A 49,403-nucleotide genomic window follows, 5' to 3' on the forward strand; every position below is an offset into this window, starting at 1 on the left:
TTTCTTTCTACCGATTTTACTTTGTGAGAAACGTAGAATTTCATTCCTTGTTTTTTCAACACTTTTGTCAATTCTTTAGATAAACCTGCATCCATTCCTGGAATAATTCTGTCCATATATTCTACTACTGAAACTTGTGCTCCAAGACGAAGATATACTTGACCTAATTCGATTCCGATAACGCCACCACCAATAATTACTAGATGTTTAGGAACTTCTGGTAATTTTAATGCTTCGGTAGATGTGATAATTCTTTCTTTATCTAATTTGATAAAAGGCAAACTTGATGGTTTAGAACCAGTTGCAATAATGATGTTTTTAGCTTCAATAACTTCTGAAGTCCCGTCTGCTTTTGTAACTTTTACATGAGTTGCATCTTCAAATGAACCTAATCCTTCGAAAACGGTTACTTTGTTTTTATCCATTAAAAATTTCACACCACCAGAAGTTTGATCAACAACGGCTTGTTTACGAGCAATCATTTTTTCTAGATTTACTTTTACTTCTCCAGAAACTTCGATTCCGTGGTCTGCAAAATGCTGTAATTCTTCGTAATGATGCGATGATGCTAGTAATGCTTTTGATGGAATACAACCCACATTTAGACAAGTTCCGCCAAGAGTTGCATATTTTTCGATAATTGCAGTTTTGAAACCTAATTGTGCGCAACGAATTGCCGATACATATCCGCCTGGACCTGAACCTATAATGACTACGTCAAATGAACTCATAGTATGTGTTTTTTTATTTTTAGTACTGCAAAATTACGAATTTTATTGCAATGACAATGGTAAAAATTAAGAGCAATTATTGTTTTTTTATTGGATCTCTAGAAGTGTGAAAAATGGAATGAATTAGAATTTCATTATTATAAATTTCATAAATAATCACAAACGGAAATTTTACCAATGGTAGCTCTCTAAAATAGGGTTGTTTTTTTATTTGAAATAATTCAGGATTTGTTTCTAAAATTTTGAAATAACCTTTTAGATAAATTAAAAAATTCTTTCCTAAACCTTTTCTTCTATTCTCGAAAAAAGCTATAGCATTATCAATTTCAATTTCTGCTAATTTTAAAATTTGAATTTTAAAAGCCATATTTATGGTTCAAACGAAGTTCGACTTCTTCCCAAGAATTCGTTTTTTTGTTTGTAGAAAAATAGTCTTCTCGTGCTTCAGAAACTATATTATAATGCTCATCAGAAACTAAAGAAATATTTTCTTCATTGTTTATTGCATCAAACACACCTTCAAGAACTTCGAGTTTGGTGTCATCTTGGATAAATTTACTAAAATCCTTGATGAGTTTCTTTCTAATTTGAGCTGTTTCCATTATTTAAGTGTATGGCTTTATAACAAAATTACGAATTTTATTGCAATGACAATGGTAAAAATTTATACCAATTATTTAAAAAAAATTAAATTTCGATAACTGTTGTGTTTTTTACTTCAGAAATCATAAATGTACTGTGTGTACTACCTATATGTTCTAATGTTGTTAATTTTTCTACTAGAAATTCACGATATTCTTCCATATCTTTCAGAACGATTTTTAGAATATAATCGTAATCTCCACTCACGTGATGACATTCCAGTACTTCGTTAAGTTTAATAACTTGGCTTTCGAATTTTGTTAAGAATTCTTTTGTATGTTGAATTAGTTTGATGTGACAGAAAACTACAAATCCTTTTTCAATCTTTTTTCTGTTTAATAAAACGACATATTTTTCGATAATACCTTCACGCTCCAGTTTTTTCACACGTTCGTAAACGGCTGTTACAGAAAGATTTAATTTTGATGAAAGTTCTTTTGTAGTTTTTTTACTATCGGTTTGTAATAGCTTTAATAGATTTTTGTCGATTTCGTCTAAATTCATGATTTTAAATTTTCTAAAAATGATTAATTATTGTCAGTTTTAATGTTTAAAAAATTACAAATATATAAAAATATAGTTTTATTTTCTATTTTAATTTATTTGTATTGTAATTAAATCTAATATTTTGTTTTTTTGATGATTATTAGTTAATAATTGAAATATCCTAGCCCTGATAGTAACGATATCCTTTTTGTCTTGCCTTTTCGGCAGACAAAAAGATAAAGTGGATAGCAGGAATAGCTCCTAAAAAATAGATAAAATTATGAAAAATTTTAATCCCGCAGACAAAATACAAGATTTACAATATTTTGGAGAATTTGGAGGTGTAAATCCATCTATTTCAGACAGTTCGACTTATACGTTTTTGTCGGCAAAAACCATGTTCGACACTTTTGAAGGCAATGCCGAAGGTTGTTACTTATATTCTCGTCATTCTTCGCCTAGTAATTTATATTTAGACAAAGCACTTGCTGCGATGGAAGGCACGGAAACTGCTAACGTAGCAGCTTCTGGAATGGGCGCCATTACACCAACGCTTTTGCAATTGTGTGGCAATGGTGATCATATTGTTTCGAGTAGAACTATTTATGGGGGTACTTATGCTTTTCTGAAAAATTTAGCACCACGATTTGGTATCAAAACTACGTTTGTAGATATTACTAAATTGGATATTGTTGAAGCTGCCATTACGACAAATACGAAAGTTTTGTATTGCGAAACGGTGAGTAATCCTTTGCTTGAAGTGGCTGATATTGCTGGTTTGGCAAAAATTGCGATTAAACATGATTTGAAATTAGTGGTTGATAATACTTTTTCGCCATTGTCGGTTTCTCCTGCTAAATTGGGTGCCGATATTGTGATTCATAGTTTGACTAAATACATCAACGGAAGTAGTGATACTGTAGGCGGTGTGGTTTGTGCTTCGCAAGAATTTATTAATGATTTAAAAAATGTAAATTCTGGCGCTAGTATGCTTTTAGGTCCAACTATGGATAGTTTGCGTTCTGCAAGTGTGATGAAAAACCTTAGAACTTTGCATATAAGAATGAAACAACACAGTCATAATGCGATGTTTTTGGCTCAGAAATTTGAAGAGAACGGAATAAAAACGGTTTATCCAGGTTTGAAATCTCACCCAAGTCATGAGATTTATTCAGGTATGATTAACCACGAGTATGGTTTTGGTGGTATGATGACTATCGATGTGGGTTCTCTTGATAAAGCTAACGAACTAATGGAACTCATGCAAGAAAGAAATTTAGGTTACCTAGCAGTAAGTTTAGGTTTTTATAAAACTTTGTTTAGTGCACCAGGAACTTCTACCTCTTCTGAAATTCCTTTGGAAGAACAAGAAGAAATGGGATTAACAGACGGATTAATTCGTTTTTCTATTGGATTAGATAATGATATTGCTCGTACTTATGAAATGATGCATGCTTGCATGAAAGAATTGGGAATTTGGTAATTCAAATTCATATAACTAAAAATCCCGTCTTGTGATAAACTTGACGGGATTTTTTATTTCATTGAAGGCTATTTGATGAATTCTGAGAGTTTTAATGTCTTACCACACATTTCTGGAGTGATTTTAAAAATAACATCTCCTTTTTTACCTTCGTTTGCCCATCGAACTTCTTTTCCTATATTGCAACCAATACTGGTTTTAGAGCCTTTATTTAACGAAACAAAACCTGTTCCAGTATGAATAGATACTTTGTCTTTTGTGTCATTTATTAATGAAAAGCTAGATTCAAAATATATTGTTTTTTCTATTCTGTTTGTTGGTAGTATGTTATCAGCGTTATCAAATGACGATAAGATTACGATACCAAGAAGTAAGATTATTTTTTTCATGATTTCTATTTTTTATAAATGTATTAATTTTTTATTATTTTTTTAATTCCAATTTTGCCTTCTGTGGTTTTTACTTGTAACAAATACATTCCTGTCGATAGTTCTGAAATATCAATTGTTTTTGCGGTAACTGATTTGATTTTTCTTCCATCTAATGAAAAAATCTCCATAGTGTCAATGCTTTTGGTACTGCTCACATTAATAATACTATCACTTGGATTTGGATAAATATTAAAATTAGAAAATTCGTTGAAAGATTGAGAGCTAAGTACAGATCCAAATTCATAAGCACCCATATCTACTGTAGTATTATAAATTCTTTGATTTCCTAATAAATCTACTGTTCCAATAACATTTGTATTATTTCCTGTATTAATAGCTGGAGAACCAGAATTTAATTGAAAATCAGATAAACTTATAAATGATGGATTTGCAGTTATAATATTCTGTTTTGTGATAATAGTTGAAAAGTTATCAATGTCTAATGAATTATTTACCGTTGTTGTAGCTGTTGAAAATGTATCGGCTATTCTATTAACTGCTTTTGCAGTTGCTCCACCTATTTCTTGATTGTTCCAGAAAATACAATTGTTAATTTGGGAATTTATGATAGCAGTTCCTCTTTTTTCAAGACCAATTGTTGCTCTATTTAACGTAAGTGCATTGGTTCCAGCGTCAATATTATTTACATAAGTATTATTTGTAAAATTAGTATTTATGGTAGAACCATTAGCGTAGGCTCTAAACCAACCTGCACTTCCTGCGTATCCAAGACTTGCGCCGTTATCAATAGCTTTATTCGTGTCAAATAATGAATTTGAAATGTTAACATTTAGAGTATTTATAGTTGATGTATTTGTGTACAAATAGAAAGTTGTTGCATAAGTTGCTAGATTATTTTTAAATTCGGTATTTTCTATAGCTAAGCTTTTAGTTCCTCCAACAGTATATGGACTTAATAAACATGCAGCAGCGTCTAAACTAACATTATTCTTAAAGATGCAATTTTTAATAGTAAAATTAGTCACATTAGCATCTTTTGTTATGGCTGCACCTGATTTGTCTGCGCCCGAACTCCCACTAGCATGAGCATCTGAAAGTGTTAAACCATCTAAAACAATATTATTAGCATTTGCCTTAATAATATGATAGGAGTTGTCGTTTCGTAAAGTATTCGTGAATGTGATATTTGCATCATCATTTCCTGATAAATCACCTGATAAAATAGTTGGATTTGTTCTCCAATTTCTTTCTGACAACTGTGTTTCATTTCCAATAAACCCTCCAAATATATTTATACTAACAGGAATAACAAAAGAAGCATTCCTGTCTGACGCATGAGGCTTATATACTCCTTGTGCAATCCAAATTTCTTGATTATTTGCTGCATTTAATGCTGTTTGTAAGCTCGTGTATGCGTCTAACCAGCTCGAACCGTTATTTGCTCCAGTTGCCGCTGAATTTACATAGAATCGACTTAAAGTACCAGAATATTCATAAAATAGAGAATTAATTTCGGTAGTGCTTAGTGCTCTATTATAAAAACGAATATTATCTATTGCTTCAGTAAAATTTGGTGTTCCTCCACCAATTGTAATTGTAAGATTTGGCGATGGATTTAAATAAATTAAAGCTAAACTTGAAGCTCCACCGGTGTGGGCTGAATTCTGAAATATTTTATCTACGAACAGTGATACTTGTGGACCAAATGTCCATCCGCCAGAGAAAAATTGTAATTTATCTACTGTACAAACAATATGATGCCATTGATTGTCAGCGATAACACTACTTTCAACAGAAATTTCGGGAGTTATTACAGCTCCGTTTATTAAAGATTTATTTTTTAATCTAATTTTTCCGTTTACTAAAATCACATTCCATCCATAAGGGCCAAACCCTGCAGGCCCATATTGAGAAATCATGTTTCTCTCGGAACTATCATTAGTATTTGTTTTAATCCAAAAACTTACAGACATATTTCCGGCCATATCTACATTTGTGATTGTGCCTCTTTTACCTGCGTCAAATTTATCGGAATTAACCAATATAGCATCGTTTATATTGCCAATGGGGTCCATCGTATTTATTCTTGAACTTCCTGTTGGAACTAAATCGGAATTACCAGGCGAAACATCATTTGTTAAGCTTCCATTTGTAAATAAATAACGTTTGATAGCATCATTTGGAATTTGTGCTACTAACGTTGCTGAGAATAAAAAGGCTAAAAAGAATAGTTTTGTTTTCATGTTTTTTTCATTTATTGTTATAGAACAAATTTGAGGTATTTAGATATTCTGAATGAATCAAAATAGAGTCATTTGGTTCATTCATCGTTTATTCATGTCATATAACTTCCATTTGATTCAGAATCGCTTTTATTTGACTTAAATAGTATATTTTTGATTCATTTAATTCAATTTTTGAAATGCATCAAAATGGTAAAAAGCAGGTATGAATCATTAGTGTCATTAGGAATTCGTAATTCGATACAATCCAATTCAGAAATTAAAAGAATTAAACTGTTCAATACGTTTTGTTATTGTTGGTATACAACTGCGGTTATTTTACTATTGAATTATTTAACAAAAACACCTATCCTTTATTTGAATGTAGTGGTTCATTTTGTACAATTAGTTATCATCATTTTGTCTCAATATTTGCATTCAAAAGGAAAATATGAAATAGGACGATTTATGTTTGCTTTTATGTTAATTGTCAATAGTTTTGTCTTTGGGAACTTCCTGAAAAAAGGACAATTGTTAGAATTTTATTTAATTTTAGCACCAGCAGTGAGTTTAGTACTTACAGACAACAAAAAAATAAACTATAGTATTTTTACGGTCGCTTTTCTTTGTTTTGCTTTCCCCAACTATTTTTTCAGACATTATCCAGGCATTAATTTTTTTGGTCCGGCTTTAACATGCTTGTTTTTCTTGTATTATATTTTGGTTAATTATTTTAAAAAAGAAAACAATCAAATTGAAAATCTGTTAGAAGTAGAACGCGATAAAGTGGTTGCTGATAAAGTCATTCTTGAAGAACAAAAAAATAAACTGGATAAGTTGAATGAATTCAAATCACATTTCTTTGTCAATTTTTCACACGAAATCAGAACACCATTAACCTTAATTCAAGGAAATGCCTCTAGAATCAACTTGAAAGGTTCTACTGAAGAAAATCAAGAGAAAATTAATATCATTAATAATCAGGTAACACAAATTCAGAATATTATTAATAATATTATTGATTTGAGTAAAATTGATTCTAATGAATTTACCATTGATAGTAAAAAAGTTGCTTTGCGTCCTTTTTTAGAAAAACATTATCTCGACTTTAAAGAAGTATTTCAGAAAAAAGAAATTCAGTTTGATTTAAAAATGACTATTCCTGATGTTTTAGTTTTTATGGATGAAGAGTTAATGTCGAAGTCTATTAATAATTTATTGTCTAATGCTTTAAAATTTACGTCTAAAAAAGGAGCGGTTGAAATTCTTGTTTCTTTAGAACAGGATTTGATTATCACCATAAATGATACAGGAATTGGAATCCCAGAATATGACTTAGACAAAGTATTTGATCGTTTCTTTCAATCGAAGAATGACATCACAAAAAGTCAAGGCAGTGGTATAGGACTCTCTTTTACACAAAGTATTGTCGAAGCGCATCAATTTAAAATTTCGTTGACTAGCGTTGCCAACAAAGCAACTTCATTTAAGATAACCATTCCTAAAAAAGCAATCGAATACGGTTCTGCTACTACAGCAATCAATAATTCCCTAATTGATATCGTTCCCTCCAAAAGAATTTATGAGCGTAAATGTACATCTTTCAACAGGTCAATCCTGATTGTTGATGATAACGAGCAAATGCGTGATTATTTAAAAGACGTTTTAGAAGGTTACCAAATTACCGAAGCAGAAAACGGTCAAGAAGCGATAGAAATTTTGCAAAAACAAACATTTGATATTGTTATAACAGATTATATGATGCCTGTTTTAGATGGAGAAGGACTTGTATTGAAAATAAAAGAACAAGAACTAAAAACCCCCATTATAGTACTTACAGCAAGAAGTGATCAAGAAGGAAAACTCAATATGCTTCGATTGGGTATTGACGGGTATTTGAATAAACCTTTTATAGAAGAAGAATTGCATTTAATGATTAAGAAGTCTTTAAATTCTCTAGATTCGTTACATGCTTTCGAGACTACTTTAGCGACAGAAGAAAAAGAAAGCTTGTCGGTTTTTGCCAATAAATTTAACCTTGAACTCAACGATCTTATTTGTAAGCACATGCATTCACCAACTTTTGGTGTGGAAGATATTGCATTACATTTGAATATTTCTAAAAGCACATTAAATAGAAAAACGAAGGCTATTTTAGGTCAAACAACTCAAGAATTAATTATGGAAGCTCGTTTTCAAAAAGCCAAAATTTTACTGTTTGAGAATCCTTATGCTACCAAAAAAGAAATTGCAGAAAGTATTGGAATTAGTAATGCTACTTATTTTTTTACTAAATTAAATGAACGCTTTGGAAATTTAATTTAAGATAAGAGTGTCAATAAAAAAATCCCGTCTAAGTTTAGTCAAGACGGATTTTTTATTTCAAATAATTTAACAAATTTTAAATAGAATCTTTTAGCTTTGTTAAATTTAATTTACTGTTTTTATATCCATAAATAAAGTAAAATACCAATCCTATAACTAACCAACAACCAAACCACATCCAGTTAGAAACTGCCATTCCTGTTAGCAAATAGCAACAAGAAACCAATCCTAATAATGGAATTAATGATAAGTTTTTAGTAAATGATAATACCATCATAACAGCACAAACTATTAGAAAAACTAACATTGGTAAGTTAGTTGCCATTTTTCCATCAGAAAAATCGAGAATATTGGTAAAGAAATCTGGCACATATTTTATGGTTAACACAGTTCCGATAATGACCAGTAAGGGAAAAATAAACTTAGAATTTACATAAGGAATTCTAAACTTCCCTTTGGTTGCGCGTTCTTCTAATTCCGCTTCGCTTTGTGGAGAAAGCATCAAAACCCCACCACAAACTAAGACAAAAGCAAATAAAGTTCCGATTGATGTAAAATCTAATACAAAATTTTCATCGGTAAAGAATATTGGAATTCCAACAACCAAACCAGTTACAATTGTAGCAAAACTAGGTGTTTTGTATTTCGGATGAATTTCAGAAAATTTCTTTGGCATCAATCCATCACGAGACATTGTCATCCAAATTCTAGGTTGTCCCATTTGAAAAACCAACAATACACTTGTCATGGCAACAACTGCTGCAATAGATACAATAAACAGCATCCATTTTACACCTTTTAATGCAAAAATTTCTGCTAACGGATCACTTACACCAAGTAATTCATAGGAAACCATTCCTGTAATAACTAATGCTAAAACTATGAAAACAACGGTGCAAATTACTAATGAATAAATCATTCCTTTAGGTAAGTCACGTTGTGGATTTTTACTTTCTTCTGCCAATGTAGAAACAGCATCAAAACCAATATAAGCAAAGAAAACAGCCGAAACTCCTCCCATTACACCGCTAAAACCATTAGGCATAAAAGGCGTCCAGTTATCAATATCAACATAAAAAGCGCCAACTACAATTACTAATGCAATAATAGCTAACTTTATATAAACCATTATGTTACTAAAATTTTTAGATTCTTTTGTTCCGCGATATACTAAATATGTAATTAGTAAATTGATGACAACTGCAGGTAAATCGAAAATTATTTTTAATCCGCCTATAACTGGTGCATTTTGCCAAGCCATTAAACCTTCATCACCTTTGCTAGCAAGAAAAGCATCTTGTGCTGATTTGTAATTGATTGTGAGCCATTCGGGTAAATGAACTCCAAATGTTTCCAGCAAATTAGTAAAATAACCACTCCACGAAAAAGCAATATATATGTTACCTATAGAATATTCCATAATTAATGCCCAACCAATAATCCAAGCAAAAATTTCTCCAAAAGATACATAAGCATAAGTATAGGCAGAACCCGAAACAGGTACACGTGAAGCGAATTCGGCATAACACATAGCGGTAAATCCACAGGCAATAGCACACATTATATATAATAAAACTACTGCTGGACCACCTGAAAAACAAGCGTTTCCAATAGCACTAAACGTTCCTCCACCAATAATAGCTGCAATTCCAAAAAAAGTTAAATCCTTAACGGTTAGTACTTTATTAAGACCCGAGCCTTCGTGATCTCCGCCTTCTAAAACTATTGCTTTTGTTGATTTTTTTCTGAATAAATTGGAAAATGACATAATTATTCTCTTAAGATTATCGAATTGTACTAAAAAACAAATATAACATAATATTGATATAATTTAAGTAATAAAATAAGTATAACAAAAAACTATTATTTTATAAATTAATATAATTAAAAATGATGTTAATACCTAGATTATTCTTTAACTTTATATTAAATATAAAATCAATAAAACTATCATATTATGGAAAACAACACAAACTCTTCTGGAGAAGGCAAATGCCCATTTTCAGGAGGAACCTCAAAACCAAGTGCTGGAAATGGCACAAAAAACAATGATTGGTGGCCTAATCAATTAAAATTAAATATTCTTCGTCAACATTCTGAATTATCTAATCCGATGGGAAAAGATTTCAATTATGCAGAAGCTTTTAAAAGTATTGATTACACTGCCTTAAAGAAAGATATTGTGGATCTAATGACTAATTCTCAGGATTGGTGGCCAGCAGATTACGGACATTACGGACCATTTTTCATCCGTATGGCTTGGCATAGTGCTGGAACTTATAGAATTGCCGATGGACGTGGTGGTGCGGGTTCAGGAACACAACGTTTTGCACCACTAAACAGTTGGCCAGATAACGGAAATTTAGATAAAGCTCGTTTATTACTTTGGCCAATTAAACAAAAGTATGGCAATAAGATTTCTTGGGCGGATTTAATGATTTTGGCAGGAAATTGCGCTTTAGAATCGATGGGATTTAAGACATTTGGTTTTGGTGGTGGTCGTGCTGATGTTTGGGAACCAGAAGAGGATATTTATTGGGGTTCTGAAGGAAAATGGTTAGATGACAAAAGATATTCTGGAGATAGAGATTTAGAAAATCCACTAGCGGCGGTTCAAATGGGACTTATTTATGTAAACCCAGAAGGACCAAACGGAAATCCAGATCCTTTAGCTTCGGGAAGAGATATTAGAGAAACTTTTGCTCGTATGGCAATGAATGATGAGGAAACTGTAGCATTAACTGCAGGAGGACATACATTCGGGAAAGCTCATGGTGCTGCAAATCCAGAAGAATATGTAGGCGCTGAACCTGCAGGTGCTTCAATTGAAGAACAGGGTTTAGGTTGGAAAAATTCATTTGGTACAGGAGTTGGTAATGACACCATTACAAGCGGAATTGAAGGGGCTTGGACACCAAATCCTACAAAATGGGATAACGATTATTTTAATGTATTATTAGGTTACGATTGGGAATTAACTAAAAGTCCAGCGGGTGCTCATCAATGGACTCCTACCGCTGCTTCTAATGCAAAAATGGCTCCTACTGCTGGAGATGCTTCTAAATCTCAAAGATTAATGATGACAACTGCAGATATGGCTATGAAATTAGACCCGATTTATGCGAAAATCTCTAAACGTTTTCATGAAAATCCTGATGAATTTGCTGATGCTTTTGCTCGTGCTTGGTACAAATTAACCCATAGAGATATGGGACCAATTGAATTATATTTAGGTCCGGAAGTACCTAAAGAAGAGTTAATTTGGCAAGACCCAATTCCGACAGTAACTCATAAATTGATTGACAATAACGACATTGAGATATTAAAATCTAAAATTGCAGAATCTGGACTTACTGTTTCAGAAATGGTAACAACGGCTTGGGCTTCGGCTTCTACTTTCCGAAATTCAGATAAACGTGGAGGCGCTAACGGAGCAAGAATTAACTTGGCACCACAAAAATATTGGGAAGTAAATAATCCAACTCAATTATCTAAGGTTTTAAACACATTAGAAGTAATTCAAAAAGCATTTAATGACACTCAATCAGATGGTAAAAAAGTTTCTTTGGCTGATTTAATTGTTTTAGCAGGTTGCGCAGGAATTGAAAAAGCGGCTAAAAATGCCAATCACGAAATTAAAGCTCCATTTACGCCAGGAAGAAATGACGCTTCTCAAGAACAAACGGATGTTGATTCATTTGCGGTTTTAGAACCAGAAGCAGATGGTTTTAGAAATTATTCTAAAGCTAAATATACAGTTTCTTCCGAAGAAATGTTGGTAGATAAAGCGCAACTAATGACTTTAACGACTACAGAAATGACTGTTTTAGTTGGTGGTTTACGTGTTTTAAATGCGAATTACAATCATTCTAAACACGGAGTTTTTACAAATAAACCAGAAACATTGACTAATGATTTCTTTGTAAATTTATTAGACATTAGTACAACTTGGAAAGCTTCAAATAATGACTCGTCTGTTTTTGAAGGAAGAAATCGTGCTACTGGAGAATTAAAATGGACTGGAACTCGGGTTGATTTAATTTTCGGTTCTAATTCAGAATTAAGAGCATTAGCAGAAGTATATGCTTGTTCCGATTCGAAAGGAAAATTCATCAATGATTTTGTAAAAGCTTGGAACAAAGTAATGAATTTAGATCGTTTTGATTTGATATAACTATCCAATTCTAATTGCAATAAATACAAACGTAGTCTGAAATATGGCTGCCTTTTTTATGGAATAGTTTTAATTTATATTGAAATAAGATAATATAATTAAAAGTTATTATTATAAATTGAGATAATAGCTACTTTTGCATCGTTAAAAAAATAACTTATAAAAATATAATTATGTCATTAGTAGGTAAAAAATTTCCAAGTATTGCAGTAGATGCTATTTCTGAAATGGGAGACAATTTAAAAATCAACATTTTTGAAGAAGCTACAAAAAACAACAAAAAAGTATTATTGTTTTGGTATCCAAAAGATTTTACTTTCGTTTGCCCAACTGAATTACACGCATTTCAAGTAGCTTTACCAGAATTTAACAAAAGAAATACTATCGTAATTGGTGCTTCTTGCGATACAAACGAAGTGCATTTTGCTTGGTTAAACACACCAAAAAATAATGGTGGAATAGAAGGTGTAACTTACCCAATTCTTGCCGATACAAATCGCAATTTATCAAATATTTTAGGAATTTTAGATATCGATTCTACAAGTTATAGCGAAGAAACAGATTCAATTATTGTTGAAGGATCTAACGTAACTTTTAGAGCAACTTATCTAATTGACGAAACTGGAAAAATTTTCCACGAAAGTGTAAATGATATGCCACTTGGTAGAAACGTAAACGAATATTTGCGTATGGTCGATGCTTATACACACATTCAAGAAAAAGGAGAAGTTTGTCCTGCAAACTGGGAAGCTGGTAAAGAAGCAATGAACGCTGACAGAAACAGTACGGCATCTTACTTATCATCAATGAACTAATAAATAACTTCAATTGCAATGTCAGTAATTTTGAATATTGACATTGCAATTGTTATTGAAATTGAAAAATATGTTACTAGAATTAGAAAAGGATAATTTAACCGAAATTGTTAATACAAATAATATTGTAGTCGTGCAATATTCTGCTTCATGGTGTGGGAATTGTAGAATTATGAAACCAAAGTTTAAAAAGTTGGCCTCAGAAAACGAAAGTGTAACTTTTGTAATTGCTGATGCCGAAAATTTTCCTGAATCAAGAAAATTAGCCAATGTAGACAATTTACCAACATTTGCTACTTTCAAAAATGGCGTGTTTGTAAACCAAACCCAAACTAATAAAGCAGAAGTTTTGATTGATTTTGTAAATGAAGTTATTTAATTATGAAATTACCAGTTATAAAACACCTTACTCAATTTATTGAAGATAATGATCAAGATTATCTCGTAGAAACTATTGAAGTATTAGAATCTCTAACAGAAGTTTCCTCTCTTAAAGATGAAGAACTAGATGTTATCGGCGAATTAATTTCTAATATGTACGGCGCACTCGAAGTACATAAAATGACAAAAGAAGGAAAAGATAAGAAACAAGCTTTAAACAATTTTATGAAACGAGTTTTAGGTTCGATAGATAAATAAAAAAAATGCTTCCAAAATTTTGGAAGCATTTTTTTTAGGCAATAAATAAGCTTTTATAATTCCCCCAATATCTATAAATCAAGAATAAGTTGCCTAAGAAAATAAATAAACCAATGGGTAAATTTTCGGGCGACATAAAAAGATTGATTAATAAGATATTTAAAGTTACAGGTAATATTATAATGTTTGCTAATGTTACATATTTACCAGATATGTAAGATATTCCGCAAAGTAATTCAAGTGCTTTTGCTAAAGGCATTAGATAAGTTGAGGCTATCAATCCTAAATTAAACGCTTTAAAAGCTCCTGTTGTTTCAGGTTCTGGGGCTAGTTTTAGAAAAAACATAGCAGAAGCAAAAACTAATAATGCTCCCAACAATACTCTTACAATAATTGTAGCTATTTTCATAATAGTTGTTTTTTGGTTATATCAAAGTTACTAAATAAAAACTTACAAACAGTTGATTTATAGTTGTTTATTTATAATATTTTTTTCTTAACCAGAATGCTACATTGACCAAAATAATCAAAGAAGGAACTTCAATTAATGGACCAATAACTCCTGCAAAAGCTTGTCCACTATTTATTCCGAAGACACCAATTGAAACGGCGATTGCTAATTCGAAATTATTTCCTGAAGCAGTAAATGACAAAGCTACTGCATCACGATAATTGGCTCCGATTTTCTTAGATACAAAAAACATCAAAAAAAACATTACTGAGAAGAAAATTACTAATGGTATAGCAATTCGGAGAACATCTAGAGGCAAATCAATAATCATTTCACCTTTTAAACTAAACATAATTACAATAGTAAAAAGCAAGGCTATTAAAGTAATTGGAGAAACAAATGGAATAAATTTTTGATTGAAAAATGTATCTCCTAAATATTTTTTAATCGAAAATCGAGTAATTATTGCCAACGCAAATGGAATTCCGAGATAGATTCCTACCGTTTGTGCAATTTCCGAAATGGTAATATTTAATTCTAACGCTTTGATTTTGAACAATGGCAACATAATTTCCAAATAAAAATAAGCGTATAAACTAAAGAAAAATACTTGTAATAGGCTGTTAATTCCAATTAAACCAGCTGTTAATTCTCTATTTCCCTCAGCTAATTCGTTCCAAACGATAACCATGGCAATACAAGGTGCTAACCCAATAATAATTAATCCAGTCATATACTCTGGATAATCTTTTAGGAAAAAAGTAGCCAACAAAAACATTAAAAATGGTCCAACAAGCCAAGTAATAATAAATGATGCTGTTAGTAATTTAGGTTTTTCAAACATTTGAGGCACTTTAGAAAAATCTATTTTGGTTAATGGTGGATACATCATCAATATTAAACCAATCGCTAAAGGAATATTCGTAGTTCCTGAAGAAAATGAATTGATAAAACTAGCAGAGCTTGGTATAAAATAACCAATTGAAACTCCAATAAGCATTGCTAAAAAAATCCATAATGTTAAAAAACGATCTAAAAATCTTAATCTTTTTTTCATCTTAATTATTTGTGATTTTTGAAAAAACAAAATACATTTCAGAAGCAATTTCTAAACTTCGTTCTTCATATTTTGCATTCATTAATTCTGTTCCGTCAAATGCTTTTGGATCGTTGTAACGAATAGGAAAACGCTTTTCTGCTCCTGCAATAAACGGACAACCTTCATCGGCAGAAGAACAAGTCATTATGGCTGCAAATTGAGAATTGGGATTAAAATCCACATCAAAAGTTTTGGAAAAACAAATAATGGGATGTTCGTTTTCATCATATTTTACTGAGTAAACTGGATTGTCCGTTTCGGATAATTTTTTAATTTGAAATCCTTGATTATTCAATGTTTCAAGAATTTTTGAAAAAATTGCTGTTGCTTCGGTTCCGCCAGAGTAACAAAATGTGTTTTGAATTCCGAAATGGAATGCCATCGTTTGTGCCCAAATTTGTGAGAAATGACTTCTACGTGAATTGTGAGTGCAAATAAAATTGAGTCTAATTTCCTTTTTGGCATCAACTTTTAATTGTATATAGTCAAGTAGAGGTTGCAAAATTTCTTTTCGTTCCTCTGATACTAAAATTTCAGCAATAGCTTTGATAGATGCTTTTAAATTAGGGTACATAATAATATTATTTCTTTAAAAAACTGCAAAAAATAAAATTTTGGATTGTTTCAAATGGCGTTTGATGATTTTCTGTAAAACAATTTAGAATATTAAAATCATTGCCAAAAACAGCATTAAATTTGCTTTCAGAGTATTGAAAAATTTCTAGGCCGCTACATTTTAATGGTCCGTTTTCAGAAAAAGTTCCAACAAATAAATAACCATTTTTAGCAATTGTTTGAGATATAATCGTGTTATATTTTGAAATATCTTCTTTGCTTGTAAGAAAATGAAAACTAGCTCTGTCATGCCAAACATCAAAAGTATTTTCTGGTTTAAAATCTAAAACATCAGAAATAATAAAAGTGACTTTTTCTGCTTTCTCACCTAATCTTTTTTTAATTTTATTTATAGCATTTTCAGAAATATCTAAAAGAGACAAATTGGTATAACCCAAATTTAATAAATGATCTATTAAATAACTGTCACCTCCTCCAATATCTATAATTTTAGCATCCTTAGCGATTTTATTATCGATAAAAAATTGAATTGATGTTTTTGGAAATTTTTGATACCAACTCACTTCGGTTTCTTGCTTTGTAGCAAATACTTTTTCCCAATGTTCTTTTTTATTCATAGTTAATGTGGTTTAGCAACAATTACTTTCAGGAGTACAACAACTTGTTTTTTCTTTCCATTCGCCAATTTTAACTTTCATTTTTTCGGTTGGAATTCCGCAATGATCACTAGCCAAACAAGTTGTTTCTTTTGGGGTTAAAATGAAATTTCCGTTTGAGAATTCCAATCCAAATTTTCCAATAGTACTTTCCATTTGATATTCAACTTCCAGTTCTAAATCTTGATCTCCAATCAATTTTTGTGAAGCATCAATGATTTTAAAGACTTTACTTGGTTCTAATCTATGTTCTAAATCTCCTGCAAACCAAACTTGGAAGGTTATTGATTTTTCCTCACGAATAGTATTACCACAATCAATGAAGTTTTTGGTTAATAATCCCATTTCGGTGATGTGAAAATGCGCTGGGACCATGGTTTCGTCTGGTAACATGATATTAAAAATTGCAACATTTTCTAATTTACTTTTAAATTCGGATAGTTTCATATTTTTTTATTTTTAACATTAGCAACATTTACTTTTTAATTTATGAGAAATTAGGCTAAAATGCTTTTCGATTTTTTGAATTGTTTCGTAATTAATGCAATAACAAATAGCAGTTCCTTCGATAGTTCCTTTGATGATGTTTGCGTTTTTTAATTCTTTCAAATGCTGAGAAATGGTGGGTTGTGCTAACGGTAATTCGTTTACAATATCACCGCAAATGCAACTATCAACAGACAATAAATAATCAACAATAGCCACTCTAGCAGGATTAGACAAGGCTCTGAACAAGGTTGCCATTTCGTTGTGTTCTACTGAAAAAGAATCGGATTTTGAGGCTCCCATAATTAGATTGTATTTATATATTGCAATATTACGATTAATAAATATAGTAATTTTAATTTTTAATGTTATTTTTTTTTCAAGAATCTATTTCAAAAATCATAATTCCTAAATTCTGTAATCCTAATTATTTTTACTACTTTTGAAACTCATTAAAATTATTCAAAAATGGCATCAATAACATTAGGCGGAAACGCTATAAATACATCAGGAAGTTTACCGCAAGTAGGTACAAATGCACCAGAGTTTAAATTAATAAAAAGTGATTTGTCAGTAGCTTCATTATCTGATTATAAAGGAAGTAGAGTAGTGCTAAATATTTTTCCAAGTATTGATACGGGTACTTGTGCTACATCAGTAAGAACTTTTAATGCTAAAGCTAGCGAGTTAGAGAACACAAAAGTATTGTGTATTTCTCGTGATTTGCCTTTTGCACAGAAACGTTTTTGTGGAGCAGAAGGATTAGAAAATGTCGAAAATTTATCAGATTTTAAAGACGGAAGCTTCGGAAAAGTTTATGGTCTTGAAATTACAGATTCTGTTCTTGCAGGTTTGCATTCTAGAGTTGTAATTGTTCTTGACGAAAATGGCGTTGTAAAATATAGTGAGCAAGTTCCAGAAATTGCTGATGAACCAAATTATGAAGCTGCTTTAGCATCATTATAATATGAGTGTCAAATTTGAAAAAGATAATACATTTGTAACAGGCCGTTTCAAAAGTATGGGATTTGCACTAAAAGGTGCAATTAAGTTAATTACGACAGAACACAGCGTTATGGTGCAATCATCTATTGCTGTGTTGATGATTATTTCAGGGTTTTATTTCCAAATTTCTAGAACCGATTGGATGTTTCAAATATTAGCTTTCGGGTTAGTTTTAGGTATTGAAGGGCTAAATACTGCTGTAGAAAAAGTAGCCGATTTTGTTCATCCAGATTATCATGAACGTATTGGTTTTATAAAAGACATTGCTGCTGGTGCAGTTTTCTTTGCAGCCATGACGGCAATTGCTATTGGATTAATGATTTATTTACCAATATTCTTATAGAAACAAAATATCGTAAATCTACTCATGGCAAAAGCTAAAAAAGAAGTAAACCCTATAGAACCTGAAGAAACGAATTTTTTAAGTCGTTTTAGTCCGTCTCGCCAACAAAAAATCACCATTGGTATTTTGTTGGTGCTAATTTCGATTGCTTTTGGGTTATCATTTATATCTTATTTCGTAAACGGAAATAAAGATCAAAGTGAATTAGGTAATTTTACTTCAAGAAATCCTGATATTCAAAATTGGCTAGGGAAATTTGGTGCTTTTGTGTCAGATTTCTTTATATATAAAGGCTTTGGAGTAGCCTCGTTTTTATTTGTTAGACTTTTGTTTTTAACAGGAGCATATTTAGTATTAGATTTAGCTGTAGGAAAATTAAAAAAGACTTGGTTTTGGGATATTTTTGTTATCATCATTTTATCTATTCTATTTGGATTTTTTGGTAATTATTTGCCAGAATTAGGTGGTGTTATTGGTTACGAAATGAATTTGTTTTCGCAAGATTATATAGGAAAATCGGGAACTTTATTAGCTTTAATTTTCGGAATAGTTATTTATTTAATTTTTAAAATAAAAGTATCTCCAGAAAAGATTAAAGGTTTCTTCGAGAAAACTAAAAAGGACATTACAGAAGAACTAAAACCAATAAACAATACAATTTCTACATATAATTTAGAAGAATTTGCTACTGATGAAGCAGCGGAATTGCCTATAAAAAAATTCGAATTTCAATCTGACGAAGAAGATTTAGGAGAAATCACTTTGAAGCCAGTTTCTCAATTCGAAATTAATAAAGAAAGCCTTAAACCTACAATTTCTAATGCATCAGAATTAATTTTAGAACCAACTATAAAAGAAGAGATTCTAATAGATAACAATAAATCACATGAAAATGAGTTTGTTATCGAAAAAGTAGAAGAAGAAGACATAGTAGAAGAAAATTTAGCCTCACGATTAGTGGCAGATTTTGGAGAATTTGATCCAACATTAGATTTATCAAATTTTAAATTTCCAGGAATCGATTTACTAAAAGACTATTCTTCTGGCGGAATTACAATCAATCAAGAGGAACTTGAAGAAAATAAAAATAGAATTGTAGAAACTTTACGCAACTATAAAATTGAAATTGCGCAAATAAAAGCAACCGTTGGTCCATCGGTTACTTTATACGAAATCGTACCAGAAGCGGGAATTAGGATTTCTAAAATAAAAAGTCTAGAAGACGATATTGCGCTATCGCTTTCGGCATTAGGAATTCGTATTATTGCTCCAATTCCAGGAAAAGGAACTATTGGTATCGAAGTGCCTAATAAGAATCCGAGTATGGTTTCTATGAAATCCGTAATTGGTTCGGCCAAGTTTCAAGAAGCCGAAATGGAATTGCCTATTGCTTTAGGAAAAACAATTTCTAATGAGACTTTTGTTGTCGATTTAGCAAAAATGCCCCATTTATTGATGGCTGGAGCAACAGGGCAAGGAAAATCGGTAGGATTAAATGCAGTTTTAACCTCGTTATTATACAAAAAACATCCAGCAGAAGTTAAGTTTGTTTTAGTTGACCCGAAGAAAGTTGAGCTAACACTTTTTAATAAGATTGAACGTCATTATCTAGCAAAACTACCAGATACTGATGAAGCCATTATTACCGATAATGCAAAAGTGGTTGCCACGTTAAATTCGCTTTGCGTAGAAATGGATAACCGTTATTCTTTACTAAAAGATGCCATGGTGCGTAATATTAAAGAATATAACGAAAAATTCAAGCAACGAAAATTAAATCCAGAAGCTGGACATCGTTTTTTACCTTATATAGTTTTGGTTGTCGATGAGTTTGCCGATTTGATTATGACTGCTGGAAAAGAAGTAGAATTACCTATTGCTCGTTTAGCCCAATTGGCTCGTGCTATTGGAATACACTTAATAATTGCGACACAAAGACCATCGGTAAACGTAATTACAGGTATGATTAAAGCCAATTTCCCCGCTAGAATTGCGTTTAGAGTTACTTCGAAAATAGATTCTAGAACCATTTTAGATTCAGGAGGAGCAGACCAATTAATAGGTCGTGGTGATATGTTATTTAGTAACGGAAATGATTTAGTTCGTGTACAATGTGCATTTGTAGATACGCCAGAAGTTGAGAAAATCACTGAGTTTATAGGTTCTCAGAAAGCTTATGCAACAGCTTATTTACTTCCAGAATTTGTGGGAGAAGATAGTGGCATACAACTTGATATGGATATATCCGAAAGAGATACTTTGTTTAGAGATGCCGCCGAAGTAATTGTAACAGCGCAACAAGGTTCTGCTTCATTAATTCAGCGAAAGCTAAAATTAGGATACAATCGTGCGGGAAGATTAATAGATCAATTGGAGGCAGCAGGAATAGTTGGTCCATTTGAGGGAAGTAAAGCTCGTGGTGTAAATATTCCGGATTTGGTCGCTCTTGAACAATTCTTTAATAATGAAAAAAATAATGATTAAAATGAAAAAAACAGCCCTTTTATTGTTGATGGTTTTTAGTTTTTCTGTACAAGCTCAAGATGCAGTAAAAGCAAAGGCATTGCTTGATAAAGTTTCAGCAAAAGTAAAAAGCTATAAAAACATTCAAATAGATTTTAAATATTCTTTGCAAAACCTGAAGGAAAACGTAAATCAAGAAAGTAAAGGAAACGCAACGCTAAGCGGAAATCAATATGTATTGAATTTTATGGGAGTTACAAAACTTTGTGACGGGAAAAAACTATATTCTATAGTTGCTGAAGATGAAGAAATATCTGTTTCAAACATAGGAGGAAAGGAAGATGATAACGATACACCAGCAAAAATGCTTACCTTTTTTAGTAAAGGTTTTAAATATGCTTGGGATATTACACAAAATGTAAAAGGGAAAAAAATTCAGTATGTAAAACTAACTCCAATAAGTTCTAAAGATGAACGCAAAGAAATTTTGGTTGGAGTAGAGGTGGCAACAAACCAGATATATAATACAATATCGGTTGCTAAAAATGGAACAAAAATTACTTTGACTGTTAATTCTTTCAAAACCAACCAAGCATTACCAAAAAATCAGTTTACTTTTGTGCAAAGCAAATATCCTAAGTATTATATTAATAAACTGGACTAAACTGGATGAAAATTCTTGATAAATATCTTCTAAAAACCTATTTAACTTCATTTGTTGGAGTATTTGTAATTTTAATTTTCATATTTATTCTTCAAACGGTTTGGTTATTCATCTCGGAATTGGCAGGAAAAGATTTAGATTTAGTTTTAATTCTAAAATTTTTACTTTTCAAAATGCCAAGTTTAGTTCCATTGGTACTTCCATTGTCAGTTTTACTTTCGGCAATAATGACTTTTGGAGATTTAGCTGAAAATTATGAATTTGCAGCTATGAAATCGGCAGGTATTTCATTTCAAAGAACAATAAAAGGATTAACAGGATTTATTTTACTATTGTCATTAGGTGCGTTTTTTTTTGCAAATAATGTAATTCCATATGCTGAATATAAATTTACAAATTTCAGAAAAAATATAGCGCAAGTAAAGCCCGCAATGGCAATTGCCGAAGGTCAGTTTAGTACTATTGGTAACATTAATATTAAAGTTGATAAAAAAACAGGTGAAAACGGTGAATTCCTAGAAGGAGTGACCATGCATAAAAAATCTAATCTTGGAGAAGGTGCAAAAACTGTAATTAAATCTAAAAGAGGACAATTAATAAGTAGCGAGAAATCTAATTTACTACAATTAGTATTGTTAGATGGTTATTATTACGAAGATATAACTCCTAATAATTATCAAGACAGACAAAAAATGCCTTTTGCTAAGGTTTATTTTAAAAAATACAATATAAACATCGATTTGTCTAAATTAAATAAAGTAGAAGGAAGTGAAGAAAATATAACAAACGCATGTTATATGCTAAACTTATCAGAACTTAAATATACAGTCGATTCGTTAAGCACGAGTTACAATAAAGAAATAATATCTGTGGCAGATAATATGTATCAACGTATCGGTCTTAATGCAAACCTTCAACCAGATTCACTAAGACCTAAAAAGCCGAAAATAATTGAATTAACAAGTTTTTTGTCTAAAGAAGAAAAATCAAAAATATTAGATATAGCTGCTAGTGATGCATTGAGTTCAAAACAAAATTTTGATATAAATAATTTTTCGTTAGAATATAAGAAAAAGGATATAAATAGTTTTTGGCTGTCTATTCATGAAAAATTTGTAGTTGCTTTTGCATGTATATTAATGTTTTTTATAGGAGCTCCACTCGGGTCGATTATTAGAAAAGGAGGTTTAGGATTACCTATAGTTTTTGCCATGTTAATATTCATAACCTTTCATTTCCTAAATACATTTGGTAAAAAAGTAGCACAAGAATCAGGAATGACACCATTTTTTGGCGCTTGGATTTCGTTTTTCTTATTAGTTCCATTAGCAATTTTTTTAACTAGAAAAGCAATAAACGATAATGGTGGTATAAGCTTTGATGGTATTACAGAGCCAATTAAAAATTTATTTATTAAACTCACACAACGCAACAAACTACAATAAAAAATGATTACAAATAAGATAATACTAAATACGATTGAAGAGGCAATAGAAGATATTCGCCAAGGTAAGATTATTATAGTTGTAGATGACGAAGACCGAGAAAATGAAGGAGATTTTCTTGCAGCAGCTGAAAAAGTGACGCCAGAAATGATCAACTTTATGGCCACTCATGGTCGTGGATTAATTTGTACGCCACTTACAGAAAGTCGTTGCAAAGAATTAGAGCTAAGAGCTATGGTTTCTAATAATACTGATCACATGGAAACTGCTTTTACTGTTTCAGTCGATTTAAAAGGGAACGGAGTAACTACAGGAATATCGGCATCAGATAGAGCAAAAACAATATTAGCATTAGTAGAAGGAAAGACAAAACCTCATGAACTAGCACGTCCAGGACATATATTTCCTTTAGTGGCTAAACAAGGAGGTGTTTTACGAAGAACGGGGCATACTGAAGCGGCTATCGACTTTGCAAGACTGGCAGGTTTTAAATCGGCAGGAGTCATTGTCGAAATCATGAATGAAGACGGAACAATGGCTCGTTTACCTGAATTGTACGAAGTAGCTAAAAAGTTTGATTTAAAATTAGTTTCAATAGAAGATTTAGTAGCTTATAGAATGCAACATGATAGTTTGATTGTTAAAAAGGAAGATTTTGACATAGAAACACGTTTTGGAACTTTCAGATTAAGAGCATACGAGCAAACAACAAACAAACAAATACATATAGCGCTTACAAAAGGTACTTGGAACTTAGGAGAATCTATTCTAACTAGAATTAATTCATCACAAGTAAATAATGATTTATTAGGAACATTAACTAATAATGCAGACAAGCAGCTAGATGATATGTTTAAAATGATAAACGAACAAGGAAGAGGAGCAGTTTTGTTTATAAATCAAGATATGCAATCGGTAAATTTGTTAAGCAGAATATCAGAACTTAAATTATTGCAATCTAAGGGTGAAATGAAAGCCCCTAAAATTATAATTGATAGTAAAGATTTCGGAATTGGTGCTCAAATGCTTCATGATATAGATATTTCTAAAATTAGATTAATATCAAATACACAACAATCAAAAAGAGTAGGAATGATTGGTTACGGTTTAGAAATCATGGAATACGTGAATTATTAATCATTTTTATAAATCGTAAGATTTTATAAATGAATTAGTTAATTATAAGGATTGAAAAATCTTTATTTTTTAATCAATTTTATTTTTGATTATCAAAAAAAGGTTCTTATATTTGCACTCGCAATACGGAAATGTATTGTTCTTACTGGAGAAATGGCAGAGCGGTCGAATGCGGCAGTCTTGAAAACTGTTGACTGTAACAGGTCCGGGGGTTCGAATCCCTCTTTCTCCGCTGAAAAAATCCTAAACGGTATCAAAACCCTGTAAATCTTATGATTTACGGGGTTTTTGCTTTTCCAGACATACCAAATTATTCATCAAATCTTATTCTAATCGAGATAAAATCGAGACCCTAGAAAATTCAAAAATTAGGGTCTCGCTAAATTCTCGAAAGCATTGCAAATAGGCGGTTTAATGACGTGTTCAATAGCTTGTTCAATCATCAAACATCTTGTTTGTTTTCAATAAGGAATTTAAATTGAGTAATAATTAATTGGTCACCACAATGAAAACAAAAATCACACTTCACTTTTATGCCAAAAGCACGAAAGCCAATGCAAACGGACTACTTCCAATTTATGTAAGATTAACAGTAGATGGAAAGCGATTGGAATTTAGTACTAAAAAATTTGTAGAAAAATCAAAATGGTCAAGCGAACTAGCTAAAATGAAAGGCACTACAGAAGAAGCACGTTCAATCAATAGCTACCTTGATTTGATGAAATCAAAAGTATTAGATGCTCAAATGGAACTACTTCATCGAAACGAGACCCTGTGTATTGAAAACTTCAAAAATAAATTACTTGGTACTGAAGAACGACAAAGAATGCTAGTTCCCATCTTCCAAGACCATAACAATAAAATAAAAGAACTCGTTGGAAAAGAATACGCTCCTGGAACATTAGAACGCTACACCACTTCACTAAAGCACACCATTGAGTTCATGCAATGGAAGTACAACGTTTCCGATATTGACATAACAAAGATTGATCACGCCTTTATAACCGATTACGAATTTTGGTTACGAAGCGTTAGAAACTGTGCCAACAACACAGCCGTTAAATACATCAAGAACTTCAATAAAATAATCAAGATTTGTTTGGCCAATGATTGGCTGGATAAAAATCCATTTGCAAACTACAAATCTAAAGTGAAAGAAGTGGAACGAGTTTATTTAACTGAAAAGGAAATTCAATCTATAATCGAAAAAGACTTCAAAACAGAGCGACTTTCATTAGTTCGCGATATATTCCTTTTTAGCTGCTTTACTGGCTTGGCATACATTGATGTCAAAAACCTAACAAAGTCTCATATAAGCTTTGGTATTGATGGCGAGAAATGGATATTTACTCACAGACAGAAAACCGAAAGTGCTTCTAAAATCCCAATCTTACCAGTAACGCAGATGATAATTGACAAATATGCAGGTAATCCGCAATGCTTAAATGAGGATAAGTTACTTCCCATCCTATCCAATCAAAAAATGAATGCATATTTAAAAGAAATTGCTGGCGTTTGTGAAATCGTAAAAGAATTAACCTTTCACATTGCTCGACACACATTTGCCACAACGGTAACCCTTACAAATGGCGTTCCTATTGAAAGTGTAAGTAAAATGCTGGGGCATAAAAATTTAAGAACTACACAGCATTATGCAAAAGTTTTGGACAGAAAAGTAAGTGATGATATGAAAATCCTTAAAGAAAAATTTGTTTTTATTACTCCTAATGCCAAATTGGGATAAACAAGAAATGTCACTTTTATAGAATTTTAATAAAATAGGTTTTTGTTGATTTGAAAAAAAATTGCAGTTTATTAATTTTTTATAATATCTTTGCAACTAAGATACTTATTAAATAAGATAAATATATGGATAATGATAGGGTCATAATTTTAAGAAAGTTAAGTCAGCAATATGCCTATACGTCAATTCAGATGCACGAGACTATTGCGAAAAAATTAGGCTTTTCAAGTACTGACCATAAGTATTTAGGTTTCTTCCTTCAGAGAGGAAAATTAACAGCAGGAGATTTAGCAGCTTTAACGAGTCTAACTACTGGTGCAATTACTGGTTTAATTGACAGGTTCGAAAAGAAGAATCTTGTAAAAAGAGAGTTTGATGCAAATGACCGAAGAAAAGTTGTAATTGTACCAAACACAAAAAAAATAATGAATCTTTTTGAACCATTTTATAAACCATTTCAAGAAGAAACAGAAAAATTAATTGCTACTTTCTCAAATGACGAAATAAATATTATTGAATCATACCTCTCACAAGCACTTTTATTAGCAAATGAAACAATTAATAAACTAAAATAAAACTATCTAAATGGAAAAAGATAATATGGAATTTAAATCCAACACGATTGGGCACACTCCATTAAAACAAACATACTTTCATGGCACAAAGGCAAATTTACAACTTGGAGATTTAATTAAAGTTGGTTATAACTCTAACTTCGGAAAACAGAAAAATGCAAAGTACATTTTTCTCACCTCAACTTTAGACGCTGCCGTTTGGGGGGCTGAATTAGCTTTGGGTTCATGTAAAGAAAGAATTTATTTAGTTGAACCAACTGGGGATATTGAAAATGACCCAGACCTAACCGACAAGAAGTTTCCCGGCAATCCATCCATGTCTTACCGTTCTATTCATCCTTTTAAGGTTGTAGGTGAAATTACAATTTGGCAAGGACATTCAGAAGAGCAAGTTAATGCCATGAAAGAAGCATTATCAAAACTTAAAGAACAAGGTATAGATTCATTAAATGATTAATTGAAAATATACAATAGTATATATTAAATACTAATTCATTTATTAAATTTTATGTAAAAAGATTATTCAATTTAAACAAAACGTAAAAAAAAATACTCGATTTCTTCCTAAATTTTAGCAAATATGTAAAGATTGCAGTAGATATTTTAAAAGTTAATCTAATAGTCTTAAAATCAAATTTAAAAAAAAGAAAAAAATTGTAGTTTTTTAAACTCAATGGTTACTAATAATAAAAGTAACAAAATAATATGAAATTAAAGGATAATAATTTGAGTAAATCTTTTCTTATTCAAATAAATCAGAATACTGGCATTCTACATAAAGTAAGTAAAATTTATTTTGATGGTAAAGAAGACAGAGAAGATGTTATACAAGAAATGATGTATCAACTTTGGCATTCATTCTCAACTTTTAATGGCAATTCAAAATTTTCAACTTGGATGTATAGAGTTTGCATTAACACGGCACTTACCTATAACAGAAAAAACAGGAAAAAAATTGTCATTACTGTTCCAAACATTCCAGACACTATTGAAGTTTTAGATAATGACAGTCTGGAGGAATCAATAGTCATATTAATGCATTGTATATCAAAATTAACAAAACTAAACAAAGCAATTATTTTATTATTTTTTGAAAATTTGACATATGAAGAAATTGCGAGTATTACTGGTTTATCAAAATCAAATGTTAGCGTAAGGTTGGTTAGAATAAAACGAGAAATTGAAAATAATTTTAATAAAAGTAAAGGTACTGATGAAGAAGTTTAAAGAAATTACACAAATATGGGAATCCAAGTATAATAATATTAATAACTGGCAAATATACGATCAAAACACAATAGAAACGGTTATCAAAAATAGAATTAAACTACATAAAAATACAGTTATGAAATATTTTTGGTCAACATTTATTTTACAACTTACAGTTTATGCAATTTTTAGCCATCTATTTATTAAATCACTTTTCAGCGAAAAAATTCTATGGTCATGTTTAATTATTATAATTCTACTTATACCTTTTACAAGTATGCTGTTGATAAAGTACAAAGCAATAGCAATTACAAAACTGAAAAATAATTCGGAATCATCAATAAAGCAATTTCTATATGAACACAAATTAATTCTTGAAAGTTTTTATAAGTTTAAAAAAAGATACGAAAGGATATTAATAGTAGTCTGTAGTGTGATGATGTCAATAATTTACGTTCAAAAATTTACTAACCATTCTAATTCCTATAAATGGATAATTGCTTCAGTAATTTTCATAAGTAGTTCACTTCTTTGGTATAAACTTTTTAGATGGCAAAATAAAGAAAGTTTCCAAAAGCCATTAAAAGAGATTGATGAAACAATAAACGAATTTACAAAAGAGGATTAATAATTAAAATTTTAAAAATGAAAAAAAGAATTTACACAAAAATCGGCACAATAAGTTTGCTTTTGCTTTTAACTACTTGGGTAACAACTGCTCAAAATAAATCAGGCATAATTAAAACAAATAATATTGAGATTGCTTACGAAAGTTTCGGTTCTATAAACAATGAAACTATTTTATTAATTCAAGGAACGGGAGTTCAATTAACTGGTTGGCCTATTGAATTATGTGAACGACTAGCAGAAAAAGGCTATCACGTCATCCGTTTTGATAATCGCGATGTGGGATTATCATCTAAACTAGATGAACTTGGCATGCCTGATTGGGCAGATATAATTCCTAAAATTGGAACATGTGACATGACTTATCTTCAATATTCATTAAATGATATGGCTGCTGATGCTGTCGGATTATTAAATGAACTTAAAATTGAAAAAGCGCATATTGTTGGAGTTTCAATGGGTGGAGCAATTGCACAAATTATAGCAATTAATTTTCCAAATAAAACACTTTCACTTACTTCTATTATGGCTTCATCGGGTAATCCTATGGCTCAAAAAGGTAATCCAGATGTTTTACAAACAATGGCTACACCTCCACCAATGACCGATGATATTGATGCTCTTACAAATTATTTTTTTACTATATATAAAGCAATTGGTAGTAAAGGATATCCTACCCCAGATAATATTTTGAAAGAAAGAGCCAGAAAAAGTATTCAAAGATCATGGTATCCATTAGGTCTTGCAAGACAAGCAGCTGCAGTAATTATTGGCGATAATTGTGATAGAAGACAACAACTAAATAACATTAAAATTCCTGTTGTAGTTATTCACGGGGATGCAGACCCAGTTGTAAACGTTGAAGCAGGTAAAGAAGTGGCAAAAGCAATTCCTAATGCAAAATTAATTATAATTCCAGGAATGGGACATGATTTGCCGGATGCTTTAATTCCAAACTTAATTGAAGGTATTTTATTAGCAACTAAATAATAACAAATAAATTAAAATCTATTTAAATGGCTGTAGATAAGATTTTCTGCTTTTTTTGAATTAAATATTGACCAATTCAGTTAAACAATTTAAATAATATATAAATGAAAAAAATAATAATTTTAATCTTAGTTTGTAAATTTTTTTATTCGAACGCACAAGAAAAGATAAACTTCTCGTCACTTGACGGTATCAAAATAACCGCGGATTTGTACAAAATAAATGATACATCAAACTACATAGTATTGTGTCATTTAGCAGAACATAGTAGAGGCGAATACAAAGAAACGGCAGTAAAATTAAATAAATTAGGATTTAACTGTTTGGCAATAGATACAAGAACGGGTAATGAAGTTTTTGGAATTAAAAATCAAACACATATTGAGGCAATAAATAAGAAAAAAGGTACTGAGTATTTAGATTCTGAACAAGACATTATTGCGGCAATCAACTTTACTGATAGTATTAATAATAATAAAGGAGTTATTTTATTAGGGAGTTCTTTTAGTGCTTCTTTAGCATTAAAAATAGCTACTACTCATAAAAAAGTTAAAGCAGTCTTAGCGTTTAGTCCTGGAGAATATTTTGGAGATAAATTGAATTTAAAGAATACTATTAAAAAATTAAACAAACCTGTATTTGTTACCTCTTCAAAGGAAGAATCTAGTAATCTAAAACTCTTAATTGAAAACATAAAATCAAAAAATAAAACGCAGTTTATTCCTATTGGCAAAGGAGCTCATGGTTCAATTGCGTTATGGCCATTTATAGAAAATAATGAAGAATATTGGACAGCTACAATTAAATTTTTAAAATCTGTTATCTGAAAGCAAATTACAATTAATGTAATTAGTAAATTATTATAATCATGATACTAAATATTAGAAATGCATTAATAAAAAATCTTTATATATTTTTTATAATTACTATGATTTTCAAGTATGAAATTTCCCTTTCACAATCTAAGGATACCATAATTGTAAATACATCTTCAATCAACGTCAAAAACATCAAAGAAAGTTCAAATGAATATCTTGTGTATTACAAAATGAAAGGTCATACGAACAAGACTAACTATGAATTTTGGTCTAGAGTAATCTCTTTTGAAGAAACAAAAGGGAAAAAAACAATTAAGATTAATCAAATTTGGGAAAATATGGACAGTATTTTCCACAAATCATCAACTACATTAAATAAAGTTAATTTTAAAACAATATACCATGATGTGTGGTGGAAAAAAAACAACAAAAAACTTACTGCTAGTTTTGATTTTGAAGCAAAAAAAGCAATTTATGATGGAGAACCTCTAATAAAATCAAAAGATTCAGTCATAAATGAAAAGCACATTGCATTTGAGAAAGCTTTAAATCAAAATTTTCTCAACTGGCATTTAGATTTAGAAGTATTTCAACTGCTAGAGTATAAAAAAGATGCAGTGTACAAAATAAACTTCTATGATCCTGGATTTAATGAGCCAAAAAATATAGTTTATACAGTAATTGGAACGGATTCCTTATCTGGGTATAATAACCAAAAAATTAAATGCTGGCTATTATTTCATGAAGAACAAGGAAGTCACAAAGAGACTTTTTGGATAAGTACGTCAACGAATGAAGTCTTAAAGATGGAGCAAGAGTTTGGTGGTAATTTTAGATGTAAAATTAAATTAGGATTTAATTAATAGATTAAAGTATGATAAAAGTTATATGCAGAATAGTGATTTTCCTAACATTCTTTTTAGCAAGTTTAAATCTATTTGCTCAAACAGGAAAACAAGAATTTAATAATATTTCTCAACTACTTGAGCAAGATAATTTTTTCAAAGCAAAAGAAATTTATACACGAAGTAAAAAATATCTGACCACAAGCAATTGTTTATACATTGAGGCTTGCCTTTATAATGCATTTAATAAATTAGAAGATTCTAACCTAAAAATAAATGTGTTGTTAAAAACGAATAGTAATGAATTAAACGATTCTATAAAATTAAAACTATACACGCTCAAACATGATAATGCGTTGAAATTATATGATTATCGTGAAGGTAAAAAAGCACTGCAAACTATTTTTGAGGAATATCAAAATATACTTAATAAAGAAACTATCGAGGAGTACAATAATGACTTAAAAATTTGCACTGCACTTCAATACCAACCCAAACAGAAAGTAATCATTCCTTCCATTAATGAGTTAAAGATTGTAAAAGACAAAGCTGGATTAGATAATATAGCTATATCAAGAGATACAGATACTTTAAACTTCATATTTGACACTGGTGCAAATATATCTACGATATCAAAATCAGTAGCAGAACGTCTAAAAATGAAAATAATACCAGCTGATATTGAAGTTGGAACAATTACGGGTATAAAAGTAAAAGCGCAATTAGCAATATGTGATAAATTTTTAATAGGCACTATAGAAATTTGCAATGCCATATTTTTAGTAATGGATGATAACTCATTAGCTTTTCCACAAATTGATTACCAAATCTGCGGGATAATAGGATACCCAGTTCTTGAAGCTTTAAAAGAGATACAAATTACACAAGAAGGTTATTTTATAGTTCCAAAAAATGAGACTGAATTTACTGGTGAGCAAAATCTAGCTATGGACGGATTGACACCTTTGATTTCTATAGAAGGTAAACATTATACTTTTGATAGTGGCGCGAGTTCTACAATTCTCTATAAAAAGTATTATGAAAACAATAAGCACGAATTTGACCAATACTACAAACCTCAAAAAGTAATCTTTGGAGGAGCCGGAGGAAATGAAGAATTCAACGGATTTCTGATTAAAGAGGCATTTACGATCTCAGGCAAACGAATAATTCTTAAAGATGTACAATTACTTAGTCAAAATATTAAAGAAAAAGAAACAGTGTTTGGAAATATTGGCCAAGACATAATTAAACAATTTAGCAAAATGACGATAAATTTTAATAAAATGTTTATCAAGTTTGAATAATAAATAAAAAGAAATCTATTAGTCTAGCAAATAAATAAGTAACTAAAAATAAAGAAATAGGTATGCGATTCAATAATAATTTTATGAAGCATTTTAGAATATTTATAAAAATAAGTTGAATTCATTATATCTACAGGTATTATTCCACAGCTAGATAATGTTACAGTTTACGGGGTGATTAAAATCAATCAAAACTTCATTCTGTACTAAATCACAAATTTATAAAATTTACTAAAAATAATTTGCGCAATTGAACGATTGCGCATATATTTGCAATCAATCAATTGCATATAAATAAATAAAAGATGAGAAGAGATGTTTTTCAAGCTATAGCCGATCCAACAAGAAGAGCTATTTTAGGACTAATTGCAATACAAGCTATGACACCAAATGCCGTCGCAGAGCATTTTAATTCTACCAGACAAGCAGTTTCAAATCACATTAAAATCTTAAGTGAATGTGAACTTCTAAGTCAAACACAATTAGGACGAGAAATATATTATCATTTTAATCCAGAAAAAATTAAGGAAGTTGCCGACTGGTTAGCACCATTTAAAAAGTTATGGGATGATCGCTTTGAGCAACTCGACGACTTATTAATAAAGATGCAATCAAATCCGAAAGACGTATAGTTTCAATTATCAATCAAAATCTAATCAATGACTAAATCAATTTTTAAATCGGAAGATAACAGACTTACTGTTACAAGAACTTTTAACGCCCACCAAAATTTAGTATGGAGCGCTTGGACTGAACCAGCACTTTTAGACCTATGGTGGGCACCCAAACCATGGAAGTCAGAAACAAGTTATATGAGTTTCGTAGAAAATGGTCACAGGATTTATGCCATGGTAGGTCCTATGGGTGAAAGGCATGTAGCTCGAACAGATTACAAATTAATTACTCCGCATGATTCATTTTCAGGTGAAGATTCATTTTGCGATCCCGACGGAACGATAAATACTTCTATGCCTATTGCACGATTTAAAGTTGAATTTTTTGCGAATTCGAATTCGACCGAGGTGATTTTAAGTTCCGAGTATCAATCGAAAGAACATTTAGAACAAGTTATCGCGATGGGAATGAAAGAAGGCTTAAATATGGCATTTGATAACCTTGATGACTACATCGAACAACAATTTAAATTGAGAAAAAACTAATCAAAACAAAAATTTATTAATTCAAATTATTTAAAAATGTCAAATAAAACAACAATTACCGCAGAACCAAACAAACAAGAACTTTTTATAGTAAGAGAGTTTGAAGCTCCAAGAGAAATTCTTTACAAAGCCTATACTGAGGCGAATTTAATAATGAAATGGCTTGGACCTGATTCATTAAAAATGGCTATCGATAAATATGAAAATAAATCTCATGGCGCCTATAGATTTATTCATTCTGATGAAAATGGTAATGAATATAAGTTTAATGGAGTTATTCATGAAGTCTGTCCTCCAGAGCGACTAATAAGAACTTTTGAATTTGAAGGTTTACCTATGAAAGGTGAAGTATCTTTAGAATTTGCAAATTTTGAAGAGTTACCAAACAACAGAAGCAAATTAACAATTCAGGCAATTTACAAATCAGTAGCAAGTCGTGATGGTCACCTAAACTCAGGTATGGAACATGGCGTTACCGACTCTTATAATTCACTTGATAAAATACTGGCTGAGATTTAATAAGAGTAAAATGCAAGGATCGACGAGTAAATCATCTTGTTAAGGAACTAATAATTCATAACTGGAACACAATTACGGAAAAGAAATTTATGAAACAAAGTTTGGAAATTGTTTTGAAATGATTTACAAAAATATGTACAGCCAAATAATAGATTACTATTTCAAATGAATCAACCATGGAAGATAAAATAAAACAAACAATTACAGACTTTGTGCAAGGTGGCGATAATAGTGATGTTGTCCTTTTAGATAAGGTGCTGCATAAAGACTTTCGCGTAAGTAGTAATAGATTTATGGGTACAAAAGGTGTTACTAATATTGATAAAGAAAAATATTTATCAAATATTAAACAAGGCCTTTTTGGAGGATTACCGAGGGAAATGATTATCGAAAGCATTGACATTAGCGAAACAATAGCTTCCGTTAAAATTAAATTGAAAAGTGAAGAAAACATATTTGTTTCATACAACTCATTAGTACTGGATCTAGACAGCGAATGGAAAATCATAAATAATACTGCGATTGTACAGAGTAAAAAGTAATCTATGAGATTAAGCAAATTTATAAAGTAATGAATATGCAAAAAACTATCAAAATATACTCAGGAATTGCAAACAAAAATAAATAAGCTGATATCAGAACTAAATGAGCAGCTAAACTTTATAGATTTAGAAATAGATAACCAACTTATACGTTGTGAAAACGCTATTGAAATAATACTTAAAACAATTAAAATTTTACGAACAATTGTACATAAAAATAATTTTAAAGCCGAAGGAGAAGAAATACAATTTTTTAAAGAATTAAAACCACAATTCACCTCTAAATTAATTTACTACAATATGGTTTATAAAATAGAAATGAAAAAACCAAATGGTGGAAACAGAGTAGTAAAGAAATACTATCAAAATGAATTACTAAAGTTAAAAGCTTTTTTTGACAACGAATTAGATTTTTATAAATACTACCGTTCAGGCAGTACATATTTAGATTACAAGTATTTTTTAAGAGGAAAATTTGACATTAAACTCTCCTTAGACAGTTATTATTTTGAGACGGATAGTACCTTTTCAACATCACATGATTTTAAAGTGGCAAGAATATTAGCAAATGACCTAATTCAATTATACATAGAAAACCAGTTTGTACAGATTGACCATAAAGATGATAGAGAAAAAATGAACAAGAAACCAAGTATAAATTTATCTTGGACAAACTCAAAAGTAGCTTTAACAGAGTTGCTCTATGCACTTCATGCAGAAGGAGTATTTAACAATGGCAATGCAGATATAAAAGACATTGCAACCTATTTAGAACACATCTTTAATATTGACTTAGGCGACTACTACAGAACCTACCTAGAATTAAGAATGAGAAAAACCTCTCGAACTAAATTCTTATCTTCGCTAACAGAAAGCTTAATCAAGAAAATGGATGAAGCAGATGAAAAGTAAAACACTATGCATAAATCTCTTTTTGTACTTAATTCCGATCAAATAAATAAACACGGTAGTTGCTTCGCTATTTCAGCAATGGAGGATGTTGTTTGGGACAAATCAACTCAAGCTGTACCAATGCACCTTGGTCACGACATGCACAGACCTATTGGCTGCATGATACCATATGCTCTTTATTTCGAACCAAAATTGGTTAGAAATTTAGGTATTGCACTACTTCCTGAAACGGATGAAGAAACAAAACAAATTTTAGACTTCAAAAAATTCACAAACTATTCAAATATTAAAGAAGATGTTGAATCTAACAAAGGAGCTCTACATGATATTCTAAAAGATGATTTAAGTAAAGATTTTAAATACATACATTCCAGTACGCTTGCTATTCTTGATAATGGGATTGTAGCAAAAGTATTCAATAAGTTAAGCAGTTTAAAAGTTAAAGATGATCTACTTCCAATAAAAGAATTATTAAAAGAATTTGATTATAAATACCAAGGTGTTTTTGTTCATAAAACACTTCCGTTATGTATTTATGTAGATAGTTTTTTCAGAAGGTCTTTATCAAGACACAATTGTTTCCATTATAAATTTTTAGATGAATTCATGTCATATAAGGATAATGATGAGGTAGTCTTAAAAATTGCCATCGACTGGGATTTAATTGGATATGCTCCTACACTTTTGCCTACTATGGAATTTGACTATTGGTTTGGTCCAAAATATTCCGATGAAATTGAAAAAATTGATCCCGGATTGACAAAACATATTACAACAGATTTCGAAAGAGATTATTACCAATTATCTTCTACTGAATTCTTTTGGAAAATTAATAAAAACTTGAGAGAATTTGAACTAGAAGAATTAAAAGAATCTGAAGCTCCAACTGAAGAAGATTTTTATGGCTGCAGATATATCCATTCTATTTATGAAACAAATAAATCAACATTTGTACATTTTGATGGAGCAATTAGAGGTTATGATTCTGATTTATATTTTGAAAGAATAGATCAAAAAATGACAGAGTTTGGACGGAGAAGTCAATATAAAAAACTCTTCAGAATGGATGGGAAAATCGGTATTAATGATTGGAAGAGTTTGATAACACAATACATGCAAAGTAATCCACTTATTTATGAGTATTTCAATGCCGAAAAACCAAAATCTGAACTAGAAAAACCAATAGATAAGCTATCATTAATAGAAGAATTAGTTCCTCAAAAGTTGGATGCTAATGATGGGATTAAGCTATTAGTCTCGTACCATGAAAAAAAAAATAATTTTAATGATTTCAGCCATGCCGTTTCAATTTACGATGTAGTCGATATTGGAAACGGAAATAAAGACGCAATTGAAGATGATATCATAGAAATTAAAAAAGCTTTAGACAGATTAGGAAAAAAACTATTCATAAAAGAAGATGTCATTTATGGCAATTTCAAAGACGAGTATTGGAACATACCATGTGTTTTTCATGGAGCTAAAGATCCTCAAGAAGACATTACAATAACAATACAAGCTTTCAAAAATATTTTCAATAAACTAATTGAAAGAAAACTAAACTCTATTATTTCATTCACACTTGCTTGGAATATGGAAGAAAAGGAAGTGAGACTAAGTTGCTATGGTCACGTGAATGATTTAACAAAATGGATTAATTCATTTACTAGCATCCCAGTTAACAGAGACGAATTTAAAACTTGGCTTGAAAATCAGAGAACATATCTTAACTCAAACTATGAGCAATTCATAAACAAACCAGCATTAAAGGATATTTGTCAATATGATGGAGTGATTTATATAAAAAGAAAAATTGTAGACACAAAATTTAATTTAAAACCAATAGTAGATGACATAGGATTGAACTGTTCCTTAACAATACCTGATGACGGAACCGATTATTCAGATATAAAAGAGGGTAAAATTGTTCCAATAATGTCGTATTTCAATAAAAAGGCAACGTGTAGTAAATCGGGTAAAAGTTACTTCGAAAGTGAATACTCAAAATTTTTAGACGATGATGTTCATGTAATTATTGAAGACTTTGAAGGCCTTACTTTCTATTGGTCAGATAAACCAATAACATAAAAACAAACCCAACTTGGGTATAACTTGTGTAAAAATGAATGTAATAATATTAGGTGCAGGAGCTTCAAAAGCATACAATGATTCACCTACGGGTCAGAAAATGCCAATTGCAAATGATTTTTTTAAAACGTTTCACAACCTTGATATTGCATCAAATACTTGGGTATTGATAGGCAACATAATTAATTATGTTGCGTTAACCAGAAATAAAGAAATTCTAGATTTTCTTTATTTTAATGAAGACATAGAAATATTACACAGTGAGGTAAAAAACAAATTAATTGCAAGTTTATCTTCAAGCAAAGACAATTTTTTTACTAGAGATAATTTTCTAGATAATATGCAAAATTACAAGGCTTATCTTGAATTAGTTTTCCTATTCACAAGTGTTATAAATGAAATCCAGAACGGACCAACATCAAAACCACACCTAAACTTAATTAAGCATATTAATCCCGAAGATTCTATAATAACCTTCAATTGGGACACTTTAATGGACAAAGCATTATTCGAAGCTACTGATTGGAACACGTCAGATGGATATTATGTAAAGCCTTCAAAAATATACAGAAATGAATGGGTAGATATTGAAAATAAAACGAATAAAAACTATCCGTATATAATTAAATTACACGGCTCAACAAATTGGTTAACGAGTCATATAATTCCTGAAAAAGGTAAATTGGAAATGCTACAGGAAACTAATGCAGAAGATTTTTATATTTATGAAAGCACTAAAGAGCCTTACAGTACTTATGACGGTAGATTTATGCCTGGATATACTGATTTTGCATATGGCTATTATCCTCCAAACCTACCTTTAAAAGGTAAAAAAATTCCAGATGGTATGATGTTAATGAAAAATATCATTAGAACTGGTTTTAACCCGAAAGGAGAAGCTGAAAGTTTTGGATTAGTATCGATGCCTCTTATAATTCCTCCAGTTCATGATAAAGAATATGATTTTTATGGCGATATATTCTCGACTCTTTGGTCAAAAGCTGAGGAAGATATTACAAAAGCTAAAAAAATAATTCTAATTGGATATTCATTTCCAATAACAGATATTAGAACAAACAATCTTTTTAAAAATGCATTTTTAAAAAGAGATACAATACCTCAAGTAATTATTGTAAATCCAAATTCAGCTCTAATCGAAGAAAGGTTTATTTATGAATTTGGCATCTCTAAAGAAAATATCACCGTTTATAATGAATACTTTGATGATAATTTTGATTTAGAAAAATTATTTTAAACCCAACTTGGGTGCAACTTGGGTAATAAAACAAATCAATCTTCACAAATTTGTACCATAACAATCTAAAACATCAGTTATGGCAGTACAAGTTATCACTCTCGAAGATTTAAACGAATTCAGAAGTCTTCTTTTGAAAGACTTAAAAGAAATCATTCACTCTAATCCGCAACAAACAAAACAGTGGCTCAAATCCAATGAAGTCCGCAAGCTGTTAAACATCTCTTCGGGTACTTTACAAAATTTCCGTATTAATGGAACACTAACTTATACCAAAGTGGGTGGCATTATGTATTACGACTATGCAGACATTGAAAAATTGCTAAACGGAAATAAAGTTCACGCAATACCTACACTTTTTAAGTAAAAATTCATTGCGATTAGCATGTATTGAGCGAAGTTGAAATGAAATAATATCAATTTCGTAATTCGTAATTTAAAATTCGTAATTCTAATGAACTACATCAAACACTTAACAGGTTTCTTCATTCGCATTGCCTCTGAAGAAACCATTTATCCTACACATATTAGCTTGTATCTAGCATTATTCCAAAGCTGGAACATCAATCGATTCAAAAATCCAATTGCTATCTCACGTGATGAAATGATGAAAACAAGTCGCATAGCTTCAAAAGCAACCTATCATAAATGCATCAAAGAATTACAGAGTATGGGATTTATTGACTATTTACCTTCTTACAATCCCTATTCAGGTTCAGAAGTAATCATTCATGATTTATCAGATAGAAAAGCAGTTTTTAAAATACAAACCAGTTCAATTATTGACCAAACCATACCAATAGATAACCAAGCTAACAGTAACGATACTGAACAAGTCAATGAACCCAATATATATAATACTAATAAAACATCTAAAAACAATAAAAACATATCTATAGACACCCATTTTAAAAATTTTAATGAAGATGAATTTATTTTAAACTCAAATTCGAAAAAAGAAAAAAGTTCCGCAAAAAAAGAAAAAGTCGAGAAGCCTAGTTTAGAACAAGTCAAAGAATACTTCAAACAAGAAGAATATTCAGAATTTGAAGCAGAACGATTTTACAATTATTACACCAGTAACGGTTGGCTCATTGGTGGAAAAACCAAAATGATAGATTGGAATGCAGCAGCTCGTAATTGGATGCTAAACACTGCCAAATTCAAAATAAATCTTCCTCAAAATCTTCAATCAAAAGAACAACCAAGAGCAAAACACCTCCAAGTTATGGAAGATAAAAACTATGCAGAACCATTATAACAAATCAGGTTATGAGTACACAATACAACTATCCCGAAATTCTAGTGTGGTTAGAGAAAAAAGCTAAACAAGATTATGGTTCAAATTTTCATTTTTTTGATAAAGACTTGGAGAACATCACAAAACTGATAGCGTATTTCCTAAAAGATGAGGTAACTGCAAATCAATTCAGGTAAAACATCATTAATGACAATAATGAAATACATAACCCAAAAAGAAAACAAATTTTATATGCGAACCTGTCGGGATATAAGTTTCGAATTCATAAAAGAAGGCTACGAAATAATCCATCGATACAGTCGTGGAAGCTATTCACAATCCGAATACAAAAACTATTGCTTTGATGATTTAGGAGTAGAAAACAACTTAAAGTATTACGGAAACGAATGCAATGTTATGGCAGAAATAGTCTTATCAAGATATGATCTATTTATCTCAAGAAAAGTGATGACTCATATAACCACAAATCTTTCAGCATCAGAAATAGAAACCATGTATGGCAACCGAGTACGCTCAAGATTACGAGCCATGCTAAACCTCATCGCATTCGACAAAACCACAAAAGACAAACGCTAACCGTCATTACGAGTAGCCTGTATTGAGCGAAGTCGAAATAAAGCAAACTCTTGTCACACTGAGCCTGTCGAAGTGCTTTTAGTTACTGGAAACTTTAAACCTGAAACTTTAAACAAAAAATCATGAGAAAAATAAATATCTTCTGGAACTGGTTCCAAGACAACAATCAAACTATTAAGGATCTAATCATAGAAATTCCAAAAAATCAGCAAAATATCTCTTATTGGTTAAACAAACAATTAGGGTATTTCTCTAAAGAGTTAGATTTTATGATAGTCTTTCCAATAAAGGAAAACCAAAAGACAGAAATAATTATAACAGCAAACGGAAACCCTGACTACTTCAACCAAGTAATCGAGTTAATCAATAATGCTCCGGTATTACGACATTGGAAATTCACAGCATTCATTCAACCCACAGAAAAAATAGAAAGAATTATTAAGGGTTTAGATGAACCTTATATTTTCCAAGAAATAACAATAAAAACCAGTGAAATCAAATTCTTGCCATTAAACTATGATGATAGAATTCAAAAACTTGATATAATAATTTACCTTAAAAACTATAAAATCCATTGCAATACTAAAATTCTTCAACAAGCTATTTACATTATTTTGCAAGAGATATTGGGCGAAAAAGCATTATATCAAAACATTAATTTTATACAATTAGCACAATTACAAAACAAGACTGAAGAGTTAATTGAATTATATGAATTGCAGTTTTACATTGACAATATTAATAGTTTAAAATTGTAATTAAATTCAATATATTTGCATATCATGCAAAGAATATGAGCAAAAAAGCAATTAATAGATTAAAAGTAGTATTAGCTGAAAAGAATTTAACTAGCAAATGGTTGGCTGAACAATTAGGCAAAAATGAAGCTACTATTTCTCGATGGTGTACAAATGAAATACAACCGCCAATTAAAACCTTTATTCAAATTGCTGAAAAGCTAAATATAAAATTAACTTCTTTATTCAATGATTAATAACACTATTAAAATACCTTTTAAAGTTTCAGCTAGAACAGCTAAACTAATTGGTTTAGAAAACTTCTCAACCGAAGAAGGTGCCGTAATTGAATTAGTTAAAAACACTTATGACGCAGATGCTAGTAAATGTATTCTGATTTTTGATCTAAAAATCAAAAAAGAAAAAGTGATAAATGATGAAGGTGTCGAAATTGAAATAGAAAAGTTCGAAAAAGAGAATAGCTGTATCTACATCATTGACAACGGAATCGGAATGTATGATAAAATAATTCAAAACCAATGGATGACTATTGGTACCGATGACAAGTTGTATGAGCATACGACAGAAGGTGGAAGAATAAAAACTGGAGCAAAAGGTATAGGACGTTTTGCATTAAACAGGTTAGGGATGTTAACAAATATGACATCTCTTCCCTCCGTATTAGAAATAGAAGTTGAAAAAGAAATTCATGAAGATCCATCAGAAACACCAAATACTAAACTATTACCAAATAGCAATAATATAGGTTTTGAATGGACAGTTGATTGGAAAGATTTTGATAAAAAAGGAGCTATAGTTTCAGATGTGGAAGCTGTTCTGTCTGTAAAGGATAATGTAAATCTTAAACATGAATATGTAAATAGATTTTCCTCTTATCCAAAAATAAAAGAATTACTTGAAGAAGTTAATTTTAAATCGGGTACTGTAATTGAAATAACAGAGCTCAATGATGAATGGAATGAAGATAAGTTAAGGAAGTTGTTTGGTAATTTAGAGATGCTTCTACCTCCAGAAGAACAAAGTGATTTTGGAATTGATTTATTCTTGCTAGGTAATTTAGAAGAATTTGGAACTTTAAAAAGAGCTTTTTATGACGATTATGATTATAAGCTAAAAGCCACGTATAATAATGAAAATGATAAAACATTAAATATAGAAATTTCACGAAATGAACTTGATGTTGATTCATTAGAAAATAGATACACAGAAGTTTTTGATTTTGATATGATGAAAAACGCACCATATAAACTCGAAGATTTTAGGAAAGAAAAAATTGTATTTGACTTACCTATTGAAAAATTAATATCTGAGAAAGTAGACAAAAAATTATTAGAGAGAGTCGGTAAATTTGATTTTACTTTTTATTTTTTAAAGAATACAATTTCCGATGACAAAGAAGATGGTGATTTAAAGAAGTACCCATATAAAAGCATCAATAGTGCTAATCGAAAATCATGGATAAAAAAGTTTGGTGGTATTAAGATATTTCGAGATGATTTCCGAATTAGACCTTATGGAGAAAATGGAGATGATTGGTTAAGATTAGGAGAGAGACAAGCTCAAAGTCCTGGTGGTGTTGGTCAAAGATTAGGTGGATATAAAATTAGACCTAATCAGATAGCTGGAACAATTAAAATATCTAGACTTCATAACGAAAGTTTTCAAGATAAATCTGGTCGAGAAGGTATTATTGAAAATGAAGAATTTGAACTTTTTAAAAATATTTTACTTGATATAATCGGACTATTTGAAAAGGATAGAAATGTTGTAATGTATAACCTATCGCAACTTCATACTAATAGAAATGAAGAAGCTGAAACGTTAAGAAAGGCAAAAGAAGATGTAGAAAGAATTAGAAAGCAAAAAGAAGAAAGAAAGGACTATAGTAATGATTCTGACCGTAAGAATGATGATAAGTCAACTAATGATAATAAAGAATATTCAGAATCCGAAGAAAATATGGCAGATGCCATATTGATATTAGAAAAGGATAATGAGAAAAAAGATGAAGAGTTAAGATTATTAAGAAGCCTTGCTAGTGTTGGGCTTATTATATCTTCATTTGCACACGAAGTTAGAAGTTTAAGAGCTAGATTAATTCCTCGTACAAAATTCTTAGTAGATGAATTAAGAAATCATTTAGACGAGAATGAATTAGGAAAAACTTTAGACAAAGATGACAATCCTTTCTATATGATTGATTTAATGCGTGACGAAGACACTAAGTTAAAGCATTGGCTTGATTATTCATTGAGCACTTTGAAAATTGATAAAAGAGAAAGAAAGAACCTTGATTTTTATCAATATTTTGAAAACTTTAAGGCAAATTGGAGTAAAGCTTTAGAACAAAGAAACATAACTCTTGTTTTAAATAAAATTGATGATGCTGACTACATAATTAGAGCCTTTGAGGTTAATATGGATTCAGTATTTAATAATTTACTATCCAACTCTATAAACGCACATAACGGATTTAATAAAGAACAGAAGAAAATTCAAATCAGCTTGCAAAAAAAAGAAAATGATATTGAGATTATTTTTTCTGATAACGCAAAAGGGCTTGACTTAAAGTATAAAGATAATCCAGAGGAGATTTTCAATCTTAATGAATCATCTAAAACAGATAATAAAGGAAATAAGGTTGGGACTGGATTAGGTCTTTATATTGTGAAATCAATAATTGAAGAGTATAATAATTCATCAATCGCTATTGTTAAAATCGATAATGGGCTGACATTTAAAATAACATTCAAAACTAGATGATGAAATATAAAATTGCATACATAGACGAAGATAAAGGCTGGATAAATACTTTTTATCAAACTTTTAAGAATGATTTTGAAATATTAAGAATTGTAGTTAACTCTGAATCTTCTGTTGAATCAATACTTGGTCAGTTATTATCAAGTAATCTTGATGCAATAGTCACAGACTATTTATTAGAAGAAAATGCAGAAGTTCCATTTAATGGGAATAAAATTGTAGAGGAAATAAAAAGAATAAGACCTCATTTTCCAATTGTTATGTTGACTTCATTTCCTACCCAAGCAATTGGACATACAGATGATGTACACATTATTTACAACAAAAACATCTTGTCTGTAGAAAATGACAGAGAAAAAGAAGAACTTGATATTTTTAAATCAAAAATCCAATCAAACATTACTAACTATTATAGAAAAATAGAAGACACAAATGTGAAAATTGAAACACTTATTGAAAAGAGAAATAATCAAGGTTTAGAAATTTTGGAGGAAGAAGAACTTTCTAAATTATATATTTTGTTTGATGAACTTAATCCAGAAGGAAAAGATTTACCTGCAAATCTAATTCATAGAGATTCTATCTCAAAACTTAATGAGTTTGTGAATGAAACAAAAGAAATTTTGGAGGAGCTTAAAAAACTAAATCAAGGTAAATAATATGATTCCATTTAGAAAAGAAACTCCTAAAAGAAGAGATATCAAAACTGTGGTTAATAAATATTCTGATCATAGGGATGAGTTAAAGAAAGATTATAAATGCCGTTGTGGATATTGTAATGATATTGATGTGTGGAGAACTATTTGGTTTGAAATCGACCATTTTGTTCCTCAGAAACTTTTAAATAAAATTAAGGAAACAGATTATTTAAATTTAGTTTATTCATGCAGATCTTGTAATAATTCCAAAAGAGCACATTGGCCAACTGGTGATGAATTAATCCATCATCAAAATAATGAAGGGTTTATTGACCCGTGCGATGATGAATATGAAAAGCAATTTTTAAGATTTGATAATGGAAGAATTATACATCAAACCCAATTAGGTAAATGGATATATTATAAGTTAAAGCTTCACAAGCCACAACATGAAATAATATGGCAAATAGAAGAATTAGACAACTTGATTGGAGAATGTGAAGAATTTTTAGATAAAATGGATAACCAAATATTAAAAGATAAATTATTAAATCTATATCGAGAATATCATAAATATACCAAAGAATTAGGAAGTCTTTAAAATGAAAAACGCAACAAAATATTTAAGTCAGAAATGCACTTCAAATCCATGGTTTGTAGACAGACTTATTATATCTGCTTTTCTTCATATAAATAAAATATTACTTAATAATAACTCATTATTATTAAGTTACTCAATTAATGAAAACGATGAAGATTATGAAAACTTAAATGGATTTATAGATGTAATTAAAAATATCAAAGATAAGTTTACTATTGAAGATTTAATTGAATTATTTGAATTTGTTATTTCTCCATCAGATAGAATTGTAAACGGTGCGATTTACACACCATCAGATATTCGTGAATACATAATTTCACAGTCTTTTCGAAAAGTAGGGAATCAACTTTTAAATGCCAAAATTGCTGATATTTCATGTGGTTGTAGTGGTTTTTTATACAGTGCTGCAAAAGAGATTAAAAGACGAACGGGAAATAGTTATCAATGTATTTTTCAAAATCAAATTTTTGGTTTAGATATACAAGAGTACTCAGTTACTCGAAGTAAATTATTATTAAGCCTTCTAGCTTTATCTGAGGGTGAAGATGTTGAACAATTTCATTTTAATATTCATCAAGGGGATACTTTAATTTTTAATTGGTCAGAAGTCATTAATGATTTTCAAGGATTTGAAATTATAGTTGGAAATCCACCGTATGTTTCTGCTCGAAATCTTGATATTGAAGCCAAAGAAAATGTCAAACTATGGGAAGTATGCTCAACTGGAAATCCAGATTTATATATACCTTTCTTTCAAATAGGCTATGAAAATTTAGCTCCAAATGGTATACTTGGTTACATAACCATGAATACATTTTTTAAGAGTTTAAATGGAAGAGCTTTAAGAAAGTATTTTGAAGATAATAGAATTGCAATTAGGATTATTGATTTTGGCACACATCAGATTTTTAAATCAAAAAGCACTTACACATGTATTTGTTTTTTAGAAAACGCTGAGCAGAATTTCGTTGAGTATTATAAATCTGTTACTAAAGAGTTGCCTACTAATCGAAACTTATACAATAGAGTAAATTTTCACAATTTAGACGCAAAAAAAGGTTGGAACCTAAACAATAATGAGGTCATATCCAGGATAGAATCTGTTGGAACTCCTTTTGGAGAGCTTTATAAAACAAGACACGGTATTGCTACATTACGAAATGATTTGTTTATTTTTAAACCTGTAGCAGAAGATGAAGATTTTTTTTACTTACAAAACGGTAATTTATATCCAATTGAAAAAGGAATTTGTAAAGATATACTTAACTCAAACAAGCTAAGCAGAAGTATAGATTTTGATACTGTTAGAGAAAAAGTATTATTTCCTTATAATAATAACAATAAACCAAAAGCTTTAGAAGAAGAATTTTTGAAAGATGTTTTTCCAGAGGCATACAAATACTTCAAAAAGAAAAAGCAAGAACTAGCAAAGAGAGATAAAGGAAAAGGGGAATATGAAAAATGGTTTGCTTTTGGTAGAACCCAATCATTAGAAAAAGTTGAAAACAAATTATTCTTCCCTAAATTTTCTGATAAAACTCCTGACTTTTTGATTAGTAATGATATTGATTTACTATTTTATAATGGCTTAGCTGTTATTGGTCATTCCGAAGAAGAAATGTTATTGGCTAAAAAAATAATGGAATCACGCTTGTTTTGGTATTATATAAAAACCACAAGTAAGCCATATTCATCAAGCTATTATTCCTTAAATGGTAATTACATTAACAATTTTGGAATTTGTGATTTTACAAATAATGAAATTGATTTTATCCTTAATGAAAATAACAAAGACACACTAGATGCTTTTTTTGAAGAAAGATATGAAATACGACTTTAATTTAAAATGAAATGCTCAACCCAACCCAAATAAAATCGATAGTATCCGCAGGAGAAGGCTACAATGCCGAATTCAAAGTAAGTATTCCAAGTAATGTAAAAGGAATTACAGAAGAAGTATGTGCTTTTGCTAATGCTTCAGGAGGTGTAGTTTTAATTGGTGTTGATGATACAAATACGATCAAAGGAGTAACGATCGATAATGGAAAACGTTCTGCTATACAAAATTCTATAAATGAAATATCTCCGGCTTTAAAATGCGAGTTTTATATTGTTGAGGTTGATGGTTTGAATGTGGCAGTTATAGAAGTGCCGTCAGGTCAAAATAAACCGTATGTTCTATCAGGTGCAATTTATGTGCGTCAGGGGCCAAATTCCCAAAAATTGACATCAGCTGAAGAAATGAGAGACTTTTTTCAACAAGCAGGCAAAATTTATTTTGACGATGCTTCTTGTATGGAGGCAAATATTGATACTACAATTTCAAAAGAAAACATAGATACATTTAGATTTGAAGCAGGTTTGGTAAATGCCACTTCAGACGAACAATTATTTACAAACTTAAAACTAATTGCAAACGATGGCCATTTAAAGAATGGTACTATTTTGTTTTTTGGAAACAATCCAGAACAGTTTTTCGAAAAAGCCGTTATTCGTTGTTTAGTATTCGATGGCTTAGATAAAAGATACATTATTGATGATAAAGTAATGACTGGAACACTTTATCAGCAATATCAAAAAAGTATGATTTGGCTAAAATCAAAACTTAATGTACGCTATGATATTGAAAGTGATGGAGCAAATCCAAGAAATGAGTATTGGGAAATTCCAATTATAGCTTTTAAAGAAACTATTATCAATTCATTAGCACATCGCGATTACTATGATAAAGGAGCAAGAATAACAATAGAAGTGTTTGATGATCGTGTGGAAATTTCGAATCCTGGAGGATTAATAAGTGCTGTTCCAAGAAATGAGTTTGGTAAAAGAAGTGCGAGTAGAAATCCTTTAATTTTTGGTTTGTTCGAAAGAATGCGTTTAGTAGAACAAATAGGTTCGGGTATTGCTCGTATTCGTGATGTAATGAAAGACGAAGGATTAACACCTCCTGAGTTTATTACAGACGGAATGTTTACTGTCACTTTAAGAAGACCTTTCGATTTCGATAAGTGGGTGAATAAGTGGGTGAATAATTTATCTGAAAAACAAATTCTAATCCTTACAGCAATTCACAACAATCCGAGTATTAAAAAGTCTGTATTGCAGCAACTAGTAGATTTTAGTGCTACTGCATTAGATAATAATATAGATGTTCTTAAAGGAGAAGGTTTACTAGAACGTGAAGGAACTAAAGGTGGAGTTTGGATAATACATTATATCAATCCAAAAGTGGGTGAATAAGTGGGTGAATAATTAAGAATTAAAGTAGTACTTAGTAATTAAGCAAATAGCTTCTCCAAAATTATGAATCAAATTGCAGAAAAAATAGAAAGACTTTTATGCTATTGTTTTCAGAACAATACAGATGAGCATAATTTTACAGATAAACCTGATTTCGATTTTTATATAGAAAACAACTTAATTATATCAATAGAAAAAGAGTCTAAAACATTTATTGTCAATTTTGATTCAAACTTATTAAATGATGAACTTTTAAAGATTGCAGAAATAGACTTAAAAAAAGAACTTCCTTCAGAAATAAAATTAGCATTAAATTTTGTAAATGATTTTGAACAAAACATAAAAGAAAAATATCCGCTTTTTGATTCAAATCCAAATTTTGCTACTTATAAAAAACATTTCAAAACATTTATTATCAATAAATTTGAATACAATTTAATTGAAGAGTATTATTCTGTTATACTGAAAAACAAGAAAATTGATAGAAAAGAAAAGAATGACTATGTTGAAACATTTTTTAAATATTTAGAAATTTATAACCCTAATGAGGAAGTTATTTTAAATTCTTGTTATAAATATTATAAAAGCGAAAAATATCCATCAAATTACATATTTAATATTCTAAGTAATATAGCAAAAACCAATCACTTTTTTGCCGTAAAATTAGTGGATTATATACTCAACAAAAAATTTAATGATTGATAATTCTGTTCACGATGCTTTATTAGCTTTGAAATTTAA

The 49,403-nt window shown here is 30.3% G+C and carries 52 protein-coding genes and 1 tRNA gene; 40 read left to right on the forward strand and 13 right to left on the reverse strand.

Going from position 1 to position 49,403, the window contains the following annotated elements; all coding sequences use genetic code 11:
* The 4 genes from ABI549_RS04070 to ABI549_RS04085 form a co-directional block, all read right to left on the reverse strand.
* Positions 1-731: FAD-dependent oxidoreductase (locus ABI549_RS04070; RefSeq protein ID WP_348075176.1), on the reverse strand; the 731-nt coding region annotated here is incomplete at its 3' end.
* A gap of 76 nt (positions 732-807) precedes the next feature.
* Complete coding sequence (locus ABI549_RS04075; protein WP_348075177.1) at positions 808-1,098, reverse strand: type II toxin-antitoxin system RelE/ParE family toxin; 291 nt, start codon at positions 1,096-1,098, stop codon at positions 808-810.
* The gene (locus ABI549_RS04080) at positions 1,088-1,333 is read right to left on the reverse strand and encodes a hypothetical protein (protein ID WP_348075178.1); all 246 of its coding nucleotides are present in this window, start codon (positions 1,331-1,333) and stop codon (positions 1,088-1,090) included. The genes ABI549_RS04075 and ABI549_RS04080 overlap by 11 nt, the downstream gene beginning before the upstream one ends.
* A gap of 85 nt (positions 1,334-1,418) precedes the next feature.
* Positions 1,419-1,877: an Lrp/AsnC family transcriptional regulator gene (locus ABI549_RS04085; RefSeq protein WP_348075179.1), complete on the reverse strand. Its 459-nt coding sequence runs from the start codon at positions 1,875-1,877 to the stop codon at positions 1,419-1,421.
* A 262-nt stretch (positions 1,878-2,139) separates the two neighbouring features.
* On the opposite strand from ABI549_RS04085, the gene ABI549_RS04090 reads away from it, so the two are divergent.
* Positions 2,140-3,342 (forward strand): aminotransferase class V-fold PLP-dependent enzyme, encoded by a 1,203-nt coding sequence (locus ABI549_RS04090; RefSeq protein ID WP_348075180.1) that lies wholly within the window; start codon positions 2,140-2,142, stop codon positions 3,340-3,342.
* A gap of 68 nt (positions 3,343-3,410) precedes the next feature.
* Here ABI549_RS04090 and ABI549_RS04095 read toward each other — a convergent pair whose 3' ends face one another.
* Both ABI549_RS04095 and ABI549_RS04100 read right to left on the reverse strand, forming a co-directional pair.
* Entirely contained in the window at positions 3,411-3,731 is a 321-nt protein-coding gene (locus tag ABI549_RS04095) for a hypothetical protein (protein ID WP_348075181.1), read from the reverse strand.
* Positions 3,732-3,754: 23 nt separating this feature from the next.
* Positions 3,755-5,977, reverse strand: coding sequence for a LamG-like jellyroll fold domain-containing protein (locus ABI549_RS04100; RefSeq protein WP_348075182.1), 2,223 nt, complete (start codon positions 5,975-5,977; stop codon positions 3,755-3,757).
* A gap of 153 nt (positions 5,978-6,130) precedes the next feature.
* On the opposite strand from ABI549_RS04100, the gene ABI549_RS04105 reads away from it, so the two are divergent.
* On the forward strand, positions 6,131-8,281 hold the full coding sequence (locus tag ABI549_RS04105; RefSeq protein WP_348075183.1) for a response regulator: 2,151 nt from the start codon (positions 6,131-6,133) through the stop codon (positions 8,279-8,281).
* Between the two features lie 76 nt (positions 8,282-8,357).
* Here the strand turns inward: ABI549_RS04105 and ABI549_RS04110 are convergent, their stop codons facing one another.
* The gene (locus ABI549_RS04110; RefSeq protein WP_348075184.1) at positions 8,358-10,049 is read right to left on the reverse strand and encodes an amino acid permease; all 1,692 of its coding nucleotides are present in this window, start codon (positions 10,047-10,049) and stop codon (positions 8,358-8,360) included.
* A 189-nt stretch (positions 10,050-10,238) separates the two neighbouring features.
* On the opposite strand from ABI549_RS04110, the gene katG reads away from it, so the two are divergent.
* The 4 genes from katG (at position 10,239) to ABI549_RS04130 (ending at position 13,909) form a co-directional block, all read left to right on the forward strand.
* Positions 10,239-12,455, forward strand: a complete 2,217-nt coding sequence (gene katG, locus ABI549_RS04115) for a catalase/peroxidase HPI (RefSeq protein ID WP_348075185.1) — start codon at positions 10,239-10,241, stop codon at positions 12,453-12,455.
* 173 nt (positions 12,456-12,628) lie between these two features.
* On the forward strand, positions 12,629-13,270 hold the full coding sequence (locus ABI549_RS04120) for a peroxiredoxin (protein WP_348075186.1): 642 nt from the start codon (positions 12,629-12,631) through the stop codon (positions 13,268-13,270).
* Positions 13,271-13,340: 70 nt separating this feature from the next.
* Positions 13,341-13,649, forward strand: a complete 309-nt coding sequence (locus ABI549_RS04125) for a thioredoxin family protein (RefSeq protein WP_348075187.1) — start codon at positions 13,341-13,343, stop codon at positions 13,647-13,649.
* Positions 13,650-13,651: 2 nt separating this feature from the next.
* Positions 13,652-13,909, forward strand: a complete 258-nt coding sequence (locus tag ABI549_RS04130; RefSeq protein WP_348075188.1) for a hypothetical protein — start codon at positions 13,652-13,654, stop codon at positions 13,907-13,909.
* 34 nt (positions 13,910-13,943) lie between these two features.
* Here ABI549_RS04130 and ABI549_RS04135 read toward each other — a convergent pair whose 3' ends face one another.
* From ABI549_RS04135 to ABI549_RS04160, 6 genes are all read right to left on the reverse strand, one after another.
* A complete protein-coding gene (locus ABI549_RS04135; protein ID WP_348075189.1) occupies positions 13,944-14,318 on the reverse strand; it encodes a DoxX family protein in 375 nt (124 codons plus the stop codon).
* 67 nt (positions 14,319-14,385) lie between these two features.
* The gene (gene arsB, locus ABI549_RS04140; RefSeq protein WP_348075190.1) at positions 14,386-15,417 is read right to left on the reverse strand and encodes an ACR3 family arsenite efflux transporter; all 1,032 of its coding nucleotides are present in this window, start codon (positions 15,415-15,417) and stop codon (positions 14,386-14,388) included.
* Position 15,418: 1 nt separating this feature from the next.
* On the reverse strand, positions 15,419-16,033 hold the full coding sequence (locus ABI549_RS04145) for a protein-tyrosine-phosphatase (RefSeq protein WP_348075191.1): 615 nt from the start codon (positions 16,031-16,033) through the stop codon (positions 15,419-15,421).
* A gap of 7 nt (positions 16,034-16,040) precedes the next feature.
* Positions 16,041-16,652, reverse strand: a complete 612-nt coding sequence (locus ABI549_RS04150) for a class I SAM-dependent methyltransferase (RefSeq protein ID WP_348075192.1) — start codon at positions 16,650-16,652, stop codon at positions 16,041-16,043.
* 12 nt (positions 16,653-16,664) lie between these two features.
* A complete protein-coding gene (locus tag ABI549_RS04155) occupies positions 16,665-17,138 on the reverse strand; it encodes a DUF6428 family protein (protein ID WP_348075193.1) in 474 nt (157 codons plus the stop codon).
* Between the two features lie 18 nt (positions 17,139-17,156).
* Positions 17,157-17,480 carry a metalloregulator ArsR/SmtB family transcription factor gene (locus ABI549_RS04160; protein ID WP_348075194.1) on the reverse strand — a complete coding sequence of 108 codons (324 nt, stop codon included), beginning with the start codon at positions 17,478-17,480 and terminating at the stop codon, positions 17,157-17,159.
* A gap of 165 nt (positions 17,481-17,645) precedes the next feature.
* Between ABI549_RS04160 and tpx the strand changes: the two genes are divergently transcribed.
* The 34 genes from tpx to ABI549_RS04330 all read left to right on the forward strand — a co-directional run bounded on the left by tpx (position 17,646) and on the right by ABI549_RS04330 (position 49,364).
* A complete protein-coding gene (gene tpx / locus ABI549_RS04165; protein ID WP_348075195.1) occupies positions 17,646-18,143 on the forward strand; it encodes a thiol peroxidase in 498 nt (165 codons plus the stop codon).
* A 1-nt stretch (position 18,144) separates the two neighbouring features.
* The gene (locus tag ABI549_RS04170; RefSeq protein WP_348075196.1) at positions 18,145-18,525 is read left to right on the forward strand and encodes a diacylglycerol kinase family protein; all 381 of its coding nucleotides are present in this window, start codon (positions 18,145-18,147) and stop codon (positions 18,523-18,525) included.
* 24 nt (positions 18,526-18,549) lie between these two features.
* Complete coding sequence (locus ABI549_RS04175) at positions 18,550-21,009, forward strand: DNA translocase FtsK (protein WP_348075197.1); 2,460 nt, start codon at positions 18,550-18,552, stop codon at positions 21,007-21,009.
* A gap of 1 nt (position 21,010) precedes the next feature.
* Positions 21,011-21,652: an outer membrane lipoprotein carrier protein LolA gene (locus tag ABI549_RS04180; RefSeq protein WP_348075198.1), complete on the forward strand. Its 642-nt coding sequence runs from the start codon at positions 21,011-21,013 to the stop codon at positions 21,650-21,652.
* A 5-nt stretch (positions 21,653-21,657) separates the two neighbouring features.
* Positions 21,658-23,097, forward strand: a complete 1,440-nt coding sequence (locus tag ABI549_RS04185) for an LptF/LptG family permease (RefSeq protein ID WP_348075199.1) — start codon at positions 21,658-21,660, stop codon at positions 23,095-23,097.
* Between the two features lie 3 nt (positions 23,098-23,100).
* Entirely contained in the window at positions 23,101-24,234 is a 1,134-nt protein-coding gene (gene ribB, locus ABI549_RS04190; protein ID WP_348075200.1) for a 3,4-dihydroxy-2-butanone-4-phosphate synthase, read from the forward strand.
* A gap of 147 nt (positions 24,235-24,381) precedes the next feature.
* A tRNA-Ser gene (locus ABI549_RS04195) sits at positions 24,382-24,466 on the forward strand.
* 261 nt (positions 24,467-24,727) lie between these two features.
* The gene (locus ABI549_RS04200) at positions 24,728-25,978 is read left to right on the forward strand and encodes a site-specific integrase (protein WP_348075201.1); all 1,251 of its coding nucleotides are present in this window, start codon (positions 24,728-24,730) and stop codon (positions 25,976-25,978) included.
* A gap of 125 nt (positions 25,979-26,103) precedes the next feature.
* On the forward strand, positions 26,104-26,553 hold the full coding sequence (locus ABI549_RS04205) for a MarR family transcriptional regulator (protein WP_348075202.1): 450 nt from the start codon (positions 26,104-26,106) through the stop codon (positions 26,551-26,553).
* Positions 26,554-26,563: 10 nt separating this feature from the next.
* Positions 26,564-27,010, forward strand: coding sequence for an NAD(+)--rifampin ADP-ribosyltransferase (arr, locus tag ABI549_RS04210; RefSeq protein WP_348075203.1), 447 nt, complete (start codon positions 26,564-26,566; stop codon positions 27,008-27,010).
* Between the two features lie 248 nt (positions 27,011-27,258).
* Positions 27,259-27,780, forward strand: coding sequence for a sigma-70 family RNA polymerase sigma factor (locus ABI549_RS04215; protein WP_348075204.1), 522 nt, complete (start codon positions 27,259-27,261; stop codon positions 27,778-27,780).
* A gap of 627 nt (positions 27,781-28,407) precedes the next feature.
* On the forward strand, positions 28,408-29,379 hold the full coding sequence (locus ABI549_RS04220; RefSeq protein WP_348075205.1) for an alpha/beta hydrolase: 972 nt from the start codon (positions 28,408-28,410) through the stop codon (positions 29,377-29,379).
* A 104-nt stretch (positions 29,380-29,483) separates the two neighbouring features.
* On the forward strand, positions 29,484-30,206 hold the full coding sequence (locus ABI549_RS04225) for an acyl-CoA thioester hydrolase/BAAT C-terminal domain-containing protein (protein ID WP_348075206.1): 723 nt from the start codon (positions 29,484-29,486) through the stop codon (positions 30,204-30,206).
* Positions 30,207-30,247: 41 nt separating this feature from the next.
* On the forward strand, positions 30,248-31,060 hold the full coding sequence (locus tag ABI549_RS04230) for a hypothetical protein (RefSeq protein ID WP_348075207.1): 813 nt from the start codon (positions 30,248-30,250) through the stop codon (positions 31,058-31,060).
* Positions 31,061-31,071: 11 nt separating this feature from the next.
* Positions 31,072-32,349 carry a retropepsin-like aspartic protease gene (locus ABI549_RS04235; protein ID WP_348075208.1) on the forward strand — a complete coding sequence of 426 codons (1,278 nt, stop codon included), beginning with the start codon at positions 31,072-31,074 and terminating at the stop codon, positions 32,347-32,349.
* Positions 32,350-32,654: 305 nt separating this feature from the next.
* Entirely contained in the window at positions 32,655-32,981 is a 327-nt protein-coding gene (locus ABI549_RS04240) for a metalloregulator ArsR/SmtB family transcription factor (RefSeq protein WP_348075209.1), read from the forward strand.
* Between the two features lie 27 nt (positions 32,982-33,008).
* Positions 33,009-33,509, forward strand: coding sequence for an SRPBCC domain-containing protein (locus tag ABI549_RS04245; RefSeq protein ID WP_348075210.1), 501 nt, complete (start codon positions 33,009-33,011; stop codon positions 33,507-33,509).
* A 36-nt stretch (positions 33,510-33,545) separates the two neighbouring features.
* Entirely contained in the window at positions 33,546-34,028 is a 483-nt protein-coding gene (locus tag ABI549_RS04250) for an SRPBCC family protein (protein ID WP_348075211.1), read from the forward strand.
* Positions 34,029-34,204: 176 nt separating this feature from the next.
* Positions 34,205-34,570, forward strand: coding sequence for a nuclear transport factor 2 family protein (locus tag ABI549_RS04255; RefSeq protein WP_348075212.1), 366 nt, complete (start codon positions 34,205-34,207; stop codon positions 34,568-34,570).
* A 66-nt stretch (positions 34,571-34,636) separates the two neighbouring features.
* Positions 34,637-35,482: an RteC domain-containing protein gene (locus tag ABI549_RS04260; protein WP_348075213.1), complete on the forward strand. Its 846-nt coding sequence runs from the start codon at positions 34,637-34,639 to the stop codon at positions 35,480-35,482.
* Between the two features lie 6 nt (positions 35,483-35,488).
* On the forward strand, positions 35,489-37,570 hold the full coding sequence (locus ABI549_RS04265; RefSeq protein ID WP_348075214.1) for a hypothetical protein: 2,082 nt from the start codon (positions 35,489-35,491) through the stop codon (positions 37,568-37,570).
* Positions 37,571-37,604: 34 nt separating this feature from the next.
* Positions 37,605-38,825 carry a hypothetical protein gene (locus ABI549_RS04270; RefSeq protein ID WP_348075215.1) on the forward strand — a complete coding sequence of 407 codons (1,221 nt, stop codon included), beginning with the start codon at positions 37,605-37,607 and terminating at the stop codon, positions 38,823-38,825.
* 79 nt (positions 38,826-38,904) lie between these two features.
* Positions 38,905-39,192 (forward strand): helix-turn-helix domain-containing protein, encoded by a 288-nt coding sequence (locus ABI549_RS04275; protein ID WP_348075216.1) that lies wholly within the window; start codon positions 38,905-38,907, stop codon positions 39,190-39,192.
* 87 nt (positions 39,193-39,279) lie between these two features.
* Positions 39,280-40,086: a transcriptional regulator gene (locus ABI549_RS04280; protein WP_348075217.1), complete on the forward strand. Its 807-nt coding sequence runs from the start codon at positions 39,280-39,282 to the stop codon at positions 40,084-40,086.
* An 11-nt stretch (positions 40,087-40,097) separates the two neighbouring features.
* Positions 40,098-40,262: a hypothetical protein gene (locus tag ABI549_RS04285; RefSeq protein WP_348075218.1), complete on the forward strand. Its 165-nt coding sequence runs from the start codon at positions 40,098-40,100 to the stop codon at positions 40,260-40,262.
* A gap of 19 nt (positions 40,263-40,281) precedes the next feature.
* Positions 40,282-40,662 (forward strand): hypothetical protein, encoded by a 381-nt coding sequence (locus ABI549_RS04290; protein WP_348075219.1) that lies wholly within the window; start codon positions 40,282-40,284, stop codon positions 40,660-40,662.
* A 122-nt stretch (positions 40,663-40,784) separates the two neighbouring features.
* Positions 40,785-41,420: a hypothetical protein gene (locus tag ABI549_RS04295; protein WP_348075220.1), complete on the forward strand. Its 636-nt coding sequence runs from the start codon at positions 40,785-40,787 to the stop codon at positions 41,418-41,420.
* Positions 41,421-41,455: 35 nt separating this feature from the next.
* Positions 41,456-41,656 (forward strand): helix-turn-helix transcriptional regulator, encoded by a 201-nt coding sequence (locus ABI549_RS04300; protein WP_045968913.1) that lies wholly within the window; start codon positions 41,456-41,458, stop codon positions 41,654-41,656.
* Positions 41,649-44,183, forward strand: a complete 2,535-nt coding sequence (locus ABI549_RS04305) for an ATP-binding protein (RefSeq protein ID WP_348075221.1) — start codon at positions 41,649-41,651, stop codon at positions 44,181-44,183. The genes ABI549_RS04300 and ABI549_RS04305 overlap by 8 nt, the downstream gene beginning before the upstream one ends.
* Positions 44,180-44,842: a hypothetical protein gene (locus ABI549_RS04310; protein ID WP_348075222.1), complete on the forward strand. Its 663-nt coding sequence runs from the start codon at positions 44,180-44,182 to the stop codon at positions 44,840-44,842. Before ABI549_RS04305 ends, ABI549_RS04310 begins: the two co-directional genes overlap by 4 nt.
* 1 nt (position 44,843) lies before the next feature.
* Positions 44,844-45,422: an HNH endonuclease signature motif containing protein gene (locus tag ABI549_RS04315; protein WP_348075223.1), complete on the forward strand. Its 579-nt coding sequence runs from the start codon at positions 44,844-44,846 to the stop codon at positions 45,420-45,422.
* 1 nt (position 45,423) lies between these two features.
* Entirely contained in the window at positions 45,424-47,262 is a 1,839-nt protein-coding gene (locus ABI549_RS04320) for an N-6 DNA methylase (RefSeq protein ID WP_348075224.1), read from the forward strand.
* 11 nt (positions 47,263-47,273) lie between these two features.
* Complete coding sequence (locus tag ABI549_RS04325) at positions 47,274-48,662, forward strand: ATP-binding protein (protein WP_348075225.1); 1,389 nt, start codon at positions 47,274-47,276, stop codon at positions 48,660-48,662.
* A 63-nt stretch (positions 48,663-48,725) separates the two neighbouring features.
* Complete coding sequence (locus ABI549_RS04330; RefSeq protein ID WP_348075226.1) at positions 48,726-49,364, forward strand: hypothetical protein; 639 nt, start codon at positions 48,726-48,728, stop codon at positions 49,362-49,364.
* The last annotated feature ends 39 nt before the right edge of the window (positions 49,365-49,403 follow it).

Origin of the sequence: Flavobacterium sp., from assembly GCF_039932285.1 — a bacterium.
In the GTDB taxonomy this organism is placed as follows: domain Bacteria; phylum Bacteroidota; class Bacteroidia; order Flavobacteriales; family Flavobacteriaceae; genus Flavobacterium.

What these genes read in the sequence shown, in the direction of transcription:
- ABI549_RS04215 (WP_348075204.1), top strand. Translation starts at nt 27,259, where the DNA reads ATGAAATTAAAGGATAATAATTTGAGTAAATCTTTTCTTATTCAAATA.
- ABI549_RS04150 (WP_348075192.1), bottom strand. Translation starts at nt 16,652, where the DNA reads ATGAATAAAAAAGAACATTGGGAAAAAGTATTTGCTACAAAGCAAGAA.
- ABI549_RS04170 (WP_348075196.1), top strand. Translation starts at nt 18,145, where the DNA reads ATGAGTGTCAAATTTGAAAAAGATAATACATTTGTAACAGGCCGTTTC.
- ABI549_RS04185 (WP_348075199.1), top strand. Translation starts at nt 21,658, where the DNA reads ATGAAAATTCTTGATAAATATCTTCTAAAAACCTATTTAACTTCATTT.
- ABI549_RS04110 (WP_348075184.1), bottom strand. Translation starts at nt 10,049, where the DNA reads ATGTCATTTTCCAATTTATTCAGAAAAAAATCAACAAAAGCAATAGTT.
- ABI549_RS04230 (WP_348075207.1), top strand. Translation starts at nt 30,248, where the DNA reads ATGATACTAAATATTAGAAATGCATTAATAAAAAATCTTTATATATTT.
- ABI549_RS04265 (WP_348075214.1), top strand. Translation starts at nt 35,489, where the DNA reads ATGCATAAATCTCTTTTTGTACTTAATTCCGATCAAATAAATAAACAC.
- ABI549_RS04305 (WP_348075221.1), top strand. Translation starts at nt 41,649, where the DNA reads ATGATTAATAACACTATTAAAATACCTTTTAAAGTTTCAGCTAGAACA.
- ABI549_RS04155 (WP_348075193.1), bottom strand. Translation starts at nt 17,138, where the DNA reads ATGAAACTATCCGAATTTAAAAGTAAATTAGAAAATGTTGCAATTTTT.
- ABI549_RS04295 (WP_348075220.1), top strand. Translation starts at nt 40,785, where the DNA reads ATGAGAAAAATAAATATCTTCTGGAACTGGTTCCAAGACAACAATCAA.
- ABI549_RS04315 (WP_348075223.1), top strand. Translation starts at nt 44,844, where the DNA reads ATGATTCCATTTAGAAAAGAAACTCCTAAAAGAAGAGATATCAAAACT.
- ABI549_RS04130 (WP_348075188.1), top strand. Translation starts at nt 13,652, where the DNA reads ATGAAATTACCAGTTATAAAACACCTTACTCAATTTATTGAAGATAAT.
- ABI549_RS04290 (WP_348075219.1), top strand. Translation starts at nt 40,282, where the DNA reads ATGAAATACATAACCCAAAAAGAAAACAAATTTTATATGCGAACCTGT.
- ABI549_RS04080 (WP_348075178.1), bottom strand. Translation starts at nt 1,333, where the DNA reads ATGGAAACAGCTCAAATTAGAAAGAAACTCATCAAGGATTTTAGTAAA.
- ABI549_RS04175 (WP_348075197.1), top strand. Translation starts at nt 18,550, where the DNA reads ATGGCAAAAGCTAAAAAAGAAGTAAACCCTATAGAACCTGAAGAAACG.
- ABI549_RS04275 (WP_348075216.1), top strand. Translation starts at nt 38,905, where the DNA reads ATGGCAGTACAAGTTATCACTCTCGAAGATTTAAACGAATTCAGAAGT.
- ABI549_RS04125 (WP_348075187.1), top strand. Translation starts at nt 13,341, where the DNA reads ATGTTACTAGAATTAGAAAAGGATAATTTAACCGAAATTGTTAATACA.
- ABI549_RS04090 (WP_348075180.1), top strand. Translation starts at nt 2,140, where the DNA reads ATGAAAAATTTTAATCCCGCAGACAAAATACAAGATTTACAATATTTT.
- ABI549_RS04280 (WP_348075217.1), top strand. Translation starts at nt 39,280, where the DNA reads ATGAACTACATCAAACACTTAACAGGTTTCTTCATTCGCATTGCCTCT.
- ABI549_RS04285 (WP_348075218.1), top strand. Translation starts at nt 40,098, where the DNA reads ATGAGTACACAATACAACTATCCCGAAATTCTAGTGTGGTTAGAGAAA.
- katG (WP_348075185.1), top strand. Translation starts at nt 10,239, where the DNA reads ATGGAAAACAACACAAACTCTTCTGGAGAAGGCAAATGCCCATTTTCA.
- ABI549_RS04330 (WP_348075226.1), top strand. Translation starts at nt 48,726, where the DNA reads ATGAATCAAATTGCAGAAAAAATAGAAAGACTTTTATGCTATTGTTTT.
- ABI549_RS04225 (WP_348075206.1), top strand. Translation starts at nt 29,484, where the DNA reads ATGAAAAAAATAATAATTTTAATCTTAGTTTGTAAATTTTTTTATTCG.
- ABI549_RS04325 (WP_348075225.1), top strand. Translation starts at nt 47,274, where the DNA reads ATGCTCAACCCAACCCAAATAAAATCGATAGTATCCGCAGGAGAAGGC.
- ribB (WP_348075200.1), top strand. Translation starts at nt 23,101, where the DNA reads ATGATTACAAATAAGATAATACTAAATACGATTGAAGAGGCAATAGAA.
- ABI549_RS04310 (WP_348075222.1), top strand. Translation starts at nt 44,180, where the DNA reads ATGATGAAATATAAAATTGCATACATAGACGAAGATAAAGGCTGGATA.
- ABI549_RS04135 (WP_348075189.1), bottom strand. Translation starts at nt 14,318, where the DNA reads ATGAAAATAGCTACAATTATTGTAAGAGTATTGTTGGGAGCATTATTA.
- ABI549_RS04075 (WP_348075177.1), bottom strand. Translation starts at nt 1,098, where the DNA reads ATGGCTTTTAAAATTCAAATTTTAAAATTAGCAGAAATTGAAATTGAT.
- ABI549_RS04160 (WP_348075194.1), bottom strand. Translation starts at nt 17,480, where the DNA reads ATGGGAGCCTCAAAATCCGATTCTTTTTCAGTAGAACACAACGAAATG.
- ABI549_RS04100 (WP_348075182.1), bottom strand. Translation starts at nt 5,977, where the DNA reads ATGAAAACAAAACTATTCTTTTTAGCCTTTTTATTCTCAGCAACGTTA.
- ABI549_RS04145 (WP_348075191.1), bottom strand. Translation starts at nt 16,033, where the DNA reads ATGTACCCTAATTTAAAAGCATCTATCAAAGCTATTGCTGAAATTTTA.
- ABI549_RS04300 (WP_045968913.1), top strand. Translation starts at nt 41,456, where the DNA reads ATGAGCAAAAAAGCAATTAATAGATTAAAAGTAGTATTAGCTGAAAAG.
- ABI549_RS04180 (WP_348075198.1), top strand. Translation starts at nt 21,011, where the DNA reads ATGAAAAAAACAGCCCTTTTATTGTTGATGGTTTTTAGTTTTTCTGTA.
- ABI549_RS04255 (WP_348075212.1), top strand. Translation starts at nt 34,205, where the DNA reads ATGGAAGATAAAATAAAACAAACAATTACAGACTTTGTGCAAGGTGGC.
- ABI549_RS04270 (WP_348075215.1), top strand. Translation starts at nt 37,605, where the DNA reads ATGAATGTAATAATATTAGGTGCAGGAGCTTCAAAAGCATACAATGAT.
- ABI549_RS04250 (WP_348075211.1), top strand. Translation starts at nt 33,546, where the DNA reads ATGTCAAATAAAACAACAATTACCGCAGAACCAAACAAACAAGAACTT.
- ABI549_RS04235 (WP_348075208.1), top strand. Translation starts at nt 31,072, where the DNA reads ATGATAAAAGTTATATGCAGAATAGTGATTTTCCTAACATTCTTTTTA.
- arr (WP_348075203.1), top strand. Translation starts at nt 26,564, where the DNA reads ATGGAAAAAGATAATATGGAATTTAAATCCAACACGATTGGGCACACT.
- ABI549_RS04220 (WP_348075205.1), top strand. Translation starts at nt 28,408, where the DNA reads ATGAAAAAAAGAATTTACACAAAAATCGGCACAATAAGTTTGCTTTTG.
- ABI549_RS04120 (WP_348075186.1), top strand. Translation starts at nt 12,629, where the DNA reads ATGTCATTAGTAGGTAAAAAATTTCCAAGTATTGCAGTAGATGCTATT.
- ABI549_RS04085 (WP_348075179.1), bottom strand. Translation starts at nt 1,877, where the DNA reads ATGAATTTAGACGAAATCGACAAAAATCTATTAAAGCTATTACAAACC.
- ABI549_RS04320 (WP_348075224.1), top strand. Translation starts at nt 45,424, where the DNA reads ATGAAAAACGCAACAAAATATTTAAGTCAGAAATGCACTTCAAATCCA.
- ABI549_RS04240 (WP_348075209.1), top strand. Translation starts at nt 32,655, where the DNA reads ATGAGAAGAGATGTTTTTCAAGCTATAGCCGATCCAACAAGAAGAGCT.
- ABI549_RS04095 (WP_348075181.1), bottom strand. Translation starts at nt 3,731, where the DNA reads ATGAAAAAAATAATCTTACTTCTTGGTATCGTAATCTTATCGTCATTT.
- ABI549_RS04205 (WP_348075202.1), top strand. Translation starts at nt 26,104, where the DNA reads ATGGATAATGATAGGGTCATAATTTTAAGAAAGTTAAGTCAGCAATAT.
- arsB (WP_348075190.1), bottom strand. Translation starts at nt 15,417, where the DNA reads ATGAAAAAAAGATTAAGATTTTTAGATCGTTTTTTAACATTATGGATT.
- ABI549_RS04245 (WP_348075210.1), top strand. Translation starts at nt 33,009, where the DNA reads ATGACTAAATCAATTTTTAAATCGGAAGATAACAGACTTACTGTTACA.
- tpx (WP_348075195.1), top strand. Translation starts at nt 17,646, where the DNA reads ATGGCATCAATAACATTAGGCGGAAACGCTATAAATACATCAGGAAGT.